Annotated in this window: 70 protein-coding genes and 1 tRNA gene (1 of these 71 running past the window's edge); 37 read left to right on the top strand and 34 right to left on the bottom strand. The window is 56.7% G+C overall.

The window, feature by feature from the left end:
- The 6 genes from AC2FJZ_RS11620 to AC2FJZ_RS11595 all read right to left on the bottom strand — a co-directional run.
- Window positions 1-647, bottom strand: the 5' portion of a protein-coding gene (locus AC2FJZ_RS11620) for a formate/nitrite transporter family protein (protein WP_496673765.1). 139 nt of this gene lie to the left of the window's left edge; the window shows 647 of its 786 coding nt (coding positions 1-647); its start codon is at window positions 645-647; the stop codon falls past the left edge of the window.
- Between the two features lie 350 nt (window positions 648-997).
- Window positions 998-1444 carry a universal stress protein gene (locus AC2FJZ_RS11615; protein ID WP_496673768.1) on the bottom strand — a complete coding sequence of 149 codons (447 nt, stop codon included), beginning with the start codon at window positions 1442-1444 and terminating at the stop codon, window positions 998-1000.
- Between the two features lie 237 nt (window positions 1445-1681).
- Window positions 1682-1758: transfer RNA gene (locus tag AC2FJZ_RS11610), tRNA-Arg, on the bottom strand.
- A 64-nt stretch (window positions 1759-1822) separates the two neighbouring features.
- Window positions 1823-3208 carry a sensor histidine kinase gene (locus AC2FJZ_RS11605; protein ID WP_496673156.1) on the bottom strand — a complete coding sequence of 462 codons (1386 nt, stop codon included), beginning with the start codon at window positions 3206-3208 and terminating at the stop codon, window positions 1823-1825.
- A 15-nt stretch (window positions 3209-3223) separates the two neighbouring features.
- Window positions 3224-4642 carry a dihydrolipoyl dehydrogenase family protein gene (locus tag AC2FJZ_RS11600; protein ID WP_496777686.1) on the bottom strand — a complete coding sequence of 473 codons (1419 nt, stop codon included), beginning with the start codon at window positions 4640-4642 and terminating at the stop codon, window positions 3224-3226.
- A 3-nt stretch (window positions 4643-4645) separates the two neighbouring features.
- Window positions 4646-5377, bottom strand: coding sequence for a TVP38/TMEM64 family protein (locus AC2FJZ_RS11595; protein ID WP_172677927.1), 732 nt, complete (start codon window positions 5375-5377; stop codon window positions 4646-4648).
- A 296-nt stretch (window positions 5378-5673) separates the two neighbouring features.
- On the opposite strand from AC2FJZ_RS11595, the gene rpmH reads away from it, so the two are divergent.
- From rpmH to AC2FJZ_RS11535, 12 genes are all read left to right on the top strand, one after another.
- On the top strand, window positions 5674-5808 hold the full coding sequence (gene rpmH / locus AC2FJZ_RS11590) for a 50S ribosomal protein L34 (RefSeq protein ID WP_005980833.1): 135 nt from the start codon (window positions 5674-5676) through the stop codon (window positions 5806-5808).
- A 25-nt stretch (window positions 5809-5833) separates the two neighbouring features.
- A complete protein-coding gene (gene rnpA / locus AC2FJZ_RS11585) occupies window positions 5834-6259 on the top strand; it encodes a ribonuclease P protein component (protein WP_496777685.1) in 426 nt (141 codons plus the stop codon).
- Window positions 6256-6501, top strand: coding sequence for a membrane protein insertion efficiency factor YidD (gene yidD, locus AC2FJZ_RS11580; RefSeq protein WP_083445393.1), 246 nt, complete (start codon window positions 6256-6258; stop codon window positions 6499-6501). Before rnpA ends, yidD begins: the two co-directional genes overlap by 4 nt.
- Window positions 6502-6658: 157 nt before the next feature.
- On the top strand, window positions 6659-7552 hold the full coding sequence (gene ttcA / locus AC2FJZ_RS11575) for a tRNA 2-thiocytidine(32) synthetase TtcA (protein ID WP_496777684.1): 894 nt from the start codon (window positions 6659-6661) through the stop codon (window positions 7550-7552).
- Between the two features lie 115 nt (window positions 7553-7667).
- Window positions 7668-8636 (top strand): diguanylate cyclase domain-containing protein, encoded by a 969-nt coding sequence (locus AC2FJZ_RS11570; RefSeq protein ID WP_496777682.1) that lies wholly within the window; start codon window positions 7668-7670, stop codon window positions 8634-8636.
- Window positions 8551-9153 carry an EAL domain-containing protein gene (locus tag AC2FJZ_RS11565; protein WP_496777680.1) on the top strand — a complete coding sequence of 201 codons (603 nt, stop codon included), beginning with the start codon at window positions 8551-8553 and terminating at the stop codon, window positions 9151-9153. Before AC2FJZ_RS11570 ends, AC2FJZ_RS11565 begins: the two co-directional genes overlap by 86 nt.
- Window positions 9154-9279: 126 nt before the next feature.
- Window positions 9280-11109, top strand: a complete 1830-nt coding sequence (gene yidC / locus AC2FJZ_RS11560; RefSeq protein ID WP_050605870.1) for a membrane protein insertase YidC — start codon at window positions 9280-9282, stop codon at window positions 11107-11109.
- Entirely contained in the window at window positions 11106-11843 is a 738-nt protein-coding gene (locus AC2FJZ_RS11555; RefSeq protein WP_496777678.1) for an MOSC domain-containing protein, read from the top strand. Before yidC ends, AC2FJZ_RS11555 begins: the two co-directional genes overlap by 4 nt.
- Window positions 11840-12493, top strand: coding sequence for a ribosome biogenesis GTP-binding protein YihA/YsxC (gene yihA, locus AC2FJZ_RS11550; RefSeq protein WP_496777677.1), 654 nt, complete (start codon window positions 11840-11842; stop codon window positions 12491-12493). The genes AC2FJZ_RS11555 and yihA overlap by 4 nt, the downstream gene beginning before the upstream one ends.
- Window positions 12494-12553: 60 nt before the next feature.
- Window positions 12554-13417 (top strand): acetylglutamate kinase, encoded by an 864-nt coding sequence (gene argB, locus AC2FJZ_RS11545; protein WP_496673124.1) that lies wholly within the window; start codon window positions 12554-12556, stop codon window positions 13415-13417.
- A 22-nt stretch (window positions 13418-13439) separates the two neighbouring features.
- Window positions 13440-14129, top strand: a complete 690-nt coding sequence (locus AC2FJZ_RS11540) for a ferredoxin (protein ID WP_496777675.1) — start codon at window positions 13440-13442, stop codon at window positions 14127-14129.
- Window positions 14126-14623 carry a SixA phosphatase family protein gene (locus AC2FJZ_RS11535; protein ID WP_496673118.1) on the top strand — a complete coding sequence of 166 codons (498 nt, stop codon included), beginning with the start codon at window positions 14126-14128 and terminating at the stop codon, window positions 14621-14623. Before AC2FJZ_RS11540 ends, AC2FJZ_RS11535 begins: the two co-directional genes overlap by 4 nt.
- A 45-nt stretch (window positions 14624-14668) precedes the next feature.
- On the opposite strand, the gene AC2FJZ_RS11530 is transcribed toward AC2FJZ_RS11535, so the two are convergent.
- The 20 genes from AC2FJZ_RS11530 to rplO all read right to left on the bottom strand — a co-directional run bounded on the left by AC2FJZ_RS11530 (window position 14669) and on the right by rplO (window position 34282).
- Entirely contained in the window at window positions 14669-15460 is a 792-nt protein-coding gene (locus AC2FJZ_RS11530) for an amino acid ABC transporter ATP-binding protein (RefSeq protein ID WP_050605864.1), read from the bottom strand.
- A 12-nt stretch (window positions 15461-15472) separates the two neighbouring features.
- Entirely contained in the window at window positions 15473-16771 is a 1299-nt protein-coding gene (locus AC2FJZ_RS11525; protein ID WP_496777674.1) for an amino acid ABC transporter permease, read from the bottom strand.
- 3 nt (window positions 16772-16774) lie between these two features.
- The gene (locus tag AC2FJZ_RS11520) at window positions 16775-18007 is read right to left on the bottom strand and encodes an amino acid ABC transporter permease (RefSeq protein WP_050605862.1); all 1233 of its coding nucleotides are present in this window, start codon (window positions 18005-18007) and stop codon (window positions 16775-16777) included.
- Between the two features lie 122 nt (window positions 18008-18129).
- Window positions 18130-19146: an amino acid ABC transporter substrate-binding protein gene (locus AC2FJZ_RS11515; protein ID WP_050605861.1), complete on the bottom strand. Its 1017-nt coding sequence runs from the start codon at window positions 19144-19146 to the stop codon at window positions 18130-18132.
- A gap of 205 nt (window positions 19147-19351) precedes the next feature.
- Window positions 19352-20059: an ATP12 family chaperone protein gene (locus AC2FJZ_RS11510; protein ID WP_496777672.1), complete on the bottom strand. Its 708-nt coding sequence runs from the start codon at window positions 20057-20059 to the stop codon at window positions 19352-19354.
- Window positions 20060-20062: 3 nt separating this feature from the next.
- Complete coding sequence (locus AC2FJZ_RS11505; protein WP_496777671.1) at window positions 20063-20734, bottom strand: HAD-IA family hydrolase; 672 nt, start codon at window positions 20732-20734, stop codon at window positions 20063-20065.
- Complete coding sequence (locus tag AC2FJZ_RS11500; protein WP_496777670.1) at window positions 20731-21774, bottom strand: RluA family pseudouridine synthase; 1044 nt, start codon at window positions 21772-21774, stop codon at window positions 20731-20733. The genes AC2FJZ_RS11505 and AC2FJZ_RS11500 overlap by 4 nt, the downstream gene beginning before the upstream one ends.
- 120 nt (window positions 21775-21894) lie before the next feature.
- A complete protein-coding gene (locus AC2FJZ_RS11495; protein WP_496777669.1) occupies window positions 21895-22701 on the bottom strand; it encodes a crotonase/enoyl-CoA hydratase family protein in 807 nt (268 codons plus the stop codon).
- 98 nt (window positions 22702-22799) lie between these two features.
- Window positions 22800-24110 carry a replication-associated recombination protein A gene (locus AC2FJZ_RS11490; RefSeq protein ID WP_496777667.1) on the bottom strand — a complete coding sequence of 437 codons (1311 nt, stop codon included), beginning with the start codon at window positions 24108-24110 and terminating at the stop codon, window positions 22800-22802.
- A gap of 3 nt (window positions 24111-24113) precedes the next feature.
- Entirely contained in the window at window positions 24114-25499 is a 1386-nt protein-coding gene (locus AC2FJZ_RS11485) for a trypsin-like peptidase domain-containing protein (protein WP_496777666.1), read from the bottom strand.
- Between the two features lie 74 nt (window positions 25500-25573).
- Window positions 25574-26629 (bottom strand): TauD/TfdA family dioxygenase, encoded by a 1056-nt coding sequence (locus AC2FJZ_RS11480; protein ID WP_496777665.1) that lies wholly within the window; start codon window positions 26627-26629, stop codon window positions 25574-25576.
- Between the two features lie 123 nt (window positions 26630-26752).
- Complete coding sequence (locus tag AC2FJZ_RS11475) at window positions 26753-27643, bottom strand: DUF2950 family protein (protein ID WP_496777663.1); 891 nt, start codon at window positions 27641-27643, stop codon at window positions 26753-26755.
- A gap of 1 nt (window position 27644) precedes the next feature.
- A complete protein-coding gene (locus AC2FJZ_RS11470) occupies window positions 27645-28976 on the bottom strand; it encodes a DUF3300 domain-containing protein (RefSeq protein WP_050605852.1) in 1332 nt (443 codons plus the stop codon).
- 140 nt (window positions 28977-29116) lie between these two features.
- Window positions 29117-29539 carry a 50S ribosomal protein L17 gene (gene rplQ, locus AC2FJZ_RS11465; RefSeq protein WP_496673095.1) on the bottom strand — a complete coding sequence of 141 codons (423 nt, stop codon included), beginning with the start codon at window positions 29537-29539 and terminating at the stop codon, window positions 29117-29119.
- Between the two features lie 118 nt (window positions 29540-29657).
- Window positions 29658-30674 carry a DNA-directed RNA polymerase subunit alpha gene (locus AC2FJZ_RS11460; RefSeq protein ID WP_050605850.1) on the bottom strand — a complete coding sequence of 339 codons (1017 nt, stop codon included), beginning with the start codon at window positions 30672-30674 and terminating at the stop codon, window positions 29658-29660.
- Between the two features lie 114 nt (window positions 30675-30788).
- Window positions 30789-31178 (bottom strand): 30S ribosomal protein S11, encoded by a 390-nt coding sequence (gene rpsK / locus AC2FJZ_RS11455; protein ID WP_037311698.1) that lies wholly within the window; start codon window positions 31176-31178, stop codon window positions 30789-30791.
- A gap of 14 nt (window positions 31179-31192) precedes the next feature.
- Entirely contained in the window at window positions 31193-31561 is a 369-nt protein-coding gene (gene rpsM / locus AC2FJZ_RS11450; protein WP_050605849.1) for a 30S ribosomal protein S13, read from the bottom strand.
- Between the two features lie 201 nt (window positions 31562-31762).
- Window positions 31763-32338 carry an adenylate kinase gene (locus tag AC2FJZ_RS11445; RefSeq protein ID WP_496777661.1) on the bottom strand — a complete coding sequence of 192 codons (576 nt, stop codon included), beginning with the start codon at window positions 32336-32338 and terminating at the stop codon, window positions 31763-31765.
- Entirely contained in the window at window positions 32335-33699 is a 1365-nt protein-coding gene (secY, locus tag AC2FJZ_RS11440) for a preprotein translocase subunit SecY (protein ID WP_050605847.1), read from the bottom strand. Before secY ends, AC2FJZ_RS11445 begins: the two co-directional genes overlap by 4 nt.
- A 109-nt stretch (window positions 33700-33808) precedes the next feature.
- A complete protein-coding gene (rplO, locus tag AC2FJZ_RS11435) occupies window positions 33809-34282 on the bottom strand; it encodes a 50S ribosomal protein L15 (protein WP_496777659.1) in 474 nt (157 codons plus the stop codon).
- A gap of 317 nt (window positions 34283-34599) precedes the next feature.
- Here rplO and AC2FJZ_RS11430 point away from each other — a divergent pair, with 317 nt between their 5' ends.
- Window positions 34600-35634, top strand: coding sequence for a fatty acid desaturase (locus tag AC2FJZ_RS11430; RefSeq protein WP_496673087.1), 1035 nt, complete (start codon window positions 34600-34602; stop codon window positions 35632-35634).
- Window positions 35635-35712: 78 nt separating this feature from the next.
- Window positions 35713-35889, top strand: a complete 177-nt coding sequence (locus AC2FJZ_RS11425; protein ID WP_176797675.1) for a hypothetical protein — start codon at window positions 35713-35715, stop codon at window positions 35887-35889.
- A 159-nt stretch (window positions 35890-36048) separates the two neighbouring features.
- Here the strand turns inward: AC2FJZ_RS11425 and AC2FJZ_RS11420 are convergent, their stop codons facing one another.
- The gene (locus AC2FJZ_RS11420; protein ID WP_496777657.1) at window positions 36049-37242 is read right to left on the bottom strand and encodes an AIPR family protein; all 1194 of its coding nucleotides are present in this window, start codon (window positions 37240-37242) and stop codon (window positions 36049-36051) included.
- 374 nt (window positions 37243-37616) lie between these two features.
- Here AC2FJZ_RS11420 and rplB point away from each other — a divergent pair, with 374 nt between their 5' ends.
- From rplB to AC2FJZ_RS11380, 8 genes are all read left to right on the top strand, one after another.
- Window positions 37617-38459: a 50S ribosomal protein L2 gene (rplB, locus tag AC2FJZ_RS11415; protein ID WP_050605843.1), complete on the top strand. Its 843-nt coding sequence runs from the start codon at window positions 37617-37619 to the stop codon at window positions 38457-38459.
- Between the two features lie 3 nt (window positions 38460-38462).
- Window positions 38463-38741, top strand: a complete 279-nt coding sequence (gene rpsS, locus AC2FJZ_RS11410) for a 30S ribosomal protein S19 (RefSeq protein WP_010437056.1) — start codon at window positions 38463-38465, stop codon at window positions 38739-38741.
- Between the two features lie 3 nt (window positions 38742-38744).
- Window positions 38745-39125, top strand: a complete 381-nt coding sequence (rplV, locus tag AC2FJZ_RS11405; protein WP_050605842.1) for a 50S ribosomal protein L22 — start codon at window positions 38745-38747, stop codon at window positions 39123-39125.
- The gene (gene rpsC / locus AC2FJZ_RS11400) at window positions 39125-39835 is read left to right on the top strand and encodes a 30S ribosomal protein S3 (protein ID WP_050605841.1); all 711 of its coding nucleotides are present in this window, start codon (window positions 39125-39127) and stop codon (window positions 39833-39835) included. The genes rplV and rpsC overlap by 1 nt, the downstream gene beginning before the upstream one ends.
- Before the next feature lie 12 nt (window positions 39836-39847).
- The gene (gene rplP / locus AC2FJZ_RS11395) at window positions 39848-40261 is read left to right on the top strand and encodes a 50S ribosomal protein L16 (protein ID WP_496673082.1); all 414 of its coding nucleotides are present in this window, start codon (window positions 39848-39850) and stop codon (window positions 40259-40261) included.
- A gap of 159 nt (window positions 40262-40420) precedes the next feature.
- Window positions 40421-40969 (top strand): amino acid synthesis family protein, encoded by a 549-nt coding sequence (locus tag AC2FJZ_RS11390; protein ID WP_496777655.1) that lies wholly within the window; start codon window positions 40421-40423, stop codon window positions 40967-40969.
- 40 nt (window positions 40970-41009) lie between these two features.
- Complete coding sequence (locus tag AC2FJZ_RS11385) at window positions 41010-41630, top strand: 2OG-Fe(II) oxygenase family protein (RefSeq protein ID WP_496777653.1); 621 nt, start codon at window positions 41010-41012, stop codon at window positions 41628-41630.
- A gap of 205 nt (window positions 41631-41835) precedes the next feature.
- Window positions 41836-42042 (top strand): cold-shock protein, encoded by a 207-nt coding sequence (locus AC2FJZ_RS11380; protein ID WP_050605838.1) that lies wholly within the window; start codon window positions 41836-41838, stop codon window positions 42040-42042.
- 68 nt (window positions 42043-42110) lie between these two features.
- Here the strand turns inward: AC2FJZ_RS11380 and AC2FJZ_RS11375 are convergent, their stop codons facing one another.
- Window positions 42111-42440 carry a hypothetical protein gene (locus AC2FJZ_RS11375; protein WP_496777651.1) on the bottom strand — a complete coding sequence of 110 codons (330 nt, stop codon included), beginning with the start codon at window positions 42438-42440 and terminating at the stop codon, window positions 42111-42113.
- Between the two features lie 372 nt (window positions 42441-42812).
- Here AC2FJZ_RS11375 and rpmC point away from each other — a divergent pair, with 372 nt between their 5' ends.
- The 11 genes from rpmC to rpmD all read left to right on the top strand — a co-directional run bounded on the left by rpmC (window position 42813) and on the right by rpmD (window position 47157).
- Window positions 42813-43019 carry a 50S ribosomal protein L29 gene (gene rpmC, locus AC2FJZ_RS11370; RefSeq protein WP_050605836.1) on the top strand — a complete coding sequence of 69 codons (207 nt, stop codon included), beginning with the start codon at window positions 42813-42815 and terminating at the stop codon, window positions 43017-43019.
- 4 nt (window positions 43020-43023) lie between these two features.
- Window positions 43024-43254 carry a 30S ribosomal protein S17 gene (gene rpsQ, locus AC2FJZ_RS11365; RefSeq protein WP_039538279.1) on the top strand — a complete coding sequence of 77 codons (231 nt, stop codon included), beginning with the start codon at window positions 43024-43026 and terminating at the stop codon, window positions 43252-43254.
- A gap of 75 nt (window positions 43255-43329) precedes the next feature.
- On the top strand, window positions 43330-43698 hold the full coding sequence (gene rplN, locus AC2FJZ_RS11360) for a 50S ribosomal protein L14 (protein WP_039523372.1): 369 nt from the start codon (window positions 43330-43332) through the stop codon (window positions 43696-43698).
- A gap of 2 nt (window positions 43699-43700) precedes the next feature.
- Complete coding sequence (rplX, locus tag AC2FJZ_RS11355; RefSeq protein ID WP_050605835.1) at window positions 43701-44012, top strand: 50S ribosomal protein L24; 312 nt, start codon at window positions 43701-43703, stop codon at window positions 44010-44012.
- Window positions 44005-44565 carry a 50S ribosomal protein L5 gene (gene rplE, locus AC2FJZ_RS11350; RefSeq protein ID WP_050605834.1) on the top strand — a complete coding sequence of 187 codons (561 nt, stop codon included), beginning with the start codon at window positions 44005-44007 and terminating at the stop codon, window positions 44563-44565. The genes rplX and rplE overlap by 8 nt, the downstream gene beginning before the upstream one ends.
- Window positions 44566-44584: 19 nt before the next feature.
- Complete coding sequence (gene rpsN / locus AC2FJZ_RS11345; RefSeq protein WP_010437098.1) at window positions 44585-44890, top strand: 30S ribosomal protein S14; 306 nt, start codon at window positions 44585-44587, stop codon at window positions 44888-44890.
- 13 nt (window positions 44891-44903) lie between these two features.
- Window positions 44904-45296 carry a 30S ribosomal protein S8 gene (rpsH, locus tag AC2FJZ_RS11340; protein WP_008757119.1) on the top strand — a complete coding sequence of 131 codons (393 nt, stop codon included), beginning with the start codon at window positions 44904-44906 and terminating at the stop codon, window positions 45294-45296.
- Window positions 45297-45307: 11 nt separating this feature from the next.
- Complete coding sequence (rplF, locus tag AC2FJZ_RS11335; protein WP_050605833.1) at window positions 45308-45841, top strand: 50S ribosomal protein L6; 534 nt, start codon at window positions 45308-45310, stop codon at window positions 45839-45841.
- Between the two features lie 11 nt (window positions 45842-45852).
- Window positions 45853-46212, top strand: a complete 360-nt coding sequence (gene rplR / locus AC2FJZ_RS11330) for a 50S ribosomal protein L18 (protein ID WP_010437103.1) — start codon at window positions 45853-45855, stop codon at window positions 46210-46212.
- Between the two features lie 174 nt (window positions 46213-46386).
- Window positions 46387-46956 carry a 30S ribosomal protein S5 gene (rpsE, locus tag AC2FJZ_RS11325; protein WP_050605832.1) on the top strand — a complete coding sequence of 190 codons (570 nt, stop codon included), beginning with the start codon at window positions 46387-46389 and terminating at the stop codon, window positions 46954-46956.
- Window positions 46957-46968: 12 nt separating this feature from the next.
- Window positions 46969-47157, top strand: a complete 189-nt coding sequence (rpmD, locus tag AC2FJZ_RS11320; protein WP_050605831.1) for a 50S ribosomal protein L30 — start codon at window positions 46969-46971, stop codon at window positions 47155-47157.
- A 79-nt stretch (window positions 47158-47236) separates the two neighbouring features.
- Here rpmD and AC2FJZ_RS11315 read toward each other — a convergent pair whose 3' ends face one another.
- On the bottom strand, window positions 47237-47692 hold the full coding sequence (locus AC2FJZ_RS11315; RefSeq protein WP_496777649.1) for a MarR family winged helix-turn-helix transcriptional regulator: 456 nt from the start codon (window positions 47690-47692) through the stop codon (window positions 47237-47239).
- Between the two features lie 77 nt (window positions 47693-47769).
- Between AC2FJZ_RS11315 and AC2FJZ_RS11310 the strand changes: the two genes are divergently transcribed.
- From AC2FJZ_RS11310 to AC2FJZ_RS11300, 3 genes are all read left to right on the top strand, one after another.
- Complete coding sequence (locus AC2FJZ_RS11310; protein WP_496777647.1) at window positions 47770-48138, top strand: antibiotic biosynthesis monooxygenase family protein; 369 nt, start codon at window positions 47770-47772, stop codon at window positions 48136-48138.
- Between the two features lie 21 nt (window positions 48139-48159).
- A complete protein-coding gene (locus AC2FJZ_RS11305) occupies window positions 48160-48609 on the top strand; it encodes a hypothetical protein (RefSeq protein ID WP_496777645.1) in 450 nt (149 codons plus the stop codon).
- Window positions 48610-48788: 179 nt separating this feature from the next.
- Window positions 48789-49001, top strand: coding sequence for a DUF1127 domain-containing protein (locus AC2FJZ_RS11300; protein ID WP_050605827.1), 213 nt, complete (start codon window positions 48789-48791; stop codon window positions 48999-49001).
- Between the two features lie 543 nt (window positions 49002-49544).
- On the opposite strand, the gene AC2FJZ_RS11295 is transcribed toward AC2FJZ_RS11300, so the two are convergent.
- From AC2FJZ_RS11295 to rpsJ, 4 genes are read right to left on the bottom strand one after another with little or no spacing between them, the layout of a single operon-like run.
- On the bottom strand, window positions 49545-49841 hold the full coding sequence (locus AC2FJZ_RS11295; protein WP_008757532.1) for a 50S ribosomal protein L23: 297 nt from the start codon (window positions 49839-49841) through the stop codon (window positions 49545-49547).
- The gene (gene rplD / locus AC2FJZ_RS11290; RefSeq protein ID WP_008756644.1) at window positions 49838-50455 is read right to left on the bottom strand and encodes a 50S ribosomal protein L4; all 618 of its coding nucleotides are present in this window, start codon (window positions 50453-50455) and stop codon (window positions 49838-49840) included. Before rplD ends, AC2FJZ_RS11295 begins: the two co-directional genes overlap by 4 nt.
- Window positions 50452-51177, bottom strand: coding sequence for a 50S ribosomal protein L3 (gene rplC / locus AC2FJZ_RS11285; protein ID WP_298853839.1), 726 nt, complete (start codon window positions 51175-51177; stop codon window positions 50452-50454). Before rplC ends, rplD begins: the two co-directional genes overlap by 4 nt.
- A gap of 18 nt (window positions 51178-51195) precedes the next feature.
- Window positions 51196-51510 carry a 30S ribosomal protein S10 gene (gene rpsJ, locus AC2FJZ_RS11280; protein ID WP_008756422.1) on the bottom strand — a complete coding sequence of 105 codons (315 nt, stop codon included), beginning with the start codon at window positions 51508-51510 and terminating at the stop codon, window positions 51196-51198.
- A 346-nt stretch (window positions 51511-51856) separates the two neighbouring features.
- On the opposite strand from rpsJ, the gene AC2FJZ_RS11275 reads away from it, so the two are divergent.
- Window positions 51857-52924, top strand: a complete 1068-nt coding sequence (locus AC2FJZ_RS11275; RefSeq protein WP_496777643.1) for a DUF1214 domain-containing protein — start codon at window positions 51857-51859, stop codon at window positions 52922-52924.
- 103 nt (window positions 52925-53027) lie between these two features.
- On the opposite strand, the gene AC2FJZ_RS11270 is transcribed toward AC2FJZ_RS11275, so the two are convergent.
- A partial coding sequence (locus tag AC2FJZ_RS11270) for an EF-Tu C-terminal domain-related protein (RefSeq protein WP_496775618.1) occupies window positions 53028-53285 on the bottom strand: 258 nt, incomplete at its 5' end.

Raw genomic sequence — 53285 nt, 5'->3', positions numbered from 1 at the left:
CCCTGCGGGAAGAAAAACATGTTCGCAATCGAATGCTCGAGCCCCAGCAACACAAAAGCAGTGACGGGCCACAAAACGGCCAGAACCTTGCCGACGACGCTGCGGGCGGCAAAGGACAGCCAAACAGCAAGGCATACCAACCCGTTGCACAATGCGCCACGGGCGAAGGCCGCCATCGGTTCCAACCCCGCTTTGGCATCGGCTATCACCACGGCGGTATTGCCCATCGGCCCCTCGAGCAGGCCGGTCAGAGAGAAGGCCAATGCAAGCCCGAGGGCGCCCGCGAAGTTTCCGGCGTAGACGATGCCCCAGCTTCGAAACAGCAGTCGCAGCGGTATCTTGCGGTCGACCGCTGCGATCACCATCAAAACATTTCCGGTGAACAATTCTGCACCACCTGCGATCACCAGGATAAGGCCCAGGGAAAACACCGCGCCACCCAGAACGCGGATCGGCCCCGCAGCGCTGTCTGCCCCAGTAACCGCCATCGTATAAGCCGCTGCGCCAAACCCTATGAATGCCCCGGCCAGCATCGCAAGAACGAACATGGGTGCCATTGGCAACTTTGCCTTTGTGACCCCAGCAGTCTCAACTAACGTCGCAATTTCAGAGGGTTTATGAGCGTCGAACAGGGGCGGGGTGTTCATGTCGGGCTCCAGAGTTAGCACGGATTTACGTATCAGAGATACGTACAGTCTATCTTCTGACCTTGAACCAATGCACAAATAAAAAGGGGAAGTTCATCTGTTCCGCCACAGTTCGGGTAGTTTCGCCTAACACAGTTTGGTCTCCGGTGATCACCACAGGCACCCATGACCTCTGTTTCAGCCTCCGTTTTCGTGCCACCGTCATGAAGCAGTGGATATCTGACTCCTTTTTCACAGTCGGGAGTTCAGCATCACGAAGTAGCCATCGAAACTTAGTTCTGCCACGAGACTTCAATGCAAAGCTTATTGATCGTCATCGTTTTTGTGCCGATTGGGACCAAGTTTGAAATTTAGGCAACGGTCAAAACCGCACAAGTGGCATTCCGACTGATGCCTTGAGAGGTGCTCCCTTGAATCAGGCTACCAATGCTTCCCAATCCGCGGCGGCCCGTCACAATCAGGTCAGCTTTGCATTGCTCGGCGCATGCTATGATCTCGTCGACCGGATCACCGCGTTGGGTAAGCGTTTGCGAAACCGTCTGATTGTATTCTTTGGCAATCTCTTTGCCCGCGGAAATGATCTTGTCTGCTGCCCGCTGAACCTCTTCGTCTGAAGGCATTGTCGTGACGGCGTGATAGCCAGCAACAGCGCCCATTGCGAAAGCCACGGTTTGCGGCTGAGGTGTATGGACAAGGTGAATTTGGGAGCCATATTTGCTTGAGATATTACAGGCAACGCGTAGTGCTGATTCTGACGCCTCCGATCCATCCAAGCCAACCACGATTTTATTGAACATGTCGCACCCCCTCCTTTGTGAGGGGTCAGTATGGGCGCCCCCTCCCGCATTCGCCACGTGGCAGATCAGCAGGAACAGGCAGCTTCGCTGTCTGATCTGCAAATCAGCCCTGATTTTCCCAAAAGGAAGTCAGGATCATTGAAATCGGTCTGGGTGCTGGATGAAGGAAGTAAGGCGAAAATGGCTAGGTTCTGTCGCTGATGGCAGAACTATGTGTCGCCTGACAAAAGTACCAAGTGGCGGACCGAGGAGGATTCGAACCCCCGACCCCTTGATTCGTAGTCAAGTACTCTATCCAGCTGAGCTATCGGTCCGCGTTGGTGAGGCGGTGTTTAGACCTGCCGCCCAGAACGTGCAAGTCGATTCTTCAAAAATAATTTAAAAAGTCATGTCACCACGGGGAAGGCTTATTTCGAACACGGTTCCTTCGGATCCGGTCTGTTTCAGTGTCAGATCTCCACCATGCCCACGCACGAGTTCTTGGGAAATCGCCAGACCCAGACCAGACCCCCCTTTTCGAACCCCACCCTGAAACGGAGTGAACAGGTTTTCGCGCGCTTTTGGCGGCAGGCCCGGACCCGTGTCGCGGATTTCAATGCACCAGGTGTCTCCATATTCGCAGCCAGCAATCGTGACACGCCCAGGCTTGGCAGATGTCACCAAGGCCTGACGCGCGTTGCGCACAAGATTCATGATGACCCGGAACAATTGTTCGGGGTCTGCGCGGACGATCAGATCTTCAGGCACTTCGTTCACGATTTCGACGCAGGCATCAGCAACGGCAAGCTGTTCACTGGCTGCCACATCTGCAGCCAGTGACCGCACAGGGACCATCGTCAGTGTGGGGGCAGGCTCTTCCGCGCGACCAAAGGCCAGCGTGCTTTCACACAACGATACGGCTCGCGTAATGGAATTCACCAGTTTCGGTGCCATCCGACGAACCAGCGGATCGTCGCTGGATTCGATTCTGTCCGTGAACAGCTGTGCCGAGGTCAATATGTTGCGCAAGTCGTGACTGACCTTGGCAACCGCCCCACCCAGCTGTGCCAGCCTCTCGCGTTGTCGAAGTGCCTGTGTCAGATCCGTCTGCAGCATTTGCAGCGCCTCCTCGGCCTCACGCAGTTCAGTCACTTTCGAGTTCGGCGAGATGATGCCCCGCGCGTCTTCGGGCGCGCTGGCATAGCGCTGCATATACCCCACGACGCTTTTGATCGGCCGCACAAGAACCACGCGCACCGCAAGAAACAAAAGCGAAGCGGTGATGATCGAAATGACAAAAGACAAACCAAGAATGCGCAGGCCGTAGTCTACCATCGCCATGCGCAGTGGGGCGCTGTCCGTGGTGACTTCGATCAACAGCCCAGCGCCCTTGACCGGTTCGCCAATGACTCGAATGATTTCGTTCTCGGGTGTAAAAATCCGGCTCATCGCATCACGGATCAATACCAAAGGACCCGCATCGCGCAAATCGTATGTCTGGGCAATTGATTCCGGAATCGGAGAAGACAACATAAGTTGCCGAACCTCATCTCGGCGCAGCACGACGTTATACACACCGGCATTTGCCAACAGCTCTGCCTCAAGGTCCTCAGCCAGCATATCGTCTGCCAACAATGCCAGCGAGGCAATCTGGGCGCGTTCCAGGCGGTTCAGCAGAAAATCTTCGCGGAAGCGAGCAATAGACGGGACAAAAATCAGGACTTCGGCCAACATGACGAAGACCGTCGTCAGGATTAGAAATCGGCCCGACAGCGAGTTCAAAATGCGCCCCTCCTCAGGTCAGGGTATCCAGCGCTGGACGAACCTGACCACCCGTTTAACTGTCTGATTCTCAAACAGCCTTGGCGTGAAATAAGCACCAGCCACGCGTTTGTTAAGCTCTCCGATCGTCGGATAGGGCGAAACCATCGCAGCGATCTGCCCCATCTTCAGATTATTGGCCAATGCCAGCGACCACAAGTTGATCAATTCGCCTGCCTGATGACCGACGATTGTGGCCCCAACGGGTCGACCTTTGACGACCATGACTTTGATGAAACCATTTGTCTTACGTTGGGAAATGGCACGATCGTTGTGATGGTAGTCAAAGCGGGCAATCTCGAGCCTGTCACCATGCTGCGCAAGGGCCTGCACTTCGGTCAGACCAACCTGCGACAATTCCGGGTCGGTATAGGTGGCCCACGGGATATGTGCCGTTTTGGCTTTGGACGGCAGGCCAAACAGTGCCGAGCGAATGATGATGCCCGCGTGATACCCCGCCACATGGGTGAATTGCAGCCCACCTGCAACATCGCCAATGGCATAGACTTGGCGGTTTGTCGTCCTCAGGGCCTCATCCGTCTTTATGCCAGTCCGGGTGCGATCAATTCCCGCCTCCTCCAGATTCAGGCGTTCTATGTTGGCCTTGCGCCCGGCTGCGATCAAAAGATGAGAGCCTCTGTGAATTTCACCGATCTCGGTCACGACCTCAACTGCGCCTTCGCTTCCTCGGATTTGCGCAACCATTGCGTCTTCCCGGATGTCGACGCCTTCACTGCGCAACGCCTCCAGCACCACAGAAGCAGCTTCGGGGTCGTCCTTGCCCAACGCCTTTTGGCCTTCTATGACCGTGACCTTGCTGCCAAGGCGTTGATGGGCCTGCGCCATTTCCATGCCGATCGGGCCACCGCCAATGATCAACAAATGATCCGGCCGCTCGCGCAGTTCGAAAATGGTTTCATTCGTATAGTAAGGAACCGTATCCAGCCCCGGGATCGGCGGCACCAGAGGCGAAGACCCGGTTGCGATCACGATCCGCCGTGCAGTGATGACGAGGGCCCCCGCCTGCACTTTGTTGGAAGAGATAAAGGTGCCGTATTCGCGGATCACCTTGACGCCAAAGCCCTCGAACCGCTCCTGGCTGTCCATCGGCTCGATCTGGGCGATGACGTCATGTACATGATCCTTGGCCGCCGCATAGTCGATCTGAGGGGCAACATCCGCGATCCCGAATGCCGCGGAATGCGCCTGACCATAAGCGGTCTTCCCGCTTGCAATCAGCGCTTTGGACGGGACGCAGCCGAAGTTCAGGCAATCGCCCCCCATCTTGTGGCCTTCCAGAAGAACGACATCAGCACCCATTTGGCTGGCCCCAGCGGCAACCGAAAGTCCGCCGGACCCGGCCCCAATGACCAGGAGGTCTGTTTTCAGTTCGGTCATGGCTCAGCTGTCCTTATTTGCGCGCAAGGCTTTGATGACAATGGGCAAAGCTGCCAAAACGCACAACCCGATGATCGGCCCGATCACGAACGGCTCCCACAACAGGGACACATCCGGGGTTTCGCCGCGGTCGAACACTCCGCCAAGCCCGACACCAATCCAGGTGTAGACAATCCCACCCGGGATAATGCCCAGCGCCGTGGTGATCAGGAAGTTGCGAAACTTCACGCCAACCAATGCAGGCACCAGATTGGCCACAAAGAACGGGACAACCGGCACAAGCCGCAACAGGAACAGGACCGAGATCTCATTTTCGCGCAGACCGTCCTTCAGCTTCTTGACCGTCCCCTCCGAAGATTCCAACCGTGCAGTCAAAGACTCACCCAACCCCCAGCGTGCCGCCAGAAAAATGGCCGAGGCTCCGATAGTCGCTGCCACAACGTTGAAGACCGTACCTGCAAACAGGCCAAACAAGAATCCACCCGTCATCGACGCGACCGCCGCCCCGGGCAACGAAAACGCCACAATAACGATGTAAACAGTCACAAACGCGGCAGCCATGACCCAATAGTGACCATCGCGCCATGCCAGAAGCGCCTCACGATTGTCCCGCAAGGTTTCAAAGCTCAGGTAATCCCCCAGCGTGAAAAAGCCAGCTACGGCAACACCAAGGATAACCAGCAATGGAATATGGCGCGCAAACCCGCTGCGCGGGGCCTGGCTTGTTTCGGACATCAGGTTTTCCGGTTCTTTCTGTTTCATCTTGTGCCCAAGATGCGCTGCCCGACGGTCCAGCAACAGGGGGATCACGGGGCCTTGATCTTTGTGGCACCGAATGTGAGAGATTTCTTCGATAAACGGGTGTTTTGAAACCTTTTCGCCGCTGCGGTTACAGAATTGTTGCAAAAGGCGCGAAAACCCGGCTGTTGGGGTTTGACTTACCCCCCGCTTAGCAGTAGAGGACGGGCTTCGAACACTCGGGCCAGGCGAATCCGCGCCGCACCCCACCGCTATTGATTGGAGACGGAGCGATGAAACGCACCTATCAGCCTTCGAACCTGGTTCGCAAACGCCGCCACGGTTTCCGCGCGCGCATGGCCACCAAGGCCGGCCGCAAGATCCTGAACGCACGCCGTGCACGCGGCCGCAAATCGCTGAGCGCGTAAACCGCTCACCGATCAGGTTATGAACATGACGCCGCCGGAGGCCCCTGTGGATGGTAACAACCAGCCCGGGAACACGCCCCCGGCGGCGTCCGTTTGTGCGCCTGAACCATTGGCCGTACTCAAAAAACGTTCGGATTTTCTGAAAGCCGCCCGTGCACGCAGGCAGGGTACGTCCTCGATGATGGTGCAGGCCCGCAGACGTTCGGCCGACGAAGCCTGCGGGATTCGCGTGGGGTTTACCTGCTCCAAAAAGGTCGGCAATGCCGTGGCCCGCAATCGCGCCAAACGCCGTCTGCGCGAAGCTGCCCGTGCCGTTTTGCCTGAGTTTGGCCGCGATGGATGGGATTACGTGCTGATCGGCCGTGCCGAGGTCACCGCCGACCGGCCCTTTGAAGCTCTGTTGGGCGACTTGCGCTATGCACTCCGCAAGGTTCATACTTCGGGCAAATGACCTTTCTGTCCCATATCGTCGCCCTGCCCGTTCGGGCATATCGGCTGATCTTCAGCCCATGGGTCGGCTTCAATTGCCGCTATCAGCCCACCTGCTCTGCATATGCGCTTGAGGCACTTGAGAAACACGGGTCGGTCAAAGGATCATACTTGACCGCTCGACGAATTTGCCGTTGCCACCCCTGGGGGGGCGATGGGTATGATCCGGTACCTGATTGCGAGCATCACGACGCCTCCGCCTGATTCTTCATCAGACTTGACCGGCCCCCTTAATACTTGAACAACTCGCCGCAGTTATCAGGTGATAGCAGTCCCTCCTCCGGCACGCCCTTGGGTTGGATACTCACGCGCCGCTGACCCACCACTTGCCCGGTTGGACCATCTGCTGTAGGGGCAGCGCATGCTTGATGATGCAGACGATATCCACCCGCTCTTTGCTGGCGCGCCCTCGACCACCGAGTTCAAGAAGCTGCGCAAGCGCATCGTGCGTCAGACCCGCGAAGCGATCGAACAATATGGGATGGTGGACCCGTCCGCCCACGACAAGGATGGCAAACCGCCCCGCTGGCTGGTGTGTCTGTCAGGCGGCAAGGACAGTTATACGCTGTTGGCTGTTCTCTACGAACTGAAATGGCGCGGTTTGTTGCCCGTCGATCTGCTGGCTTGCAATCTGGATCAGGGTCAACCCGGTTTCCCGGCCACTGTGTTGCCAGAATTTCTGAACCGGATGGGTGTGCCACACCGGATCGAATATCAGGACACCTATTCCGTTGTGATGGACAAGGTTCCGCAGGGTCGAACCTATTGCGCCCTATGTTCGCGCCTGCGCCGCGGCAACCTGTATCGTATCGCACGGGAAGAAGGATGCGCTGCGGTTGTTCTGGGCCATCACCGCGACGATATTCTCGAGACGTTTTTCATGAACCTCTTCCATGGCGGCCGCCTGGCCACCATGCCGCCGAAGCTGGTGAATGAAGAGGGCGATCTTTTTGTCTTCCGACCGCTTGCGCATGTTGCCGAGGCCGATTGCGAAAAGTTTGCCAACGCAATGCAATACCCAATCATCCCCTGCGACCTATGCGGCAGTCAGGACGGGTTGCAGCGTCAGCAGGTGAAACAGATTCTCGATCAGTGGGAAAAGAACAGCCCAGGCCGTCGCCAAGTTATGTTCCGCGCGTTAACAAATGCACGCCCTTCGCACCTTCTGGATGCGAAACTGTTTGATTTCCTTAACCTTTCAATAAAATCTGGCAAAAATACTGAAAACTCGGGTGAAATTCCGCAGCTGCGTTAACGACTGACTCAGACTGGTTTCTTAGGCTCGATAGCATGTCATTCATGCCAAGGCCTAAAGCACGATGTGGAACCAATCTTCATTCAATCGTTTTTTCCACTCTTTGAAAACTATTGTGAACGGGCCCGCCGTGCTGGCGTTTGTTCCGGCGCTCAGTTTAGGCGCGTTCTGGGTGGGTGGTGAACGGGCCTTGGTTTCGATGGCTCTGGGCTTACCCTTGGCGATCGCCGGGCTGGGGGCAATATCAACCACACCGACACGTCCGGGACGAAGGGCATCGGATGGCCTGGTGTCAAATGACCACTTCGCATCCGCCTTGACAGATGTTTTTGCTGAAACCCGCCGCAAAGGCGAGGATTCAGCCTGTTTCGCCCTGGTTCTAGATGACTACACGCAGCTGCTCGATCTTCACGGACAGGCGGCTGCAAACCATGTGGCACAACAATTCTGTGCGCGTGTCATGTCAATGATCCGCAACCGTGACTGCGCGACTCGAATCGGTGGGAACAAAATGATGGTTGTCCTGCGCCCGGCTCGGCAACTGGATCTTGAAGCGTGCATCCAGCTATCCGGCCGAATGCAATCCGCCATAGAAGAGCCGATCATGTTGAACGGAACCGGCGTTTATATGTCCTGCTCAATCGGGTTCAGCCTGAGCGACAGTTTCCCCAGCGGATCCGCGATGGATTGGCGCGATGCCGCAAACAATGCCTTGCTTGAGGCGCAACAAAACGGCCCATCCACGATCCGGGCCTTTTCGTCTGAGACACGCCGCCGGGCACAAGTACGCACCAATCTGCGTAAAGAATTTGATGCGGCGCTGGACAGCGGTGAGATTCGCCCGTGGTTTCAGCCTCAAATTTCGACCGACACCGGGCGCGTTACCGGTTTTGAGGCGCTGGCCCGGTGGGAACATCCTTACAAGGGGGGTTCTCAGCCCCAATGTCTTTCTGCCCTTTGCCGAACACGCCGAACTCATGGGGCGGTTGGGACAGACGATGCGGCACTACGCGTTTTCGGCTACGCGCGACTGGGATCAGGCTGGGCTGTATGTGCCGCGCATAGGAATAAATTTTTCCTCTGATGAACTGCGTGACCCGGGCCTGATCGACCGCCTGAAATGGGAGTTGGATCAATTCGACCTGACTCCAGATAGGCTGGCAGTCGAGGTGCTGGAAACCGTTTTCTCCCGTCGGCCCGATGATGTCATCACCCGCAATGTCACCGGGTTGGCTGCCATGGGCTGCTGTATCGATCTGGACGATTTCGGGACAGGCCACGCCTCAATCGCGTCAATCAAACGGTTCAACGTGTCCCGCATCAAGATCGACCGTTCCTTTGTCACCAAATCTGATCAGGACCCAAGCCAACAACAGCTGGCCAGTGCCATCCTAACCATGGCTGAGCGTTTGAATCTGGAAACATTGGCGGAAGGCGTCGAAACGCCGGGTGAGCACGCATTGATGGCTCAGCTAGGCTGCGACCACGTTCAGGGTTTTGGTATCGGCAAGCCGATGCGCTTCGAAAAAACCGAGGGCTGGATCAAGTCTTATCGCAACAAGATCGACGGGGTGCCTAAAATCGGACGGGAAACAGGCTGAGGAACCCGAAATCAGCCCAAAGAAGACCAGAACGTGACGAAATGACGGGCGATTCCGCTTGACCTTTGGGCCCGCACTCTGTTGAACCCTGCGGGTGTCTTTCACTGCTCAAGGTGGCTGTCCCCGATGGACGATCAGAACAAGAATCTCATCCTCGCAACCGCGCTCAGCTTTCTCGTGATCCTGGTCTGGTTTGTGCTGTTCCCCCCGCCGGAACCGACGCCTGCACCGGAACAGGCTGAAATTGCCAATGTCGAAGGCAATGAGGTTCAGACGCCAAGCGCTGCTGAAACAGGCGCTGTGGGGGAAGCAACCGCAGCTGCGACCGAAGCTGAACCCGAGGCTCAGGCCCCGCGGATCAGCATCGACACGCCGCGCCTGACCGGAAGCCTGTCGCTCGCCGGTGGTCGCATCGATGAGCTGTCGCTGAAAGACTACAAGGTTTCGCTGGCCGACGATTCTCCGATTGTCGAACTGTTGGCACCGGTGGGGTCCGAGTCCGCGTATTACGCACTATACGGCTGGGCTCCTGGCGCGGGCCTGAGCGGTGCCGACGTACCCGGCCCCAACACCATCTGGTCCGTTGAACAGGGTGAGACCCTCGGTGTCGACAGTCCGGTGACGCTTGTTTGGGACAACGGCAACGGCCTGACCTTCCGCCGCACCATCTCGGTGGATGATAACTACATGTTCAGCGTCACGCAGTCGGTTGAAAACGCCACCGAGGCCGAGGTCGGCATGGCCCCCTACGGCATCTTGGCACGCCACGGTATTGGCGAAGACGGTGATCTGCCTGGCCTGAAGAACTTCTTCATTCTTCATGAGGGCGTTATCGGAATGGCTGACGGCACTCTGACAGAAGTGGATTATGGCGACGTTCGTGATTTCGACATCGATCCGAACGAACGCGCGCAGGCCGAGGTATATCAGGTCAAGGAAAACGGCTGGATCGGTTTCACCGATCACTACTGGATGACCACGCTGATTCCTGAGCCTGGTTCCGCATTCAAAGCAGCCGCCAAGTATGACTCGCGCCGCAAGATCTATCAGACAGAGACCGTTCTGCCGACGCTGACCGTTGCGCCGGGTGCGACCGAGCAGGTCACGACTCGCCTTTTTGCCGGTGCAAAAGAATGGGAGGCTATTCGGGAATACCAGTCCGAAGGCGTTCAGAAATTCATCGACAGCATCGATTGGGGCTGGTTCTTCTTCCTGACCAAACCGATCTTCTGGCTTCTACACAACATCAACGTGCTGATTGGCAACATGGGTTGGTCGATCATCGGTCTGACGCTGATCATTAAGGCGATCCTGTTCCCACTGGCCTACAAATCCTACGTCTCGATGGCCAAGATGAAGGAATTGCAGCCGCAGATGGAGGCTCTGAAAGAAGCCGCTGGCGACGACCGTCAGAAGATGCAGCAAGGCATGATGGAACTGTACAAGAAGGAAAAGGTGAACCCGGCCGCAGGCTGTCTGCCGATCCTGTTGCAGATCCCAATCTTCTTCTCGCTATACAAGGTGATTTTCGTCACGATCGAACTGCGTCAGGCACCCTGGTTCGGACCGTTCCAGGACCTGAGCGCGCCTGACCCAACCTCGATCTTCAACTTCTTTGGCTGGCTGCCTTGGGCGACACCCGCACCTGAAAGCATCATGGCGTTGATCTTCATCGGTATTCTGCCGCTGCTGCTGGGTATCTCGATGTGGCTGCAACAGAAGCTAAATCCGGCACCAACCGACGCCACTCAAGCGATGATCTTTGCTTGGATGCCCTGGGTCTTCATGTTCATGCTAGGCGGTTTTGCCAGCGGTCTGGTCGTCTACTGGATTGCGAACAACACGATCACGTTCACACAGCAATACCTCATCATGCGCAGTCAGGGCTACAAACCGGACGTGTTCGGGAATATCAGATCCGGCTTCAAGAAGACGCCAAAAACGGACAACAAATGAGCGGGACAGTCTCAAATCTCTGGCGTCACCCGATCAAAAGTCACGGGCACGAAGCCCTGAGCCAAGTTACAGTCATCCCCGGGCAGACCATGCCCGGGGATCGCGTTTGGGCGGTTGCTCATGAAGCCGCCAAGACAGATGGGTCGGACTGGGCCCCTTGTTCGAATTTCAGCCGCGTCGCAAAGGCACCCGAACTGGCGGCGATCTCCGCCGAGTTGCACGGAGATCAGGTGACACTCCGGCACCGCGACAGACCCGATCTGAACTTCACCCCGGATGCCGAACAAGAGGTTTTTCTGGATTGGGTAAAGCCGCTGATGCCCACTGACCGCGCAGCATCTGCCCGGATAGTCCGGGTTCCGGGACGCGGAATGACGGACAGTGATTTCCCATCCATCAGCCTGTGCAACATGGCTTCTCACCGCGCGGTCGAACAAAAACTTGGTCAAACGCTGTCCACCGTACGCTGGCGCGGGAACATCTGGATTGACGGCCTGCCCTTGTGGGAAGAGTTTGACTGGTTGGGGCGCGAAGTCCGCATTGGGCAGGCCGTGTTCCGTGTGCGCGAACGGATCACCCGCTGCAAGGCCACCACCGCCAACCCCGAAACCGGTGCGCGCGACGCGGACACTCTGGGCGCGCTGAGCAGCTGGGGCCATCAGGATTTCGGTGTTTACGCCGAAGTCGTTCAAGGCGGTGAGATCCGTCTGAATGATGAGGTGTGCGTGCTATGACATCACTTCCGTTTCCACTGGCTGAAGAGCCGGATGACCTTTCCAAGGAACGCGGGCGCAAACTGTTCGCTGGCCCTTCTGAATTTGTCAAAGGCGTGGTCGCCATGAACGGCCTGCCCGCCCCTGATCGGTTGGAGGTCTGCTTCGCAGGCCGGTCGAATGTCGGCAAGTCCAGCTTGATCAACGCGCTGACCGGAACCAAGGGTCTGGCACGGGCCTCAAACACGCCCGGGCGCACGCAAGAGATCAACTTTTTCACTCAGGGCCCCGAACTCTATCTGGTGGACTTGCCTGGCTATGGCTATGCGAATGCCCCGCTGAAAGTGGTGGAGAAGTGGCAGAAACTGCTGAAACAGTATCTCAGCGGTCGCCAGACCCTGCGTCGCGCCTTTGTACTGATCGATGCGCGCCACGGCGTGAAACCGGTTGATGCCGAGATCATGAAACTGCTGGATACCAGCGCCGTAACCTTTCAATGCGTTCTGACCAAGTCCGACAAGGTCAAGGCCAAGGATCGCGAGAAGGTGCTGGACCAGACGCGCGCTGCCTTGTCCAAGCACCCCGCAGCATTCCCGGAAATCGTGCTGACCTCTTCCGAGAAAGGCGACGGCATCGCGACCCTGCGGTCCATCATCGCGCATCTGGAATAGCTTCGCCCTTGGCAGGGCCGTGCAAAGGCCCTAACACAGGTCTCCAAAGGGACTTTAGCCATGAAGACACGAGATATGAACCGGGACTGGATTGCCACCGCAGCTACACTCAACAGCGCTCTGCCCTATCTGCAGCGCTATGACGGAGCCATTGTCGTCATCAAGCTGGGCGGCCACGCGATGGGCAGCAATGAGGCGATGGAAAGCTTTGCCCGTGACGTGGTTCTGATGCGGCAGGTTGGGGTCAATCCAGTCGTTGTGCATGGCGGCGGTCCGATGATCAACGCCATGTTGGATAAGCTGGATATCCAGTCCGAGTTTGTGAACGGCAAACGTGTGACTGATACCGCAACCGTCGAAGTGGTCGAGATGGTTTTGTCCGGTCTTGTGAACAAGCGCATTGTTCAGGCGATCAATGATCAGGGCGGTTCGGCGGTTGGCCTGTCTGGCAAAGATGCAAACCTGATGACCTGCGACCAGACAGACGCGTCGCTGGGATATGTGGGCACACCCGCCGAAATGAACCCCAAGATCCTGCAAGACCTGTTCTCACATGACGTAATCCCGGTGATTGCTCCGCTGGGCGCAGGTCGTGATGGCGAAACATTCAACGTCAATGGCGACACGGCGGCGGGAGCAATTGCCTCGGCGCTAAAGGCCGACCGGTTGCTGCTGCTGACCGATGTCTCGGGTGTCAAGAACGCCGCCGGAGATGTTGTCACCGAACTGAAGGCCGGGCAAATTCGCGAAATGACCCGTGAGGGCACGATCGCAGGAGGCATGATCCCTAAGACCGAGACTGCCCTTGACGCGCTGCACAGCGGTGTTCGGGCCGTGGTGATCCTGGACGGACGCGCGCCAAACGCAGTGCTGCTCGAACTGTTCACGGAACACGGGGCCGGGTCGCTGATACGGCCGGACTGACCCGTTTGAGGAAGGAAGAGACATGACCAATCTTGCACAATCTTCCTCCGATCCAAATACAGCGCCCTATGACCACGTCGCTGAGGCAGCCCGTTGTAATGGGCTGATTGTCATGGGGGCACTGCATCCCCGCAAGGTGGACGCCAAACAGCTTGAAACCGGCACGCTGGTCCTGTTGGGGGCCGGGGGGGACTTTTGGCCAGTCTTGAAAGCAGCCCCAGAATGGGGCGCACCCGATCCGGTTGACCGGTGGTCCACCAGAGTGATTGGCGGGATGGCCCGGACACTTGGTGCAGATGCCTTTTTTCCCTTTGGCGGGCCTCCTTATGCTCCTTTCATCGACTGGGCGCTGAAATCAGGACGGACTTTCAGCAGCCCGGTCGGGGCGTTGGTGCACGATACCGTTGGCATGATGATCTCGTATCGCGGTGCACTACATTTTGCCGACGAATTCGATATCCCAAACACATACGGACAATCCCCCTGCACCACCTGCGACGCGCCCTGCACGCGAGCCTGCCCTGTCGGCGCCCTGAACGCACAAGAGTTCTACGACGTCTCGGCCTGCCACAGCCATCTGAATACGCCCCAAGGGCAGACCTGCATGACCGGCGGCGGATGTCTTGCCCGCCTTGCCTGCCCTCTTAGCGCGGGCTCGGGACGCACATCAGAACAGTCGGCCCATCACATGAGGTCGTTCCACCCGTCATGACCCACACCCTGATCCTGACACGCCACGCCAAATCCAGCTGGGACAATCCGATGCTGGACGACCATGCACGACCGTTAAGTAAACGAGGAAGCAAGTCTGCCTCCGCAATTGCCAAATGGTTACGTGCACATGGATGGGTGCCGGATGAGGTTCTCAGCTCGACCTCAACCCGAACCCGCGAAACCTGGGGTAGGATGGCGATGACAGCTGAGTATGTCCGTTTTCAGGATGCGCTTTACCTGGCGGGTCCTGACCAGATGATACGCCAGTTGTTCGAAGCGAAGGGTCGGACCGTCTTGATGTTGGGACACAATCCGGGGATCGCACAGTTTGCCCGCCAACTGGTGCAGGACACTCCGGCACATTCGCGATTTCTGGACTATCCGACCTGCGCAACAACCGTCATGGAATTTGACGTTGCCAGTTGGGCCGAGCTCCAATGGCACACCGGGAAAGTTCTTGGCTTCGCAATTCCGCGCGAATTGCTAGAATAGAAAAAGGCGGGGCAAAACCCCGCCTTTCCTTTGAGTTTAGGCCGGTTAGTGGCCCAGAATCTGGCTGAGGAACAGTTTGGTCCGTTCGCTCTGCGGGTTGTTGAAGAACTCTTCTGGTTCGTTCTGTTCAACGATCTGGCCGGCATCCATAAAGATCACCCGGTTGGCCACCTGCCGGGCAAAGCCCATCTCGTGCGTCACGCACAGCATGGTCATGCCTTCCTCGGCCAGCTCAATCATGGTGTCCAGCACCTCTTTGATCATCTCGGGATCCAGCGCCGAGGTCGGTTCATCGAACAACATGATCCGCGGCATCATGCAGAGTGAGCGGGCAATCGCCACACGCTGCTGCTGACCACCTGACAACTGGCCGGGATACTTGTCGGCCTGCTCGGGTATCTTAACCTTTTCCAGGAAATGCATCGCACGCTCTTCGGCCTCTTTCTTAGGCGTCTTGCGCACCCAAATCGGCGCCAGCGTGCAGTTTTCCAGAATGGTCAGGTGCGGGAACAGGTTGAAGTGCTGGAACACCATGCCAACCTCGGACCGGATCTTGTCGATGTTCTTGAGGTCATTCGACAACTCGATCCCGTCCACAACGATCTTACCCTGCTGGTGTTCCTCCAGCGCGTTCAGGCAGCGGATCAGGGTGGATTTACCAGACCCCGACGGGCCCGCGATAACAATCCGCTCGCCCTGGTTGACGGTCAGATTGATGTCGCGCAGCACGTGGAACGACCCGTACCACTTATTCATGTTGTTAATGTCGATGGCGATCTCGTCGCTCACCTGCATCTTGGAACGGTCGATTTCACGGTCAATTGCAAGTTCAGACATATGTTGAACTCCTTAGTGATGATCTGTGGCAAGGCGACGCTCGAGCCACTGAGAATATTGAGAGATGCCGTAGCAGACGACGAAGAACAGAAGCGCGGCGAAGCCCAGAAGCTCCCAATAGACGCCGTTCCATTCGGTCGACGCCAAGATGGGACCCCGGATCATGCCCACCAGATCGAACATCGAGATGACCGAAACCAGTGTGGTATCCTTGAACAGGCCGACGGCCACGTTCACGATACCGGGGATCGAGATTTTCAGCGCCTGCGGCAGGATGATCAGCCGCATTGCCTGCGGGTAATCAAGGCCCAAGCTGTCTGCTGCCTCGTACTGTCCACGTGGAAGCGCTGCAAGACCGCCGCGGATCACCTCGGCAATATAAGCTGCCGAGAACATGGTGATCATGATCACAACGCGTAGGAACAGGTCGACAGTGCTGTCAGGCGGGAAGAAATACGCCAGCATCACCGAAGCCACGAAAAGCAGCGTGATCAGAGGCACGCCTCGGATGAATTCGATGAAGATGACACAGACCCATTTGATCAGCGGCATGTTCGACTGACGGCCCAAAGCCAGCGCGATACCCAGAGGCACTGACAAAGACACACAGGTCACACCCAGCATCATGTTCAGCATGAATCCACCCAGATCACGGCTGGGAACAGCTGTGAGCCGAGCATTCTCGGATAAGCCTTCGGGGATCAGAGCTCCGCCGACGTTCCAGATTACCAGCGCAGTCACGATGGCCCCAAAGAACCCGGCAGCAAAGCTGTTGTTACCCAGTTTCTGGAACACAGCACCCGCAGCAATGAAACCGACAAGCGCCACCACAGGAACCAGAATCGTGCCCCCCCAGATCAGCCAGAAAGCCACAAAAGGATAGACTGCGGTAAACAGCAACATCTTGCGGGGCAGATCAAAGAACAACACCGGTGCAAGGGCGACCAACATCAGCACTAAGGCTAGGTTCGGTCGCCAGTAAGCGTCGGCAGGGTACTTGAAGCCATAGATCAACTGAGGCCAGCGTTCGGTCAGAACCGCGAAACAGGCACCGGTCTTACCTGCCAGAATCTCACGGCATTCCGCCAAAGAGTTGGCATTCCACACCCCGTTAAAGATCCACGGCAACGTGTTCTTCAATAGAATGTAGATCAGCACCAGCGACAGCACCGTCAGGACAGTGTTTGTCACGCCCGAGAACAGATTCTCGCGCAGCCACTTAACCACCCCTGTCTCACGTGCTGGCGGAGGCGAGGGCGGGATTGTGTCTTCGGCCACGAAGGCGATCGGGTTTGTTGTTTGATCACTCATGGCTCAGCGCTCCTTCAGCTTGACGGAAGCGTTATAGATGTTCATCGCCATCGAAATCAGCAGGGAGGCCGTCAGATAGAACAGCATCAGCAGCAGAACACATTCGATCGCGCGTCCGGTCTGGTTCAGCGTAATACCACCCAGCGTCGCTGTGATATCCGCATAACCCACTGCAATCGCCAGCGACGAGTTCTTGGTGATGTTCAGATATTGCGAAATCAGTGGCGGGATGATGACCCGCAGCGCCTGAGGCAAAACGACAAGGTTCATGATCCGTCCCGGACGCAGACCCAATGCAGCCGCAGCTTCGGTTTGGCCTTTGCTGATTGCCTGAATACCCGCGCGAACGTTTTCCGCAATGAACGCACCAGTGTAGATGGAAAGAGCAAACCACAATGCAATCAGCGGGCCACCAACCTTGATGCCGCCACTGAAATTGAACCCTTTCAAAGCGGGAATATCCCAAGTCAGACCCATGATGAGCATCAACACGGCAAAAGGCATCAGCCAAACAGCCAGCTTGACCAAGAACGTTTTTGGGCGCTCACCAGTCGCTTCCTGCTTCAAAGTTGCCCGCTTTTCGATTTCTCGCGATGCAAACCACGAGCCGATCAGAACAACGATGACCAGCAACCAGTTCAGAATGGTTGCGCCAAACAGCCCGTTTGCGAATACGGGGCGCGGAACATAGACACCCCGGTTGGTAAAGGCGAAAGCATCGAACAACATGCTGGATGTTGCGTTGTCACCCCGGAACGCGCGCGGTCCGGGCAGCACAGCCGTCATGACGGTGAAGATGATGATGATCCAGATCAGAACCGGAATATTCCGAAAGATCTCGACATAGACTGCCATCAGTTTGGACACCAGCCAGTTGTTGGAAAGCCGCAGAACACCCGCGATCACTCCGAATATCGTGGCCGTGATACAAGCCAGAAAGGCGACCAATAGCGTGTTGAGAATACCAACAACCGCAGCACGCCCGTGGCTGGACTGACTGTCGTACTCAACCAGACGCTGGTTTATGTCATACCCGGAAGAGTCACCTAGAAAAGAGTAGGAAATGTTGAGCCCAGCGGCCCGCAGGTTCTGGATCAGGTTGTTACCGAGATACCAGATGGAAAGCGCAATAACGATCGCCGCGATCACCTGAAACGTCAGGGAGCGATAGCGGGTGTCGTTAATGAGCATGGACAACCGAAAGTCAGCTTTCGGTGGATCAGTCATAGTCGACATATTTTGAAATCCCCGTAGCGTGCGAATTTGTTTTCTTGGCGGGTTTCTCCCCGCTCTAGATATTTCCGCAGCTTTTTGATGCGAAGAGGGCGCAGGTTACCCCACGCCCAATTCCTTACATTTTAGCGGAACGGCGGCGAGTACAGCAGGCCACCTTCGGTCCACTGTGCGTTCAGGCCGCGTGCCAGACCGATCGGGGTTTCTTCACCGATGTTCTTGGCAAACACTTCGCCATAGTTGCCGCCGGCCTTGATGGCCTTCGCAGCCCAGTCAGCGTCCAGGCCCAGCATCTCGCCCAGGGTGCCTTCGGTACCCAGCAGACGGTTGATTTCCGGGTTGTCGGTGCCAGCGCTCAGCTCATCGATATTGGCCGAGGTCACACCCAGTTCTTCCGCCGAGACCAGCGCGTTCAGAGTCCAGCGAACAACGTCACCCCATTCGTGGTCGCCGTGACGGACCAGCGGGCCCAGCGGCTCTTTTGAGATGATTTCGGGCAGCAGAACGTGCTCGTCCGGTGCTTCAAACGTGGCGCGGGTTGCGGCCAGACCGGATGCGTCGGTGGTATAAACGTCGCATGCGCCAGCCAGATACTGCTGCTGCGCTTCGGCGTTTGTTTCGATCGGAACCGGCTCATAGCTGATGTTGTTCGAGCGGAAGAAGTCCGCCAGGTTCAGCTCGGTCGTGGTACCCGTCTGGATGCAGACAGTTGCGCCATCCAGTTCCTTGGCCGAGCTCACGCCCAGCGCCTTGGGAACCATGAAGCCCTGACCATCATAATAGTTCACACCAGTGAATTCAAACTTCAGGTCGACGTCGCGGCTGAAGGTCCAGGTGGTGTTACGGGCCAGCATGTCGATCTCGCCGGATGCCAGAGCGGTAAAGCGTGTCTTACCGGTAGTCGGAACGAACTCGACGGCGTTTGCATCGCCTAGAACGGCAGCGGCGACAGCACGACAAAGCGAAACGTCAAAGCCTTGCCACTCGCCATTGGCGTCGGGTGCAGCAAAGCCAACCAGACCGGTTGTCACGCCACAGTTCAGCTTGCCGCGCGCTTTAACGTCGTCAACGGTCCCTGCCATGGCTGCGCCAGCAGAAAGACCGGCAATCGTTGCCGCGCCCAAGATTACGGATTTTTTCATTTTTACCTCTTCCTGATTTTCCACCTCTTGCGAGGCGGCTCTGCCCGGCAAGTGGATGCCGGAAAGGTTACCCCAAAGGTGTCTCCCCTTTAGTGGGACCGAGTTTGGGCGTATTCATAAACAAACGTCAAGGGTCGGATCATCGAAAACGATGGATCACACCCCAAGCCCATTGCGCAATTGCCCAAATATCAGGAATTAAGGCTCAAACAGACATATCGAAGAAGCGTTTCGCGTGCAGAAACGCCGCCCTTTTGGTTTCAGCAACCTCATGCGCCTCGTCGTCGTGGCCCCATTGTTCGATCTGCCAGCTTTCATCCAACCGCGAAATGCGCCATATCTCGTCCGGTTTGCGCCAATCCAAGGCTGCCGCGAACCCGAGAATCAACGACCCGGACAGGCTGACCAGATCATGGAAGGCCGCCAGTTGAAACGCATCCAGCGCACGGACGCGCGCGCGCAGCGTCGCGAGGGCAGCGCCCGATTGCGGTTGATGCAGCACGCCCACGACTGGCACCAGACGGACGGACAGTGTTGACTCAGCCCAATTCAGTGCCGGGTCCCATTCGGCGCTTTGACGGTTCTGCAGCTCCTGCGGGTGTGTGGCCCGATAACACAGCAGATCTGAATCACCGTAATCGGCCAGCATTTCGGCCACCTCGGCGTGCTGAACACGCACTTTGTCGATTGCAGCATTGGCAGACCTAGTGAACGGCATTGTTGCGGGATCAACCACTTTTTCCTGCGCGTCCCATTCCGCCGCGACTGCTTCGGCCATCGGGCGGGTTGGCAAGATCAAACCTTGCTTGGCTGGGGTTTTGACACGCCGGCCGTCCAATTCAACCGTAAACCCGCCATCGGAGTTTACAACGGCACTTTCTTTCCAGAAGCGTTTTGGTTTCCAGTCGCTCATAGTCTAGTTCCATATTCCAGCCAGCGCCGTGGGCAACTGGTCGAACCTCTCGATTAGGCATGTGGCCGAAGTCAAAGCCGAGCGATCATGGTATCCCCAGGTCACACCAATTCCCCGCACCCCCGCTGCGGCGGCCATGTCCATATCAAAGCTCGTGTCACCGATCATCACCGCACAATCCGGATCAACGCCCGTTTCCGACAATGCGGTCTGTACCATCGACGGGTGTGGCTTGGAGGGGTGATGATCTGCAACCTGACGCGTTACGAAATAAGCCTCAAGCTCGTGTGCCTCGATCAGCGCATCGAGACCGCGCTGTGATTTTCCGCTGGCAACCCCCAAAAGCACTTCGGGCACAGCGTGCAACGCTTCAATCGCCTCACGCGCGCCTGGATAAAGCGGAGAGCTGGCCGCCCCCAAGTCAAGCCGATGCGCATGGTAAGCCTCTTTGTACCCTTCAACCAGATTGTTCTGGACCAAGGATGATTGATCCGGCGCCAGCCGGGCAATGGCGTGCGGCAAGGAAAGACCAACAATTGACAGGATCGCGCCGCGCGATGGCACGGGCACGGACGCCGCCTGAAAGCTGGTTGTCATAGAGTGAACGATACTGCCCTGACTGTCGACCAATGTGCCGTCGACATCAAACAGAACCAACCGCAAGGGTGCGCTCATTGCAGCTCCTCAAACGGGTCTTCAGCTGCCAGGTCCTCGGCCCAGCCGAACGTGTCCCAGCTGTGTTTCATGTGTTCTGGCAAGGGGGCAGTCACTGTCACAGGTTTTCGCGTCATCGGGTGCAGGAATGATAGCTGCCGTGCGTGCAGGTGCAGCTTTTTGCTGATAATCCCGCCCAGTTGCGCACCCCAACCATCGCCCAGGTTTTCCTGACCCGAGCCGCCGTATTTGCCATCCCCGATGATCGGATGCCCAATAGCGGCCATATGAGCCCGAAGTTGGTGAGTCCGCCCGGTAATCGGCTCCATCGCAACCCAAGCCGCGCGGCCAGCGACACGGTAGAGAGTCGCGTAAAGCGTATGCGCTCGCTTGGCCCCCGGAGTACTGTCGATCTCGTTCATATGCACGGGGATCATCTTTTCACCCTCACCGTGCTTGCCATGACCGGGCGCTTTGACAAGGCCCGTCTTGATCTCACCCAAATATGGCGTCGGAACACCGGCCACCAGTGCCCAGTAGATTTTACGCGTATCGCGGTGACGGAAAGCTGCTGTCAAACCCTTGGCAGCCTCACGCGTGCGTGCCAGCAACAAGACACCTGACGTGTCCTTGTCCAAGCGGTGAACCAGACGCGGGTTCTCGTCATAGCCAAACCGCAGCGCCTCGGACAGGCTGTCGACATGCCGGGTCTGCCCGCTGCCACCCTGCACCGGCAAACCATGCGGCTTGTTCAGTGCCAGAATGTGATCGTCGCGGTAGATTACGCAGGATTGGATCAACTTGGCATCTGCATCCGAGATACGGTGTTTGACTTCAACCGGTTTGTGATCCGCGTCCGGCAAAGGCGGAACACGAACCACTTGCCCGATTTCCAGCCGGGTCGAGGCTTTGGCGCGGCTGCCATCCACGCGCAACTCGCCTTTGCGGCACATTTTTTCAATGCGGCCCTGACTAACATGCGGAAACAGGCGACGCAGCCAGCGGTCCACGCGCTGGTCTCCATCGCCTTCAGCGACTGTAATCATCTGTACGCCACTCATGCCATTGCCCCTTGCGCCGCGCGGGTGATCCGCCCGGATTGCACCTTTGTCCGTGTCCCAGAAATCATGGGCGTCTGTCGCGCGCTATGCGGCAAGAGTCAAGGTATCAGGCCGTTGTGCTCAGATGTTCGAGAAGTCTCCGTGTCGACCCGCCCCATCCCGGAAACGACTCGCGCCCGATGTTCCTTCGCGGCGGATCGCCTCCAACCCGTTCGCCCATTCGACCTTGAGCGCGTCACGGACCGGCATTCCGCGGGTTTCGATGATCGACCGCCGGTCGGCCCGAACAGCCTCCTGCGGAAAGCGCGCGATTTCATGAGCCATTGCTTCGGCTGCAGAACGCGCTTCGCCATGCGGGGCGACTTTTTCCGCAAGCCCGATCCGATAACACTCCTCAGCCTCGACCTTGCGACCTGTCAAAGCGATCTCCAGCGCCTTGCCCTGTCCCACCAGACGCGGCAACCGGACCGAGCCGCCATCCATAAGGGTGATCCCCCAACGGCGGCAATAAACGCCCAAGTACGCCGTTTCCGCCATCACTCGGATGTCACACCATAGGGCAAGTTCCATACCTCCGGCCACGGCTGCGCCTTCAATCGCGCCAATGACGGGCTTCGAAAGCTCCAGCCTAGACGGTCCCATCGGCCCAAGTGTCGAGGTGGCCGAACCAATCGGGAAGGTATGCTTGTTAAAATATGCCTCGCGCAGTTCCGGATCAACCAGCGAGGCAGCGAGCTTCAAATCCCAGCCCGCACAGAAATTACCACCTTTGCCCCAGAACACCGCAGCTTTGGCTGCACTGGACTCAAAACTCAGAAAAGCCTCGACCAGAGCCTCGGCATGGTCCGTATCAACGGCATTCCGCGCATCCGGCCTGTCGTGGATGATGGTCCAGACGTCCTGGGTCTTTTCAATAAAAACCGGCATATCCTGTCCTCCCTTGCAGGTATTGACCCGAGGGAAGCGTTCAATTGCAAACCTGTCGCCTGTGACGCCGCGGCACGTCCAAAACTGACCCTGCGTAACTAGCTGTTGCGCTGTGTCCGTAGCTTGGCAAAATAATCGAGGCGCTTTTTCAGCTCCCGCTCGAACCCGCGTTCGACCGGTTGATACAGGACCGGGCGTTTCATTGTCTCGGGGAAGTAGTTCTGTCCGGAAAACCCATCCTCGGCATCATGGTCATAGGCATAACCCGCGCCGTATCCGTGATCCTTCATCAGAGATGTGGGCGCATTCAGGATATGTTTGGGCGGCGGCTCGCTGCCCGATTGTTTGGCCAGCCGCATCGCCGCCTTATAGCCAACATAGGCCCCGTTGGATTTAGGAGCCAGCGCCAGATACACCAAGGCTTGGGCCAGCGCCAATTCCCCTTCGGGTGACCCCAGCCGCTCATATGTCTCCCAAGATTGCAGACAGATCGCCTGCGCTTGAGGGTCGGCCAGGCCGATATCCTCGACCGCCATCCGCGTAATCCGGCGCGCCAGATAGCGCGGGTCTTCGCCCCCGGTCAGCATGCGCGCAAACCAATACAGCGCCGCATCCGGGTCGGACCCGCGCACCGACTTATGCAGGGCCGAGATGAGGTTGTAATGCTCATCCCCCGATTTGTCATACTTCGCCGCCCGCCGCATCAGGCGTGTCGACAACGCATCCGGCTCCAGCGACGCGTCCACCTTCCAAGCCGAGACCTGCTCGATCAGGTTCAGCAACGCCCGCCCATCACCATCGGCCATTTCCTGCAACGCATCGCGTGCAGCGGGGGTCAAAGGCAATGCACGGTCCAGCTCTTTCTCGGCACGCTGCGTCAGACGTTCAAGGTCGGCAAGGCTGAGTCGTTCCAGTACCAAAACCTGCGACCGGCTCAGTACGGCGGCATTCAGTTCAAAGGACGGGTTCTCGGTCGTTGCACCCACCAACAGGATAGTGCCGTCTTCCATATGAGGCAGAAACCCGTCCTGCTGCGCCTTGTTGAAACGATGGATCTCGTCCACGAACAACAACGTCCCCTGCCCGTTCTGGCGGCGGATTTTTGCAGCCTCGAAGACTTTCTTCAGATCCGGCACACCGGTGAAAATCGCACTGATCTGAACAAAATGCAGATCGGTTTCCTGCGCCAAAAGCCGCGCAATCGTCGTCTTTCCAACTCCGGGTGGTCCCCAGAAGATCAGGCTGGACAGGCTGCCCGCCGCCAGCATCACACCCAGCGGGGCCTCAGGCCCCAGCACCTGCTCCTGACCGATGACGTCACCCAGCGACTGGGGCCGCAAACGATCTGCCAGAGGGCGATGCGGGGCAGCAGCGGGTTCGGTTGGATCGGTGTCGAACAGATCACTCATGCGTTACAGCCGGAATCGCAGAGACACAGACCGGCCTTCGCGCTGAAGACCCATCTGCACGCGGCGTCCCGGGTTTGTCATAGCGCGTTCAACGTCACCGGGGCGCTGAATATCGACCGCGTTGATGGTTTCGATCACATCGCCAGGCCGCAACCCCGCCCGCGCACCATAAGGGCCCGGATCGATCACAACAACGCCGCTCAGCGATAGGGGTAGGCCCAGCTTGGTGATCACCGCCGGATTGATCCGTGACACAATCAAGCCCGGCAGAACTGTATTTTCGTCCAGCGCGGTTTCTTCGGCAGCGGGCGTTTCGGGCGCTTTGATCAAGGCCACCTCGACCTCATCGCTTTGTTCGCCACGCAACCGCGTCAGAACAGAGGTTCCCCCTACACCAGCGATGGACATGCGGAACTTCATTTCGGCGGGTGAGTTCACCTCGTCCCCGTCCACATGAGTGACGACATCCCCCACCTTAAGCCCCGCCTCACGCAGCGGACTGAGGTCATGCAGGTCCGAGATCACGACACCCAATGGAATAACCAAACCCAGAGATTCAGCGATATCTGCGCTCATGTGCTGACCCGACATTCCGGCCCAGGGGCTGACAAATCTGTCATTACCTTGCTGCGCCTGTTTCAAGAACTCAGCCACCAGATTGGCCGGGATAGCAAAGCCGATCCCGTTGGAACCGCCCGATCGCGTCAGAATGGAAGTGTTGATTCCGATCAGATCGCCATTCACATCGATCAATGCGCCACCGGAATTGCCCGGGTTGATCGCCGCATCCGTCTGGATGAAATACCCACGTGCATTACCGGTTGCCGTGCCTGTTCGGGCCAGGCCCGAGATGATGCCTGACGACACGGTTTGCCCAACACCAAAGGGGTTTCCGATGGCCAGGGCCAGCTCGCCCACTTCGACCTGATCGGAATCCCGCAGGTTCAGGAAAGGCAGGTTTTCGGCCTCTTCCAATCGCAGGATAGCAATATCGCTTTCCTCATGGCCCAAAACAACGGTGGCCGAAAACTCGCGCCGGTCCGTGGTGACCACCCGGATCTCTGTCGCGGACCCAACCACGTGATAATTGGACACGACATAGCCGTCCTCGGACAGGATCACCCCAGAACCCAATGAGTTTTGCACCCGGGGTTGTGGCGCGCCAAAGCCCCGGCCAAAGAAGTCCTGAAAGAATGGGTCCGAGAAGAAAGGGCTGGCCCGCCCCTGCCGCACGATCTTGGCGTAAATGTTCACCACCGCAGGCGAGGCTTTCTTAACGACAGGAGCAAAGCCCAGAGAAATCTCGGCCTGCGACTGTGGCACACGTGTTTCAGCCGTCGCAATTGTGGAAACCGCACAGGTCAAAGCGATAAGTGTCGCGCGAAGCATGGATACCTCTACCTCAAAAGCTGCGTAGGATATGCGACTACGGGCGCGGTAATGCAAGCACATGTCCGGGGCGTTCAATCCAGCGGCGCGTGCAGACGGGTTCCTTTTGTAATGATCCCACCCCTATTGCCCACTTCGATCGACCCGTAACGCTGTTTGAAAACGTCAGGCAACTCCCGATCCCCTTCCGGAGAGAGCCAAAGGCGGAAAAGATGCCGACGCCCGGATGGATCAGGCCAGTCCACAAACCCCGTCCGGTCATGTAACTGAGAATGGTTGTAAACAAACTGCATATCGCCGGGCTGCAACCGCATGGTCAGGTATAGATCAGGGTCGTTTGCCAAGGCGTCGAACTTGTCCAAAGCGGCGACATGGTCAGGGGTCAGGCGCATGGCTTCGGGAAACCTTTGCGCGCTGTCGATATATTGGCGCTGATAGAATACGGTCAGCTTGCCATCATGCCAGCTGAAGGGCGGAATAGTCATGAAGGGCTGCATGCCTTCCGGCACTTCACCACGCCTGTCAGTCGCTATCGGGTCGAACAACCGCTCTAGCAGATCCGGGCAATCGGTGCGCATCCGGTTGTAGATTGCTTCGGCGCTGACCAACAGTGAATCCCCACCCTCTTCCGCGTCCCGAAGGCACAAAAGCCCAACGATATCGGCGCTGTCTGTATGAAAGGTCTGACGCTCATGGGTCTGATAAATCCGCGTATTCGGATCATTTGCATTCGCACCGATGTCCCGGACATGACCCAGAATGTGTCCCTGCGCATTCTGGGACCGTGCCGATCCCAAATGGGCACCCACCCCGCAGAAAATCGCGGCGGCCATTTCCTGAGAATAACTCTCGACCGGCAGGCCCCGGATCACCTCGAACCCGATACCGTTGATCAGTGTGTCCTTTAGGATCTCAAGGTGGCGGTCGAACCGATGCAGCGGAAAGTCTGCTTTGGTGATTTCGCCGATATCTCGCCCTAGGCTTAGGTAATGCCGCGCGGCTTGCTCGAGGTCCGCGATATCTTCGGGGCTAAGATGCAACAGCCATTCATTCTGCCGCGCTGCCATTTCTTGTCCGGTCCAAACGGATGGTCCGGTGACTTGTGCCGGTCTCTCTGAAAAAACTGTCATCGCTGCCGCCCCTCACGCTGTCTCTGTTTTCACGTGCAAAAAGGCACAGTTCATCACCTCTAGTCACCGAAGGTTTTCAAAATACGACAGCCGTTCGGTGCGCTTTCGCAAACACCTCTGACTCTACTCCGTAGGCGACCAATCAGGACCCGGGTCATACTCCAAAATATTTGCCGTGCGTTCGAGCGTGTCAGGACCAAAATCTGCCTCGAAAATGATCCCGTTTTCGCCAACCAAAAACGAGTGAATTCCGGTCTCGCCGTATTCCGAAGGAACGGCCAGCAGCGCATGGCCTGCCACAAAATGCCCCCCAACAAAGAACGAATACGCACCGCCCGGAGCATTGGAACCCTGACCTTGAAGGATTGTATAGTAGTAACCAAGGAAGGGTTCCGGTTCGTAATCCTCTTCTCCGTCGCTCCACCCCGAGGCCACGGCCCGTGCAAGTGCCGCGCCGACAAAGCTGTCTTCTTCTGGCCAGAACAGACCATCTTTCACACCCGGATCGGAAATGATGTTGCGCGCGAACTCCATAACACCGTCGCCGTTGTGGTCGGCCAAACGAAACGCTGCCTGAAGATCGACATATGCGTCGAGCAACTCCATCACTTCCAGCTCATTCAACCCGATCTCACGGGCCGAAACTTCTTCGATGCCCGCAACGAGGTCGAAGTGCCAATCCTCACCATCTCGAGAGATCGGTATAGGGAAAGGCCAACTGTCCTCCCCCAGCAAAACGACAACACCGTCCTCGTCCGGCTGAAAGCGATAGCCCTCGGCATACATGCCAAGCACTTCCTCTCGTCTGGCCCGGTCTTCCTCGGGGTCGCCGGTTGCAAGCAGGTCTTCGGCTTCAGCTCCGAAAACATCCAACAACTGGTCCCGATCATCCGATTTCAACGCACTGACAAACGCGTCCAACGCCGCTTGAGGGCTGTTGAAATGGGCACCCTCAGAAGCGGCTGCGCTGGCCGTGGCGAAAAGAAGGGCAGAAGAAACTATGAAATTTCGCATCTTATCTCCTCCGCTTTCCCTTGGCCGCGTGCCCACGTTTTGACGCGCTGTGGGTTCTTTTGCCGGACGCTTTCTTTTGCATGGCTTTGCCTTTTGACGCAGATTTATTGTGCTGAACCGCAGCCTTTTTGGCCTGGGGTTTCTTGGCGGCCTTCGCATTGCTTTTGACTGGTTTCTTGGCGGCACCAGAAGACTGCTTGGTTCGGTCTACAGCCTTCTGTTTCGCGGCGGCTCTGTCAGTGTCGACATTCCCACGGTTGACCTTAGGCAATTGCTTGTCATTGCCCCGGTTGGCCAATGCGCCACCCGCAATCGCTCCGGCACCCGCCCCGGCTGCCAGCGCAGCAGCGCCCGAACCATCCCGACTTATGTCTGCGGCCCCGGATTCGCGGCTGAGCTTCGCACGAAGCTCATCTGTGCGCCCTGCTGGCCGGTCTACAGGCAAGGTGCCAGCGCCGCCGCCAGTGCGTTTATGATCGGCGATTTTGTTCCGCGCTTCTTGCTGACGGTTAGAGTCGGGTTTCCACTCGATGTCCGTGCGGTCACCCAGATCAATGTCGTTGCCAATATTGACGTTGCCATCGACGTCTATGTCGATGTTTGGATTCCTGTAGATCGGCCCACCGCCCCATCCGCCGCAGTTTCGGCAACCCCAGTAACCGTACCAATCGTCATCATCATCAAAAATCTCGTCGATCAGAGCCACGGCCCCAAATGTGAGCAGAGCGGCACCCACAACATCACCCGTTGATGGCCCGGTATACACAGTCGCAGGATCGTATTGCGGAACATAAACCGTTTCGGTGTTGGTTGGTGTGATGACGACGGTTTCATCCTCTTCGACTTCGACCGTTTGTTCGGGGCCTGACACCAGTGCACCGCTGTCAATCGCCTGATCCCGCATCACCTGAACCGCGTCCATCACGTCGTCAGATTGGGCCAGCATCGCTGTACCCACCGTTTCTGTCCAATCGACATGCGTTGCCATTTGTCCAACGACCTCAGGAAACGCCGTCGCAAGAACTCCGACGGACGGGTCCCAGCCCATCGCCTCGATTTCAGGTTCAAGCTCAGCCGGGTCTCGATCGGCATTGTCGATCAAAAAACGCTCGGCCTTCACAATCTCCAGCGGTTGTGTCGAAGCAACAAGTATCTGGATAAGCAAAGTATCCGGATACAAGGCAACCGGCGCGACCAGCGTCTGAAGTTCTGCATCGGTCAAGAGGTCAGTCGCCTCTTGTGACGCGACTTCCGTCGTTTCATCAGTGTTTTCTTGCGCAAAAAGCGCAGTACCTGCGCAAATCAGAGGCGCAAAAATCAGAAATCTAAACATATTGCGATCCTTCAATTTCTTTGAGGATTGCCCAAGTTCATGATTCTGGCAACAAATCTCGGAATAAGAGCCTCGGTCCAAAACAAAAAAAGCCCCCGCGTCCGGGACGCGGGGGCTGAAAATCAGAAAGTCAGGCTTTCTTATTCTTCGTCGGCAGCCTCTTCGGTGGCAACGCGGACTTTGTCGGCCGCGCCTTTGGCGTCGATGTCACGATCAACGAATTCGATGATCGCCATCGGTGCCATATCACCATAGCGGAAGCCCGCTTTCAGGATGCGGACATAACCGCCCTGACGCTCGGCGTAGCGGGGGCCCAGAACTTCGAACAGCTTTGCGACGTCTTTGTCTTCTTTCAGCTGCGATGCGGCCTGACGGCGGGCGTGCAGGTCGCCGCGCTTGCCCAGAGTGACCAGCTTTTCGATGATCGGGCGCAGTTCCTTTGCCTTCGGCAGAGTTGTTTTGATCTGCTCATGCTCGATGAGCGAGCCAGCCATGTTTGCAAACAGAGCCTTACGATGCTCATGAGTACGGTTCAGGCGGCGGTAACCACGTGCGTGACGCATTTTCTAGTTCCTTCTTTCGCGTTTTGCTTTGTCTGGCCGACGATGCGTGTCACCGGCTCTCCTTGGGGCAAGATCGCCCTTATATTCCCCAGCAACCCGGGCATTGGGGAAGACGCGCTTAGAACGCGTCTTCGAATTTCTTCGCCAGATCTTCGATATTGTCGGGCGGCCAGTCCTCGACATCCATGCCGAGGTGCAGACCCATGCCGGACAGCACTTCCTTGATCTCGTTCAGCGACTTGCGGCCGAAGTTCGGGGTGCGCAGCATCTCGGCTTCGGTCTTCTGGATCAGATCGCCGATGTAAACGATGTTGTCGTTCTTCAGGCAGTTTGCCGAACGGACCGACAGTTCCAGCTCGTCCACTTTCTTCAGCAGCAGCGGGTTGAATTCCAGACCATCGTCTTCGTCCTGACGGCTTGCCGATTCCGGCTCGTCAAAGTTGACGAAGATCGACAACTGGTCCTGCAGAATACGCGCAGCAAAAGCCAGCGCGTCTTCTGGCGTGATCGAACCATCGGTTTCGATCTTCAGGGTCAGTTTGTCATAGTCCAGAACCTGACCTTCACGGGTCGGCTGAACGTCATAGGCGACCTTTTTGACCGGCGAATAGATCGCGTCGATCGGGATCAGGCCGATAGGTGCGTCTTCGGGCTTGTTCTTTTCAGCCGAGACATAGCCTTTGCCTGTGTTGACGGTCAGTTCCATGAACAGATCTGCGCCATCATCCAGGTGGCAGATGACATGATCGCGGTTCAGAACCTCGATGCCGGCGCTTTCGCTGATGTCACCAGCGGTGACAATTGCCGGGCCTTTGGCATTGATCGACAGGCGCTTGGGGCCTTCGACTTCCATGCGCAGGGCAACTTGTTTGAGGTTCAGAATGATGTCTGTGACGTCTTCACGAACGCCCGCGACCGAGGAAAACTCGTGCAGGACGTTGTCGATCTGAACGCTGGTGATGGCCGCACCTTGCAGCGAGCTCATCAGAACGCGGCGCAGGGCGTTGCCCAGAGTCAGACCAAAACCACGCTCCAGCGGTTCGGCAACCAGGGTCGCCTGACGTGCGGGATCGTTGCCCGGCTTGGCTTCCAGCTGGGTCGGCTTGATCAATTCAGCCCAATTCTTGTGGATCATGTAATCCCTCCATTCCTGTCCGCGCCCCATGACCAACAAGGTGCAGACGCCCGAGGTTCAAAATGACGTGCTGGGGCCGCGCAAAAACGCAGCCCCAGCTCAATTCAAAATCGCTTAGACGCGGCGACGCTTCGGCGGGCGGCAGCCATTGTGAGCAATCGGTGTCACGTCGCGGATCGACGTGATGTTGAAGCCCACTGCAGCCAGCGCGCGCAGAGCCGATTCACGACCCGAACCGGGGCCCTGAACTTCGACTTCCAGTGTCTTGACGCCGTGATCCTGCGCCTTCTTGCCTGCGTCTTCCGCAGCCATCTGAGCAGCATACGGAGTAGATTTACGAGACCCTTTGAACCCCATCGTCCCGGCTGACGACCATGCAATGGCGTTGCCCTGCACGTCCGAGATCAGGATTTTGGTGTTGTTGAAGGTCGAATTCACATGGGCCACGCCCGATGCGATATTCTTGCGCTCTTTTTTCTTGGTACGAGTCTTTTCGCGTGCCATCAGTCAGACCCCCCTTATTTCTTCTTACCAGCAATGGCCTTTGCGGGGCCTTTGCGAGTACGAGCGTTGGTGTGAGTACGCTGACCGCGAACGGGCAGGTTACGGCGGTGGCGCAGGCCGCGATAGCAGCCCAGATCCATCAAGCGCTTGACGTTCATCTGAACTTCACGACGCAGGTCACCTTCAACGGTGAAGTTTGCATCGATGTGCTCGCGGATGGCCAGAACTTCGGCGTCGGACAGTTCGTTGACGCGACGAGACGCTTCAATGCCCACGGCTTCGCAGATCGCTTTGGCCGAGGTGTTGCCGATACCGGTGATATATGTGAGGGCGATTGGTACCCGCTTTGCAGTCGGGATATTTACGCCGGCAATACGTGCCACGTGTCACTTTCCTTTTCGTTGCGGTTCCGTAACTCCAGAACCTTTTTTCACAACGCTTTACCGTGGCAGTGTCGCCAGAGGGCTCAGCATTATTCGAGGTGGTCGGGGCATTAGGGACGAATCCCTCATGCAAACTTGATTCCCTTTAGGGATGGGGGTCGATATGGGGTTTTAGTGGGGCCGTCAAGCCCCAACCTCAAGTCAGCCCAGAATGGCTTCGATCGAGGCTCTGACTTCGTCGATGCTGGCCAGACCATTGACCGGACGCAGATCACCCTTGGCATGATAGTAGCCGATCAACGGAGCGGTCTTTTTATAGTACTCCATCAGGCGAATACGCACACTCTCTTCATTGTCGTCTGCCCGAACTGGTTTGCCTGCCGCCCGCGCCTCTTCTGCACGATTGACGATGCGCTTGATCAGCGTTTCATCATCAACGCGCATTTCGATCACAGTATGCAGCGACTGACCCAGCTTGGTCAGCAAAGCCGCCAGTGCATCGGCTTGCGCCAGAGTACGAGGAAAGCCATCAAAGATAAAACCTGCACCCTTTTCGGTCATCAGCTTTTCTTCGATCAGGCCGATGACAATCTCATCGGTGACGAGCTTGCCCGCGTCCATGATCGCGGCGACCTTCTGACCCATTTCGGTACCCGAGGTTTTTGCCTCGCGCAGCATGTCTCCGGTGCTCAGCTGAACCATACCACGGGTTTCAACCAAATACTGAGCTTGCGTGCCTTTTCCGGCCCCCGGGGGCCCCAGAAGAATTATGTTCATCGACGAGCGGGTCCCTTCCTGCCGCGTTTCTTGCTTTTGCCGCGCAGTTGGGACTTTTCGATCAGCCCTTCGTATTGATGCGCCAGAAGATGGCTCTGTACCTGTTGGATCGTGTCCATGGTCACAGAGACAATAATCAGAACCGAGGTGCCGCCGAAATAGAACGGGATAGCAAACTGACCCCGAAGGATCTCAGGCAGCAGACAGACCGCCGCCAGATAGGCCGAGCCCAATACCAGAACGCGGTTGACCACGTACTCCAGGTACTCGGCGGTCTTCTTGCCCGGACGGATACCCGGCACAAAACCGTTTTGCTTTTTCAGGTTGTCCGCCACGTCATCAGGTTTGAACGCCACGTTGAACGTGTAGAAATACGCAAAGAACACGATCATCGACGCGAAGAACAGCAAGTACAGCGGCTGGCCGGGACCAAAATTGGCAAGCAGCCACGACATGATCGGCCCGTTTGCAGCACCCGACGAGAAGGTCGAGATCGTCACCGGCAACAGCAGCAGTGAGCTGGCAAAGATTGCCGGGATCACGCCCGCCGGGTTCACTTTCACCGGCAGGTGGCTAGACCCGCCCTCATATACCTTCATACCGGCCTGACGGCGCGGGTACTGGATATGAACCTTGCGCAGCGCGCGTTCCATAAAGACCACAAACGTAATCACGGCGATGACCATCACGATCACACCAACGATCACCGCGGGGCTGATTGCGCCGGACCGGCCAGAGGCAAAGAATTGCGCCAGTGCGGCCGGAACCTCGGCAATGATGCCGACGAAGATGATCAGAGAGATACCGTTGCCAATGCCGCGCGCGGTGATCTGTTCACCCAGCCACATCAGGAACATGGTGCCGCCAACCAGAGTAATCATGGTCGACATGCGGAAGAACAGGCCCGGATCTGTCGCCAGATCACCAGCCTCAAGTGAAACCGCCAGACCATAGGCCTGCACAGTGGCCAACGCCACGGTGCCGAACCGGGTGTATTGGTTGATCTTCTTGCGGCCTTGCTCGCCTTCTTTCTTGAGCTGCTCAAGCGCAGGAACCATTGATGTCAGCAGCTGCACGATGATCGAGGCCGAGATATAGGGCATGATGCCAAGGGCAAAAATACCCATCCGCCCCAGCGCCCCGCCGGTGAACATCGAAACCATGCCGCCGATGCCCTGCCCCGCCTGCTCCATGAACTCGCGCAATGCTGCTCCGTCGATCCCCGGCACCGGGATAAAAGTGCCCAGGCGATAGACGATCAGCAAACCCAGCGTGAACAGGATGCGGTTGCGCAGATCGGTGGCTTTGCCCAGAGCAGCCCAGCTTGTGTTGGCTGCCATTTGTTCTGCTGCTGATACCATAAATCGGTCTCTCTTATGCAAACGCCGCCCGGAACCGTTTTCCGGCTCGGACGGCGTCTTGGAAAACTCTGAGGTCTATGTAAGCGGGTCTTTGCCCGCTCACAAGCGATTACTCTGCCGCAGCAGCTTTTGTGACCTTCAGTGAACCGCCCGCTTTTTCAACTGCCTCAACGGCAGACTTCGAAGCTCCGGTCACTTCCAGATTCACTTTGGTGCTGATTTCGCCTTTGGCCAAAACGCGGATACCGTCCAGCTTGCGGCGGACCAGACCAGACGCAACCAGAGCGTCTTCGGTGATCGCGGCCGAGGCGTCCAGCTTGCCAGCTTCGACAAACTTCTGGATCAGGCCCAGGTTTACAACGGCGAATGCCTTGCGGTTCGGCTTGCTGAAGCCACGCTTGGGCAGGCGCTGGTACAATGGCATCTGACCGCCTTCGTAGCCGTTGATGGCCACACCCGAGCGGGATTTCTGGCCTTTGATACCACGGCCACCCATTTTACCTTTGCCGGAACCCGGACCACGACCAACACGAGTGCGTTTGGATGCGGCGCCAGGATTGTCGCGCAATTCGTTCAGTTTCATTTCGCTTCTCCTAAGCCGGATATGACCCCGAAGCGTGATGGGCCAAACACGGCATTTCTTGGTTTTGATTCTCAAGGCAAAAAGCCACCGCAGGCGTATAGGCCCGATGGCGGGGCTTGGCAAGTCTGTAGATTGCCGTCGGCTCTGCGGTGCGGTCAAAGGTTCCCGAACCAGACTCTTAACTGTTCCCAAAATGACGACTTCACCGGCTTCTGACCGATATTTGAGCAAGAATTGCATCAACTTTGACAGAAACCACTTGCCATGCCGGGGTGGTAGTCTATCCGGTTGCCTGAAGACACCAGACTGGCAGGCGCATGACTCACCCATCTCTCTCGCTCCGTGAAAAACCGGAGACAACCGCTGCGCGTGACTGGGTAACAACGCTTGCCAAATATCGCGAACCGAACCAGCTGCGCAGCGCTTTCGAGTTGGGCGTCAGCATTATTCCCTTTTTCGCGTTATGGGCTTTGTCCTGGATGTCGCTGTCGGTCAGCTATTGGCTGGCCTTTGCGATTTCCGTGCTCAACGCAGCTTTTCTGTTGCGACTGTTTGCCATCCAGCATGATTGCGGGCACGGCGCGTTCTTCAAAAACCGGTCGGTCAGTGACTGGGTCGGGCGGGGAATCGGAGTTCTGACGCTGACACCTTATGATGTATGGCGCCGCACGCATTCCTCCCACCACAACAGCTCCGGCAACCTGGGCAAGCGCGGGATGGGGGACATCCATACCCTGACCGTGGCTGAATATCGGGCGAAAACGCCGATGAACCGGCTCTGGTATCGGGTTTATCGGAACCCGATCACCCTGTTCGTGTTTGGCCCCGGCTATCTGTTCCTGTTTCAGAACCGCCTTCCACTGGGTCTGACCGACAGCGTCAGGTTCTGGGTCAGTGCGATGGCCACCAATGTCGCGATTCTGGTTGCACTAGTGGCCATCTACTATTTTGGCGGGCTGATGCCGGTACTGCTGATCTTTCTGCCCTCAACCCTGATTGCCGCTACAGCCGGAGTTTGGCTGTTCTATGTGCAGCACCAGTTCGAGGACACGCATTGGGAATCGGATGAGAACTGGCAGTTGCACGAAGCGGCCCTGCACGGAAGCTCTCATTATATATTGCCGTCCGTGTTGCAGTGGTTCACCGCCAATATCGGCATCCACCACGTGCACCACCTGTACAGCCGCATTCCGTTCTACCGCCTGACCGAAGTGTTGCGCGATCATGACGAGTTGGCCAACAGCAACCGGATGACCATCCGCGAAAGCCTCGCCAACGCGCGGCTGCATCTATGGGATGAGAAGAACCGCCGCCTGTTGTCCTTCGCCGAGGCCCGCGCGCTTTACGGGTGAGGGTTAGGTTCCGCGACCTGTTGGGCTGTCGGAAAGCAGCCGTTGCTCCGGGCGCGTGATGCGGATAGCGTCACCCTCATGAAACATGTCCCCAAAGAAACAACAGATGAGGCCCTTATTCAGGAGTTCCTGGATAAAGGAGGCAAAGTCAGCATTGGCAAAACCAAACCCGCGCCTGCTGAGCTGGGTCTGAGCAAGAATGTCTGGAACGCCAAGCTGACCAAGGAAGAGAAGGCCGCGCGCGACAAGAAGTGATTGTGCGAGGCCGGTGGGGCAAGCGGAATGACGTTGGAAAGCAAATGTGACCCTGGAAGAGGGGAGCGCCATTGACGTGTTTACCGGTCTCTGATCGGACCCGTCTTTGGAGAGAGTTAAAGGCCCCCGCAAAAGCGGGGGATTTTTGTTTAATTAATCTTATTGCATTCGATCTGCGGCGCGCTTCGCAGTACGAGTAACAAAGTTCAATGCAGAATACGCACCAGCGCTTCTACCCAAGTTCATGGGATTAGTGTCCGAGGCGCGCCATTGCTCCAAAGCAGCATCGACTAGTTCGCTCTCTTCGAAGATCTCCGGCTTCTCTAACACCCATTTGTCGTTCTTTTGGACAACGAAATGGCGAAGTGAACTTAGAATCGGAAAGATCATACCTGGGGCGACCCAAATAATTTTTCCGCCCTTTTTATCTCTTCTGAAGGTCCGTTTTTTTCGTCCATCGGACACTTCCGCGCGAATGCTCTTGCCGTTGAACATTTCGCCGTTTTGCCAGTACTGAAACTCTTCAATGGCCGTTGCAGCCATGTCTAAAGTGAATTGGTATCTGCGAAAGTCGTTTTCATCGACGTCCTTTTGTCCATACCAGCGAGTAAAGTCCTCCAGGCAGAGCGCCCTTTGTTTGTATGGGCGAAGCAACTCTGACGGATTGTCATTTTGGGACACCTCTAACGGCATCATCAATCTGGTGGCCTGCAGAATGTGAAAGGTATCGTGCGATCCCGCGCCGTCGGTTTCTGACTTCTTTATGTTTGTGCCAGTTGCTTTGAAGACTATTGCATCAAGCTCGTCTAGTTGCCCACGTCCTCCCGCTTGGGAAATTGATTTCACCGGTGAAGCACTGTTTCGGGCAATCGCTGTTTCAACAACAGAAGAATGATCGGGGTCTACTATGATTTCTGCCCGAACGTGGAAGTTCTCTGGTTCATCATATTCAAGCTCCAACTGATCGGTTTCAAATGTGTTGAGGTACCTAAGAACCTCTCCGCGTGTTTGGGCACCATTGATCACAGAATCTTCGGATAGAGTGGCAACTCTTAGTTTGTCGTCCACTTCAATCTCGCTACAGGTTAACGTAAGACCACCGTTTCGGTTTATGAACCGGTCGGACTCCGTCCGAATAGTCTGTTCAATGGCCTTGTGCACTGAGTTCCGTTTGGCAGGTTTGTATGGGTCTGCGCCGGGGATGTAGTCTCTGAGGTTTTCTCTGGTGTTCATCTTCCGAAGTTCAAAGATCGGTATGTTCGCGAAGAACGTTTGGATACCGTTTGCCTTCTCTTCAGGCGATGTGAGGTTACGAATTATTTGGTAGTTTAGTTCGATCTTACTGTTAGGCATGACTAGTTCCTTTTAGATTTACTTCGCAACTCATGCTAGCAACGCCCGAACATCCGTTGGGGTTGCAATGAGGCTGCTTCGAAACAGCTAAGCTTTGCATTTGAATGAGGCAAGCGAACAAGATTTTTTATCTTTTCGTGTCCCATCAGAAGGTTAATTCGAGGTTAACTGTGCAGAGGATAAAGATCTTAGCTTCCCCTATAGACACCCACCCCCAACACAGCTATATGCACCCAATCCTACGGCCTCGGATTCGTTCCGGGGCCTATGATATTTGAAACCGGGGACCTTCGGGGCCCTATACCCTTGGCACCTACGGGGGCCTATCACATAGCGGGGAAATCCCCGCACTTGCTAAACGGAAGACAGAAAGCATGGCACTCAAGTCGTACAAGCCGACGACGCCGGGCCAGCGCGGGCTGGTGCTGATCGACCGTTCGGAGCTTTGGAAAGGACGTCCGGTCAAGTCTCTCACTGAGGGTTTGACCAAATCGGGCGGCCGGAACAACACCGGACGGATCACTTCACGCCGCCGCGGCGGTGGCGCAAAGCGTCTCTACCGGATCGTTGACTTCAAACGGAACAAATTTGATGTCGCGGCAACCGTCGAACGGATCGAATATGACCCGAACCGGACCGCATTCATCGCACTGGTAAAATACGAAGACGGCGAGCAGGCATATATCCTGGCTCCGCAGCGTCTGGCTGTTGGTGACAAAGTCGTGGCTTCGGCCAAGGCAGACATCAAGCCGGGCAACGCAATGCCGTTCTCGGGTATGCCCATCGGTACCATCGTCCACAACATCGAGATGAAGCCTGGTAAAGGCGGTCAGATCGCACGTGCGGCCGGTACTTACGCTCAGTTCGTTGGTCGCGATGGCGGCTACGCTCAGATCCGTCTGAGCTCGGGCGAACTGCGCCTGGTCCGTCAGGAATGCATGGCCACCGTTGGTGCCGTGTCCAACCCCGACAACAGCAACCAGAACCTCGGTAAAGCCGGTCGTATGCGTCACAAGGGCGTGCGTCCGTCGGTTCGTGGTGTCGCTATGAACCCGATCGATCACCCGCACGGTGGTGGTGAAGGTCGTACCTCGGGTGGCCGTACACCGGTTACGCCTTGGGGTAAGGACACCAAGGGTAAGCGTACCCGCAACAAAAACAAAGCGTCCCAGAAGCTGATCATCCGCTCGCGGCACGCCAAGAAGAAGGGACGTTAATCCATGTCTCGCTCTGTTTGGAAGGGTCCTTTCGTCGATGCTTACGTGCTGAAAAAAGCCGAAGCAGCGCGCGAGTCGGGCCGCAACGAAGTCATCAAGATCTGGTCGCGTCGTTCCACCATTCTGCCCCAATTCGTGGGTCTGACCTTTGGTGTGTACAACGGCCACAAGCATATCCCCGTCAACGTCTCGGAAGACATGATCGGTCAGAAGTTCGGTGAGTATTCGCCGACCCGGACCTATTATGGCCATGCCGCAGACAAAAAAGCGAAGCGGAAGTAAGTCATGGGCAAGGAAAAGAACCCCCGCCGCGTGGCTGAAAACGAAGCAATGGCGAAAACCCGCATGCTTCGCACCAGCCCGCAGAAACTGAACCTGGTTGCGCAAATGATCCGCGGCAAGAAAGTCGAGAAGGCTCTGACCGACCTGACTTTCTCGAACAAGCGTGTCGCGCAGGACGTCAAGAAGTGCCTGCAATCCGCAATCGCCAACGCCGAGAACAACCACAACCTGGACGTTGACGAGCTGATCGTCGCCGAAGCCTGGGTTGGCAAAAACCTGATCATGAAACGCGGTCGCCCACGGGCCCGTGGCCGTTTCGGCAAGATCATGAAGCCGTTCTCGGAGATCACCATCAAGGTGCGTCAAGTTGAGGAGCAAGCCTAATGGGACATAAAGTCAATCCGATCGGCATGCGCCTTCAGGTCAACCGCACCTGGGACAGTCGCTGGTACGCTGACACCAAGGATTACGGTGATCTTCTGCTGGAAGACATCAAGATCCGTGAGTTCATCAATAAAGAGTGCAAGCAGGCCGGTGTTGCACGTGTGATCATCGAACGTCCGCACAAAAAGTGCCGCGTCACGATCCACACCGCACGTCCTGGCGTCATCATCGGCAAGAAAGGTGCGGACATCGAAGTTCTGCGCAAGAAGCTGGCCGCAATGACCGACAGCGAACTGCACCTGAACATCGTCGAAGTGCGCAAGCCCGAGCTTGACGCGCAGCTGGTTGCCGAGTCCATCGCTCAGCAGCTGGAGCGTCGTGTTTCGTTCCGTCGCGCCATGAAGCGCTCGGTTCAGAACGCCATGCGCATGGGCGCCCTGGGTATCCGGGTGAACGTCGCTGGCCGTCTGGGCGGTGCTGAAATCGCACGGACCGAATGGTACCGCGAAGGCCGCGTGCCTCTGCACACTTTGCGTGCCGACATCGATTACGCACATGCCGAAGCGATGACCCCCTACGGGATCATCGGGATCAAGGTCTGGATCTTCAAAGGTGAGATCATGGAGCACGATCCGCAGGCACGTGACCGTAAAGCACAGGAACTCCAGGACGGCCCTGCACCTCGTGGTGCTGGTGGCGGTCGTCGCTAAGGAGGGAAAGATATGCTTCAACCAAAGCGTACTAAATTCCGCAAGATGCACAAAGGCCGGATCAAGGGCGAAGCCAAAGGTGGCTCTGATCTGAACTTTGGCACTTACGGTCTGAAAGCTCTGCAGCCTGAACGCGTCACTGCGCGTCAGATCGAAGCTGCACGTCGTGCCATGACCCGTCACATGAAACGTCAGGGTCGTGTCTGGATCCGTATCTTCCCCGACACTCCGGTCACTGCAAAGCCGATCGAAGTTCGTATGGGTAAAGGTAAGGGTTCGGTGGACCGTTGGGTTTGCAAGGTCAAGCCCGGTCGCGTGATGTTCGAGATCGACGGCGTCAATGACGAGATCGCCCGTGAGGCTCTGCGCCTTGCCGCGATGAAACTGCCGATCAAGACCCGCATAGTGGTTCGCGAAGACTGGTAAGCGATCCGGGGGCAACCCCGTTCGTGCCAAGATAGACCCCCGCCGAGAAATCGGCGGGGGTTTTCTGTTGTTGTGGGCACAGGTGATCCGGATGGCGGTGAAAACAGTCGACCTTTGACCAAAGCGTTTCTAGGCTGCGTTGAGGACTGGGAGGGTTTTATGGATCAGCCGCGCAAGAAGGTGTTTGTCAAAGAAGTCGTGACCACGGATCAATTGGGGCAACCTTGTGATCCGATCAGTCGCGTCGCGGTTATGGCCGTCATCCGGAACCCCCTGGCAGGTGCGTTTTCAGAGGATCTGTCCGAGCTGTTCGAAATCGGGGGTTCTTTGGGCGCGGAACTTGCCGCCGAGGCGGCGGGGCAACTGGACGGTACGCCGGTTTCATACGGCAAAGCAGCGATCGTTGGCGTGAATGGTGATCTTGAACACGGCGGGGCAGTGATCCACCCTAAACTCGGAGCGCCCATGCGTGCGGCGGCGGGCGGAGGAGAGGCGGTGATCCCCTCGAACGCCAAGTTGGGCTCACCGGGTTGCGCGATTGATCTGCCTCTTGGGCACAAGGACAATCCCTGGTCGTTCGACCATTTCGACACGATGACGTTGAACATCCCTGACGCGCCAAAACCGGATGAGATCGTGCTGTGCCTTGCCTATGCCGATGGCGGCCGTCCGATCCCGCGCTGTGGCAAAGGGCCCGTCAAAAGCTAAACGGCTGGTCTTGCCGAAAACACTGGGGTATGCCCGGCCCATGGCACAGATTGAATCACTCTTCGTTACCCGTCTCTATCGCGCAGCTTTGTCCGAATTCGGTCCCAAGATCGACGCGGAGGAGATGGAAAATTCCTGCCTTGTCATCGCCGAAGAGGACGAGGCCGGTCAGGATTGGTGTGAAGAAAACGGTTATCCCGGCTACACCAGCTATGCGTCGCTGACCGACCTGCCCTGGCGGTTCCCGATCTTTGCCGATCTGGTGAAGGTGCTTGATCAGCACGTGGCGGCCTTTGCCAAGGATCTGGAGTTTGATCTGGGCGAAGGTGAACTGAAACTGGAAGATCTGTGGATCAACATCCTGCCCGAGGGCGGAATGCACTCCAGCCACCTGCACCCGCACAGCGTGATCTCGGGCACGACCTATGTGGCGATGCCTGAAGGGGCCAGCGCGCTGAAACTGGAAGACCCCCGCTCGGGCCGCATGATGGCCGCACCGACGCGGCTCAAGGGTGGACGGCGCGATTTGCAGCCGTTCATCTACATGAAACCACAGGTGGGCGACGTCCTGCTTTGGGAAAGCTGGTTGCGCCACGAGGTGCCGATGAACATGGCGGAAGATGAGCGGATCAGCGTGAGCTTTAACTATAAGTGGGACTGACGCGGCCGTCTGTCACGATCACAATTCAAGATTAAATGCAAAAAGTCCTTGCAATGTGCCGCCACATCAACGATGTGAGGCACGCTTTCGTTTTTCTCTTTCGACCACTGTCTCCCGATTATTCGGCGTTCAGTCTCTCGATCCAGACCGACAACGCCGCGCTGTCGCAATCCCGCGGACAGCAATATACTAGGAGACTACGGATATGGCCAATGGCACCGTAAAATGGTTCAACACAACTAAAGGTTTTGGCTTCATCGCACCGGAGTCCGGTGGCAAAGACGTGTTTGTACACATCTCTGCTGTTGAGCGCTCGGGTCTGACCGGCCTGGCCGACGACCAGAAAGTAACATTCGACATCGAGCCCGGCCGTGACGGTCGCGAGTCGGCTGTGAACATCGCTCTGGCGTAAATCACTCAGACTTAGACAGTTGAAGACGCGGTCTCGTGCAAACGAGGCCGCGTTTTGCATTTTGCAGATTACTTGCCAGACACTCGAGCGCGAAACTTTGGGAACCCGATGCAGTTGCCATTCACGGAGCCGGATCTGTAGGCCCCTTTTTTGAATTTGAGGTCAAACTTCATCACGCTTCCCGATGAACAGCTGCCCTGTTTGGAGATCGTTGCATCGAATTGCAGCCGATCGTCTGTGACTTTTCGAACCTTGATGCCTTCTGGCGTAATTCCATGAGCCGCAAGAACCTGTGGTGTGTTGTTGTTGACGGCGGTATCCATCTGCCAGGGTCGGCTGGAATTGATGGTCAGGATCCATTTGCCGTCGGGCGCAGCCGTCGCGAGGGATGCAGACATCAACATTGTAAATGCAAAAATCGATAATTTGGAACCTTGCATAAGGCACCTCATAGTTAAACATTCACTAAAATCAGACGATGATGATAGATCGGCATACGTTCAAAGGCCAACAGTTTGAGAATCGCGGGTAGATCTGACCAAAGCTTCTGGAAAACTACCAACGATTTGAAACTTCGATTTCAGAGCGAAACACTCATACAGAATGAGTGTGCAATCTTTCCCTTGCCACCTACCCCTGAACCCCCTATAGAGCAGCATCTTGCGGTCCCCCGGCTGAGTCGGGGGATTCGTATGTCTATCATTCATCCACCAGGTCAAAGGTGACCCGAGTTCGGGGCCTTCTGGTGTTTTGAGCAAAGGAAAAAGGCGATGAACGCCCAAGAACTGCGTGACAAGACCCCGGACCAGCTCCGCGAGGAACTGGCCAACCTGAAGAAAGAAAGCTTTAACCTGCGCTTTCAACAGGCAACCGGTCAGCTGGAAAACAATGCCGGCATCAAAGCGGCCCGCCGTAATGCTGCCCGTGTCAAAACCATTCTGAACGAAAAGGCCGCTGCCGCGGCATCCGAGGAGTAATCAGATGCCCAAGCGTATCCTGTCCGGAATCGTAACCAGCGACGCCAACGAGCAAACCGTGACTGTTTCGGTTGAACGCCGTTTCAAGCACCCGCTGCTGCACAAAACCGTTCGTAAGTCCAAGAAATACCGGGCTCACGACGAAAAGAACGCCTTCAAGGTCGGTGACACCGTACGCATCATCGAATGCGCGCCGAAATCGAAGACGAAACGTTGGGAAGTTCTGGAAGCGTAAGCTTCCGGGATTTTTCATTTGTCGAAACCCTGGGGGATTTAACAAGACCAGCCCCCACAGGTCGGGAGAAACCACATGATCCAGATGCAGACCAATCTGGATGTCGCTGACAACTCCGGCGCACGCCGAGTTCAGTGCATCAAGGTCCTGGGTGGTTCCAAGCGTAAATACGCCTCCGTCGGCGACATCATTGTCGTCTCGGTGAAGGAAGCCATCCCACGCGGCCGCGTAAAGAAAGGTGACGTCCGCAAGGCCGTCGTCGTACGCACCGCCAAGGAAGTCCGTCGCGAAGACGGCACCGCGATCCGTTTCGATCGCAACGCCGCCGTCATCCTGAACAACAACAATGAGCCGATCGGTACCCGTATCTTTGGCCCCGTTGTTCGCGAACTGCGCGGTAAGAACTTCATGAAAATCATCTCGCTGGCTCCGGAGGTGCTGTAATCATGGCTGCTAAACTCCGCAAAGGCGACAAGGTCGTCGTGCTGGCCGGCAAGGACAAGGGCAAAGAGGGGACTATCACCTCGGTTGACCCGAAAGCCGGTAAAGCTGTTGTTGATGGCATCAACATCGCCATCCGCCACACCCGTCAGTCGCAAAACTCGCAAGGTGGTCGCCTGCCTCAGGCAAACCCGATCGAGCTGTCGAACCTGGCACTGCTGGACAAGAACGGCAAAGCAACCCGCGTTGGCTTCCGCCTGGAAGGTGACAAGAAGGTCCGCTTCGCCAAGACCACAGGGGACGTGATCGATGCTTGATAACGCAACCTACACCCCGCGTCTGAAAGCTCAGTACGCCGAAACCATCCGTGCCGCTCTGAAAGAAGAGTTCGGATACAAGAACGACATGCAGCTGCCCAAGCTGGAAAAAATCGTTCTGAACATCGGTTGTGGTGCTGAGGCCGTCAAAGACTCGAAGAAAGCGAAAGCTGCTGTCGAGGATCTGACTGCGATTGCCGGTCAAAAGGCCGTTGCAACCAAGGCGAAGAAGTCGATCGCGGGATTCCGCGTCCGTGAAGACATGCCGCTGGGCACGAAAGTGACCCTGCGCGGTGACCGGATGTACGAATTCCTGGATCGTCTGATCACCATCGCGCTGCCGCGCGTTCGTGACTTCCGCGGTGTTAAGCCTTCTTTCGATGGTCAGGGCAACTTTGCCATGGGCATGAAAGAGCACATCGTGTTCCCGGAAATCGACTTCGACAAGGTCGACGAGGTCTGGGGCCTGGATATCGTAATTGCCACCACAGCGAAAACCGACGCTGAAGCAAAGGCATTGTTGAAAGCTTTCAACATGCCGTTCAACGCGTAAGCGCCGGGAGGATTGAGACATGGCTAAAAAAGCAATGATCGAACGCGAGAAGAAGCGCGAACGCCTGGTGGCCAAATATGCCGCAAAGCGTGCCGAGCTGAAAGAAATCGCGAATGACGAGAGCAAGCCGATGGAAGAGCGTTTCAAAGCGCGTCTGAAACTGGCGAAACTGCCGCGCAACAGCTCGGCTACTCGTCTGCACAACCGTTGTCAGCTGACCGGTCGTCCTCACGCTTACTACCGTAAGCTGAAGGTCAGCCGTATCGCGCTGCGCGAGCTGGGTTCTGCTGGTCAGATCCCCGGCATGGTGAAATCGAGCTGGTAAGGGAGACATAGATATGAATGATCCTATCGGCGATATGCTCACCCGTATCCGCAACGCGCAAATGCGCGGCAAGTCCACCGTTTCCACCCCAGCTTCCAAGCTGCGTGGTTGGGTTCTGGACGTGCTGGCGGACGAAGGTTATATCCGTGGCTACGAAGCGACGACCGGTGAAAACGGTCATCCGGCCATCGAAATCAGCCTGAAATACTACGAAGGCACCCCTGTCATTCGCGAACTGAAGCGGGTCTCGAAGCCCGGTCGTCGCGTATACATGGGCGTCAATGACATCCCGCAGGTCCGTCAGGGTCTGGGCGTGTCGATTGTCAGCACTCCGAAAGGTGTGATGTCGGACCAGAACGCTCGCTCCAACAATGTTGGTGGCGAAGTGCTCTGCACCGTCTTCTAAGGAGGTCTGCAATGTCTCGTATTGGTAAAAAACCGGTCGAGCTGCCCAGCGGCGTAACCGCCTCTGTGTCGGGTCAGACCATCGAAGTCAAAGGTCCGAAAGGCACCCGCAGCTTCACCGCGACTGATGATGTAACGCTGTCGGTTGAAGACAACGTTGTGCAGATCAACCCCCGTGGCATGTCCAAACGTGCCCGCCAGCAGTGGGGCATGAGCCGCACCATGGTTGCCAACCTGGTAACCGGTGTGACCCAGGGCTTCAAAAAAGAGCTGGAGATCCAGGGTGTTGGTTACCGGGCTCAGATGCAGGGCAACACCCTGAAGCTGAACCTGGGCTACAGCCACGATGTTGATTTCACTGCTCCGGAAGGTGTCACCATCACCGCACCGAAGCAGACCGAGATCGTTGTGGAAGGTATCGACCAGCAGCAAGTGGGCGAAACCGCGGCCAAAATCCGCGAGTGGCGCCGTCCCGAGCCGTACAAAGGCAAGGGCATCCGCTATAAGGGCGAGTTCATCTTCCGCAAGGAAGGCAAGAAGAAGTAAGGACGCAAACAATGGCAAACAGCAAAAGAACCCTGTTTCTGAAGCGCCGCCTGCGCGTTCGGAACAAACTTCGCAAGGTCAACGCGGGTCGCCCGCGTCTGTCCGTACACCGTTCGAACAAGAACATCTCTGTTCAGCTGATCGACGACGTGCGTGGCGTGACCCTGGCCTCGGCCTCGACCCTGGAAAAAGATCTGGGTGTTGTTGGCAAGAACAACGTCGAAGCGGCCACCAAAGTGGGCGCGGCCATCGCCGAGCGTGCCAAAAAGGCAGGCGTCGAAGAGGCCTATTTCGATCGTGGCGGCTTCCTGTTCCACGGCAAAGTGAAGGCTGTCGCCGACGCTGCGCGTGAAGGTGGTCTGAAGATCTAAGACTAAGCGCACCCCGAAAAGTGGAAACCGGTTTTCGGGTCAAGATGCGCAATGCCAAAGATTGAGGGCGGGTTTCGATCCGCCCCGACGATCCGGGGGCCTCGGCAGTAGTCGGGGCTCACTTGGATTGAAGTAAACGGCGCCGTATGCGCCACATGAGAAAAGGGATGCCAAATGGCAGAACGTGATAACCGCCGGGGCCGTGGTCGTGACCGCGATGAAACTCCGGAATTCGCAGATCGTCTGGTTGCGATCAACCGTGTGTCGAAAACCGTAAAAGGTGGTAAGCGCTTTGGCTTCGCCGCTCTGGTGGTCGTAGGCGATCAGAAAGGCCGCGTCGGCTTTGGCAAGGGTAAAGCGAAAGAAGTACCTGAAGCCATCCGCAAGGCAACTGAACAAGCCAAACGTCAGATGATCCGCGTTCAGCTGCGCGAAGGTCGGACCCTGCACCACGACATCGAGGGCCGTCACGGCGCCGGTAAAGTGGTTATGCGCACAGCACCTGAAGGTACTGGTATCATCGCCGGTGGTCCGATGCGTGCCGTGTTCGAAATGCTGGGCGTTAAGGACGTTGTATCCAAGTCGCTGGGCTCGCAGAACCCGTACAACATGATCCGTGCCACCATCAACGGCCTGCAGAAAGAGCAGAGCCCGCGTTCGGTCGCACAGCGTCGTGGCAAAAAGGTTGCTGACATCCTGCCCAAGCGGGACGAAGCACCGGCAGCTGCTGAAGCAGAAGCATAAGGAGAGCGACCCATGGCAAAAACCATCGTCGTAAAGCAGATCGGCTCGCCGATCCGCCGCCCCGCTGAACAGCGCGCGACCCTGATCGGTCTGGGCCTGAACAAGATGCACAAAACCCGTGAGCTGGAGGATACTCCTTCGGTCCGCGGCATGATCCGCAAGATCCCGCATCTGGTAGAGATCGTCGAAGAGCGCGGTTAAGCGCGATACCTTCGAAGAACTACAAGCGCCTCCGATCAATTCGGGGGCGTTTTGTTATTGATAGGTCTTGTTAGCCTCATTACTCGGACGAAGCGGCGTCAGTTGAACCTGAACGCATTCCGTCGATTGTCCGACGCATATAGCCCATGAATTGCGCGCGCTCAGCTACGCTCAAAACCCCCAGCGCATCAGCATTCACGTTCTGAGCGGCTTCATAGGCGCTGTCTCGAAGTGCAGCGGCTTTCTCGGTCAACCAGATCAATTGAGCCCTGGCATCAGCAGGATTCTTTGTTCTCTTGATCAAGCCGTCACGTTCCATTCGGTTGAGCGTGTTGGCCAGGGTCGCCTGCTCGACATCGATTTTGCCCAGCAGATCCTTTTGCGTCACACCGTCTTTCAGCCAAAGCTCCAGCAAGATCGGGAACTGGCCGACAACGATGCCTAAGGGTGCGATGCGGTGTTGCAATTCCTTCGCGAACAATCGCGCCATGTGATTGACCAGATATCCGGCCGAGGTCTCTTTTTCGAATTTCATGCTCTAGATTTACTCTTGAATAGCATGCTATGCAATATTAGATAGCTTGCTATATTGTAGAATCGAAAGGAATCGAAATGGCTCGTATCGAAGAGTTGGACAATATCGTCACGCTGGCAGATCAGATGCAGACCGAGGAAGGACCGGTGGTGCTGATCAACCTGTTTACGGTGGACGCCGAAGACGAAGCGGCGCTGCTTCAGGCATGGGCGCATGATGCAGACTTCATGAAGTCTCGGCCGGGATATATCTCGACCCAACTCCATCAGGGCATCGCGGGCAGTTCGACCTTCGTGAACTACGCGATTTGGCAGGACGTACAGAGCTTTCGAGACGCGTTCACTCATCCTGAGTTTCAGCGTCGGATTGCGGACTATCCAGTAAGCGCAGTAGCCCGGCCACATCTTCTTCGAAAACTCGCAGTCGAAAACCACTGCACCGCCTGAAACGAAAACCGGAGTAGTCACATGTTAAGAGCAATTCACCCCATCGCCGGAGTATTGGGTTTTCTTACAATCCTCGTATTCTGGACATCCACCCTGTACAGCGAGTTGTTTGCAACCCATGCGACTGTCGCTGCTGTAAAGTCCATGATCGTCAGCGGTCTCTTTGTTCTGGTGCCTGCTATGATAATTGTCGGCGCGTCCGGCATGTCCCTTGGGCGCCGCCGCAAAGATGCGCCAGCGCTTGCCAAGAAGAAGCGGATGCCGATCATAGCGATGAACGGGTTGCTCATCCTGGTTCCGGCCGCCATCTACCTCAGCGCAAAGGCAAACGCTGGCTCCTTTGACACCAACTTCTATACTGTACAGATCGTCGAACTGATTGCTGGTGCAACCAATCTGACGCTGATGGGGCTTAGCATTCGTGACGGTCGGGCGATGACTGCCCGCAAAAGAAGTGCGCGGAAGAAATGAAAGCAGCATGTGATTGCGACGGGACGGCAACGTGTACAGCTATTCAATAGATGCATATCGGCTAGACCAAAAGTTCCGTTGTTAGCGATACCGAACACACCTATCTCAACTTTGTCCAAACAAGGAACACACAAGGAAACGTCAGGGAATTCGCCCTGATTAGAGAAAGGAACACAGAAATGACAACCGCAACACTGACAAATACAGGCTTCAACTTCGGCACCCGAATCGCGGACATGATCGCACGGATCAAAACGGCGCGTGCACGTGCCGCTGAGTATCAGCGCACCTATTCCGAGTTGCAGCACCTGAGCAACCGCGAATTGGATGACATTGGCGTCCGCCGTTGCGACATCGCAGACATTGCACACCGGCACGTATACTGCTCGTAACCGCAAATTCCTGCAAACCAGCTCAAAGGCGCCATTCGGCGCCTTTTCTGTTTTCTGAAATAGACTCCCGCCTGGCACACAGGGTTTTCAGGAGCGCTCTGAGGGCTAAAATATGTGCGGCATGCCTTCTTCCCGGATCCAACCATTTCGTCGCCCTACGACGCCAAAATCAACGTAATGGTTCGATTGAAGCTGCGAAGCGGCGCTGCAGCACTTGGCAACACTACAAAAAAACAATCTCGGCAGAAACCTGGGCTGCGCCAATCAGTTTTTTCACCACGATCCATAGGGCAAGCGCGAGCGTCCTTAAACGCGACACACGACGCAGAATACTACCGTCACCTGAGGAAGGTTTGATCCAACGACCTGCGGCCCTACTGCGGCCTCTCACAGGCGGTTCAGATCCTTCTCATTTCAAACCGTCCAGCCACAGCCCGCCTGAATCGTCCTGGGCAGCATTCAATCCGGTTCCAGTACCTGAAACAAAATCGGCCCCGGCGGGTTGAACCGCCGAGGCCGTGAATAGTCGCAGTAAGCGTCGGATCAAAGACCGGTGCTTACGTCGATGGTGTTACCCTCTTCCAGGGTCACATATGCTTTTTTGACGTCTTTCCGACGGCCCAGCTGGCCGCGGAACCGCTTGACCTTGCCTTTGGTCACGGTGGTGTTCACCGCTTTGACCTTCACACCAAACAGCGCCTCAACGGCCTCTTTGATCTGCGGCTTGTTGCTGTCGATCGCCACTTCAAAGACAACCGCGCCATTTTCGGACGCCATGGTCGACTTTTCGGTGATGATCGGCTTGCGGATCACGTCGTAGTGTTCTGCCTTCGCGCTCATTTCAGACGAGCCTCCAGTGCTTCGACAGCCGCTTTGGTGAGCACCAGGGTGTCACGCTTGAGGATGTCATAGACGTTTGCGCCCATCGACGGCAGGATATCCAGACCTTCGATGTTCTTGGACGCTTTCAGGAACCCTTCGTTCACGGTCGCGCCGTCGATGACCAGAGCGCGTTTCCAGCCCAGGTTTGCAACCTGTTTGGCCAGAGCGGCGGTCTTGCCTTCGGCTTCGGCGTTTTCGATCACAACCAGTTCACCTGCCTTGGCTTTCGCCGACAGTGCGTGGCGCAGACCAAGCTTGCGGAACTTCTTCGGCAGGTCATGACCATGCGAACGCACGACCGGACCTTTATAGATACCACCACCACGGAAGATCGGCGCGTTACGGTCACCATGGCGTGCGCCGCCGGTGCCCTTCTGGCGATAGATCTTCTTGGTCGAGTAGCTGGTTTCCGAGCGGGTCTTGACCTTGTGGGTGCCAGCCTGCGCGTTGTTGCGCTGCCAACGGACCACACGGTGCAGGATGTCCGCGCGCGGCTCCAGGCCGAACAGATCGGCGTTCAGCTCGATGTCGCCGGCTTTGCCGCCGTCCAGTTTGATTACATCAAGTTTCATGCTTCACCACCTTCCGCGGGAGCTTCTTCCGCAGGTGCTTCAGTTGCAGCCGATTTCACAGCAGCCGGGAAAGGCAGGCCTTCCGGTGCTTTCTTCTTGACGGCGTCCTTGACGGTGACCCAGCCCGATTTCGGTCCGGGAACGGCGCCTTTGATGAAGACCAGACCACGGTCGGCGTCGGTTTTGACGACTTCCAGGTTCTGGGTGGTTACACGGGCAGCACCCATGTGACCGGCCATCTTCTTGCCTTTGAACACCTTGCCCGGGTCCTGACACTGACCCGTTGAGCCGTGCGAACGGTGGCTGATCGAAACACCGTGCGAGGCGCGCAGACCACCGAAGTTGTGGCGCTTCATTGCACCGGCAAAGCCTTTACCGATCGAGGTGCCCGAAACGTCAACCTTCTGACCTTCCAGGAAGTGTTCTGCCGAAATCTCGGCGCCCACTTCGATCAGGCCATCAGCAGAGACGCGGAACTCGGCCAGCTTACGCTTGGGCTCGACCTTGGCAGCGGCATAGTGACCGCGCATGGCCTTCGAGGTGCGTTTTGCCTTGGCAGCACCGGCACCCAGCTGAACGGCGGTGTAGCCGTCTTTGTCATCGGTGCGCTGTGCAACGACCTGCAGGTTGTCCAGGTGAAGAACGGTCACAGGGATCTGCTTGCCGTCTTCCATGAACAGGCGGGTCATGCCTACTTTTTTTGCGATAATACCAGAGCGCATAATCTATACCCTCCGATCTTACGACTGCAGCTTGATCTCGACGTCCACACCAGCAGCGAGGTCGAGCTTCATCAGCGCATCAACGGTCTGGGGGGTCGGATCAACGATGTCGAGCAGACGCTTGTGCGTACGGATCTCGAACTGGTCGCGGGATTTCTTGTCAACGTGAGGGCCACGGAGAACCGTGAACTTCTCGATCTTGTTCGGCAGCGGGATCGGGCCACGCACGTTCGCGCCGGTCCGCTTGGCAGTGTTGACGATCTCTTGCGTGCTGGCATCCAGAACGCGATAGTCAAATGCCTTCAGCCGAATACGGATATTTTGGCTTTGCATAATAACAGCCTTTTATCAGGCGTTGAGGTTGAGAGGAGGACAAGCGCGCATCGCCAACCCTCATCGAACCCAAAAGGCGGGAATCACCCCGCCTTGATGTTCTTAGTGAGAACTCGCGCGAAATACAGGGGTGTGTGGGGTTTGGCAAGAGGGGAAATTCATCTCTGCTCCGGGAAGGCAGCCCGAAATCAAAGCATTTGCCTGTCACCGTGGGTCAGCCATTGATTTGGCTCAATACGCACGAAAGGCGCAGCCACTAGACTCTGACTTGGATAACCTAAGACCGGAGCGAACTGTCACTCCCAAGGGGAAGTGCCTGGTCCTTCTTGACCAAAGGAAAACCACGATGCTTAAACATGTTGTAACTGCTGCGTTCCTTGGCGCAACGCTAACGGTGCTGTCGAGCGACGCCGCAGCCCAACAAGGCGCATCAAATGACCTTAGAAAGTTCTTTGAAAGTCGCGAAATTCCAGTCTCAACCGATAACTTTGTGCGTGCTGCCACAGACATCGAATTTGGAAAATACGTTGCGCTGTCAGGTGGCATTAACAAAGTTCTGCACATACGAGAACCTACCCCGATTGACCAACAGCCCACGATCCGCATGAACCGGGACACCCTTTATAGCATGGCAGTCATTGACATCACCGAAGGAGCAACCCTCACCTTGCCGGATGGAGGGGGCCGCTACATCTCGGCACAAATCGTCAACCAGGATCACTATATGAACAAGGTGTTTCTAGGCGCAGGAACGTATGAGTTGGACACGGGCACGTTCGACACACCTTTCGTTGTGATGATTGCCCGGCTTTTAGTGGACGCCAGCGACCCCGACGACATCGCGCAAGTTTCTGCGCTACAAGACAAGATCATTCTAGAAGCCAAGTCTGAAACCCCCTTTATTGTGCCAAATTACGACGAGGAAAGCTTTGATGGCGTTTTGCAAGCTGCGCTATCACTTAGCCGGTTTATTCCTGATAGCCGGGACACGTTTGGCGCCAAAGGCGAAGTGGACCCGATCCGCCACTTTTTGGGAGCCGCCTTCGGCTGGGGCGGGTTGCCGGAGGAATCCGCCTTTTACCTGTCAATTGACCCCAATCGCCCTATTGGAGAATATGAAATCAATGTCCCGGCCTCAGTCCCAGTGGACGCCTTTTGGTCCGTTAGCGTCTACAATGCAGATGGCTTTTTTGAGGAAAACGAGACCGGTGTATACAATGTGAATTCTGTTTCGGGCACCGAGAACGACGATGGCAGCATGACCGTTCATCTTGGCGGATGCGATGACGGACGGATAAACTGTATCTCGCTTACAGATGGATGGAACTATGCGGTGCGCCTATACCAACCTGGCCCGGAAATCCTCGATGGAACATGGGCCTTCCCTGAGGCGGTTCCGGTGTCCATGGACTGAAAGCAAAGGCCTGATGCAAAAACTGCTATGTAAAAAGGCCGCCCCCCTAAGGAGCGGCCTTCTTTGTCTCACCGATGTGCCGGGCTGAAGCCCGGCCTATCGATTACTCTACGATCTTCGACACAACGCCGGCGCCGACGGTGCGGCCGCCTTCGCGGATGGCGAAGCGCAGGCCGTTTTCCATCGCGATCGGTGCGATCAGTTCAACCTCGAACGACACGTTGTCGCCGGGCATAACCATCTCGGTGCCAGCCGCCAGGGTCACGGTGCCGGTCACGTCAGTGGTACGGAAGTAGAACTGCGGACGGTAGTTCGCGAAGAACGGCGTGTGACGACCGCCTTCTTCCTTGGTCAGGATATA

The organism is Ruegeria sp. CDSA079 (genome assembly GCF_059612245.1).
This window is presented reverse-complemented; position numbering and strand designations above follow the sequence as displayed.

Bases quoted from the DNA above. Each gene is read 5' to 3' on its own strand.
- AC2FJZ_RS11515 (WP_050605861.1), bottom strand. From the start codon at position 19,146: ATGAAAAAATCCGTAATCTTGGGCGCGGCAACGATTGCCGGTCTTTCT.
- rpsH (WP_008757119.1), top strand. From the start codon at position 44,904: ATGAATGATCCTATCGGCGATATGCTCACCCGTATCCGCAACGCGCAA.
- AC2FJZ_RS11520 (WP_050605862.1), bottom strand. From the start codon at position 18,007: ATGTCGACTATGACTGATCCACCGAAAGCTGACTTTCGGTTGTCCATG.
- rplN (WP_039523372.1), top strand. From the start codon at position 43,330: ATGATCCAGATGCAGACCAATCTGGATGTCGCTGACAACTCCGGCGCA.
- AC2FJZ_RS11540 (WP_496777675.1), top strand. From the start codon at position 13,440: ATGACCAATCTTGCACAATCTTCCTCCGATCCAAATACAGCGCCCTAT.
- rplF (WP_050605833.1), top strand. From the start codon at position 45,308: ATGTCTCGTATTGGTAAAAAACCGGTCGAGCTGCCCAGCGGCGTAACC.
- AC2FJZ_RS11505 (WP_496777671.1), bottom strand. From the start codon at position 20,734: ATGAGCGCACCCTTGCGGTTGGTTCTGTTTGATGTCGACGGCACATTG.
- AC2FJZ_RS11420 (WP_496777657.1), bottom strand. From the start codon at position 37,242: ATGCCTAACAGTAAGATCGAACTAAACTACCAAATAATTCGTAACCTC.
- AC2FJZ_RS11475 (WP_496777663.1), bottom strand. From the start codon at position 27,643: ATGCGAAATTTCATAGTTTCTTCTGCCCTTCTTTTCGCCACGGCCAGC.
- AC2FJZ_RS11530 (WP_050605864.1), bottom strand. From the start codon at position 15,460: ATGTCTGAACTTGCAATTGACCGTGAAATCGACCGTTCCAAGATGCAG.
- rpmC (WP_050605836.1), top strand. From the start codon at position 42,813: ATGAACGCCCAAGAACTGCGTGACAAGACCCCGGACCAGCTCCGCGAG.
- AC2FJZ_RS11555 (WP_496777678.1), top strand. From the start codon at position 11,106: ATGAGCGGGACAGTCTCAAATCTCTGGCGTCACCCGATCAAAAGTCAC.
- AC2FJZ_RS11275 (WP_496777643.1), top strand. From the start codon at position 51,857: ATGCTTAAACATGTTGTAACTGCTGCGTTCCTTGGCGCAACGCTAACG.
- AC2FJZ_RS11460 (WP_050605850.1), bottom strand. From the start codon at position 30,674: ATGATCCACAAGAATTGGGCTGAATTGATCAAGCCGACCCAGCTGGAA.
- rpsJ (WP_008756422.1), bottom strand. From the start codon at position 51,510: ATGCAAAGCCAAAATATCCGTATTCGGCTGAAGGCATTTGACTATCGC.
- rplE (WP_050605834.1), top strand. From the start codon at position 44,005: ATGCTTGATAACGCAACCTACACCCCGCGTCTGAAAGCTCAGTACGCC.
- AC2FJZ_RS11385 (WP_496777653.1), top strand. From the start codon at position 41,010: ATGGCACAGATTGAATCACTCTTCGTTACCCGTCTCTATCGCGCAGCT.
- AC2FJZ_RS11595 (WP_172677927.1), bottom strand. From the start codon at position 5,377: ATGTCCGAAACAAGCCAGGCCCCGCGCAGCGGGTTTGCGCGCCATATT.
- rplP (WP_496673082.1), top strand. From the start codon at position 39,848: ATGCTTCAACCAAAGCGTACTAAATTCCGCAAGATGCACAAAGGCCGG.
- rplB (WP_050605843.1), top strand. From the start codon at position 37,617: ATGGCACTCAAGTCGTACAAGCCGACGACGCCGGGCCAGCGCGGGCTG.
- secY (WP_050605847.1), bottom strand. From the start codon at position 33,699: ATGGTATCAGCAGCAGAACAAATGGCAGCCAACACAAGCTGGGCTGCT.
- AC2FJZ_RS11470 (WP_050605852.1), bottom strand. From the start codon at position 28,976: ATGTTTAGATTTCTGATTTTTGCGCCTCTGATTTGCGCAGGTACTGCG.
- rnpA (WP_496777685.1), top strand. From the start codon at position 5,834: ATGACGCCGCCGGAGGCCCCTGTGGATGGTAACAACCAGCCCGGGAAC.
- yidC (WP_050605870.1), top strand. From the start codon at position 9,280: ATGGACGATCAGAACAAGAATCTCATCCTCGCAACCGCGCTCAGCTTT.
- rpsE (WP_050605832.1), top strand. From the start codon at position 46,387: ATGGCAGAACGTGATAACCGCCGGGGCCGTGGTCGTGACCGCGATGAA.
- AC2FJZ_RS11535 (WP_496673118.1), top strand. From the start codon at position 14,126: ATGACCCACACCCTGATCCTGACACGCCACGCCAAATCCAGCTGGGAC.
- AC2FJZ_RS11525 (WP_496777674.1), bottom strand. From the start codon at position 16,771: ATGAGTGATCAAACAACAAACCCGATCGCCTTCGTGGCCGAAGACACA.
- AC2FJZ_RS11485 (WP_496777666.1), bottom strand. From the start codon at position 25,499: ATGCTTCGCGCGACACTTATCGCTTTGACCTGTGCGGTTTCCACAATT.
- AC2FJZ_RS11490 (WP_496777667.1), bottom strand. From the start codon at position 24,110: ATGAGTGATCTGTTCGACACCGATCCAACCGAACCCGCTGCTGCCCCG.
- AC2FJZ_RS11295 (WP_008757532.1), bottom strand. From the start codon at position 49,841: ATGAGCGCGAAGGCAGAACACTACGACGTGATCCGCAAGCCGATCATC.
- rpmH (WP_005980833.1), top strand. From the start codon at position 5,674: ATGAAACGCACCTATCAGCCTTCGAACCTGGTTCGCAAACGCCGCCAC.
- AC2FJZ_RS11315 (WP_496777649.1), bottom strand. From the start codon at position 47,692: ATGAAATTCGAAAAAGAGACCTCGGCCGGATATCTGGTCAATCACATG.
- AC2FJZ_RS11615 (WP_496673768.1), bottom strand. From the start codon at position 1,444: ATGTTCAATAAAATCGTGGTTGGCTTGGATGGATCGGAGGCGTCAGAA.
- rplO (WP_496777659.1), bottom strand. From the start codon at position 34,282: ATGAAACTGAACGAATTGCGCGACAATCCTGGCGCCGCATCCAAACGC.
- rpsC (WP_050605841.1), top strand. From the start codon at position 39,125: ATGGGACATAAAGTCAATCCGATCGGCATGCGCCTTCAGGTCAACCGC.
- yidD (WP_083445393.1), top strand. From the start codon at position 6,256: ATGACCTTTCTGTCCCATATCGTCGCCCTGCCCGTTCGGGCATATCGG.
- AC2FJZ_RS11300 (WP_050605827.1), top strand. From the start codon at position 48,789: ATGACAACCGCAACACTGACAAATACAGGCTTCAACTTCGGCACCCGA.
- rpsN (WP_010437098.1), top strand. From the start codon at position 44,585: ATGGCTAAAAAAGCAATGATCGAACGCGAGAAGAAGCGCGAACGCCTG.
- rplX (WP_050605835.1), top strand. From the start codon at position 43,701: ATGGCTGCTAAACTCCGCAAAGGCGACAAGGTCGTCGTGCTGGCCGGC.
- rplV (WP_050605842.1), top strand. From the start codon at position 38,745: ATGGGCAAGGAAAAGAACCCCCGCCGCGTGGCTGAAAACGAAGCAATG.
- AC2FJZ_RS11380 (WP_050605838.1), top strand. From the start codon at position 41,836: ATGGCCAATGGCACCGTAAAATGGTTCAACACAACTAAAGGTTTTGGC.
- AC2FJZ_RS11425 (WP_176797675.1), top strand. From the start codon at position 35,713: ATGAAACATGTCCCCAAAGAAACAACAGATGAGGCCCTTATTCAGGAG.
- rplR (WP_010437103.1), top strand. From the start codon at position 45,853: ATGGCAAACAGCAAAAGAACCCTGTTTCTGAAGCGCCGCCTGCGCGTT.
- rpsK (WP_037311698.1), bottom strand. From the start codon at position 31,178: ATGGCACGCGAAAAGACTCGTACCAAGAAAAAAGAGCGCAAGAATATC.
- rpmD (WP_050605831.1), top strand. From the start codon at position 46,969: ATGGCAAAAACCATCGTCGTAAAGCAGATCGGCTCGCCGATCCGCCGC.
- AC2FJZ_RS11600 (WP_496777686.1), bottom strand. From the start codon at position 4,642: ATGACCGAACTGAAAACAGACCTCCTGGTCATTGGGGCCGGGTCCGGC.
- rpsS (WP_010437056.1), top strand. From the start codon at position 38,463: ATGTCTCGCTCTGTTTGGAAGGGTCCTTTCGTCGATGCTTACGTGCTG.
- AC2FJZ_RS11510 (WP_496777672.1), bottom strand. From the start codon at position 20,059: ATGAGCGACTGGAAACCAAAACGCTTCTGGAAAGAAAGTGCCGTTGTA.
- AC2FJZ_RS11495 (WP_496777669.1), bottom strand. From the start codon at position 22,701: ATGCCGGTTTTTATTGAAAAGACCCAGGACGTCTGGACCATCATCCAC.
- yihA (WP_496777677.1), top strand. From the start codon at position 11,840: ATGACATCACTTCCGTTTCCACTGGCTGAAGAGCCGGATGACCTTTCC.
- rplC (WP_298853839.1), bottom strand. From the start codon at position 51,177: ATGCGCTCTGGTATTATCGCAAAAAAAGTAGGCATGACCCGCCTGTTC.
- AC2FJZ_RS11430 (WP_496673087.1), top strand. From the start codon at position 34,600: ATGACTCACCCATCTCTCTCGCTCCGTGAAAAACCGGAGACAACCGCT.
- AC2FJZ_RS11445 (WP_496777661.1), bottom strand. From the start codon at position 32,338: ATGAACATAATTCTTCTGGGGCCCCCGGGGGCCGGAAAAGGCACGCAA.
- AC2FJZ_RS11565 (WP_496777680.1), top strand. From the start codon at position 8,551: ATGCGGCACTACGCGTTTTCGGCTACGCGCGACTGGGATCAGGCTGGG.
- argB (WP_496673124.1), top strand. From the start codon at position 12,554: ATGAAGACACGAGATATGAACCGGGACTGGATTGCCACCGCAGCTACA.
- AC2FJZ_RS11375 (WP_496777651.1), bottom strand. From the start codon at position 42,440: ATGTCTGCATCCCTCGCGACGGCTGCGCCCGACGGCAAATGGATCCTG.
- rpsQ (WP_039538279.1), top strand. From the start codon at position 43,024: ATGCCCAAGCGTATCCTGTCCGGAATCGTAACCAGCGACGCCAACGAG.
- ttcA (WP_496777684.1), top strand. From the start codon at position 6,659: ATGCTTGATGATGCAGACGATATCCACCCGCTCTTTGCTGGCGCGCCC.
- rplQ (WP_496673095.1), bottom strand. From the start codon at position 29,539: ATGCGTCACGCACGTGGTTACCGCCGCCTGAACCGTACTCATGAGCAT.
- AC2FJZ_RS11310 (WP_496777647.1), top strand. From the start codon at position 47,770: ATGGCTCGTATCGAAGAGTTGGACAATATCGTCACGCTGGCAGATCAG.
- AC2FJZ_RS11390 (WP_496777655.1), top strand. From the start codon at position 40,421: ATGGATCAGCCGCGCAAGAAGGTGTTTGTCAAAGAAGTCGTGACCACG.
- rplD (WP_008756644.1), bottom strand. From the start codon at position 50,455: ATGAAACTTGATGTAATCAAACTGGACGGCGGCAAAGCCGGCGACATC.
- AC2FJZ_RS11305 (WP_496777645.1), top strand. From the start codon at position 48,160: ATGTTAAGAGCAATTCACCCCATCGCCGGAGTATTGGGTTTTCTTACA.
- AC2FJZ_RS11500 (WP_496777670.1), bottom strand. From the start codon at position 21,774: ATGAGTGGCGTACAGATGATTACAGTCGCTGAAGGCGATGGAGACCAG.
- AC2FJZ_RS11480 (WP_496777665.1), bottom strand. From the start codon at position 26,629: ATGACAGTTTTTTCAGAGAGACCGGCACAAGTCACCGGACCATCCGTT.